This is a genomic window from Nocardia altamirensis NBRC 108246, from assembly GCF_001612685.1.
Lineage (GTDB): Bacteria > Actinomycetota > Actinomycetes > Mycobacteriales > Mycobacteriaceae > Nocardia > Nocardia altamirensis.
This window is the reverse complement of the sequence record NZ_BDAY01000044.1, coordinates 1-57,671: the sequence shown is the minus strand read 5'-3', so window position 1 is coordinate 57,671 and position 57,671 is coordinate 1. Positions and strand designations below refer to the sequence as shown.

The 57,671-nt window shown below is 67.6% G+C and carries 49 protein-coding genes (1 of these 49 running past the window's edge); 26 read left to right on the top strand and 23 right to left on the bottom strand.

Annotation, left to right across the window (positions count from 1 at the left end; genetic code table 11):
- From NA11_RS23035 to NA11_RS23015, 5 genes are all read right to left on the bottom strand, one after another.
- A protein-coding gene (locus NA11_RS23035; protein WP_069164045.1) for an ABC transporter ATP-binding protein crosses the window boundary here: on the bottom strand, positions 1-3,154 show its 5' portion. It extends 611 nt beyond the left edge of the window; only the first 3,154 of its 3,765 coding nucleotides appear in the window; it begins with the start codon at positions 3,152-3,154; the stop codon falls past the left edge of the window.
- A 61-nt stretch (positions 3,155-3,215) separates the two neighbouring features.
- A complete protein-coding gene (locus NA11_RS23030) occupies positions 3,216-3,998 on the bottom strand; it encodes an ABC transporter permease (RefSeq protein ID WP_069164044.1) in 783 nt (260 codons plus the stop codon).
- Complete coding sequence (locus NA11_RS23025; protein WP_069164043.1) at positions 3,995-4,987, bottom strand: ABC transporter ATP-binding protein; 993 nt, start codon at positions 4,985-4,987, stop codon at positions 3,995-3,997. The genes NA11_RS23030 and NA11_RS23025 overlap by 4 nt, the downstream gene beginning before the upstream one ends.
- Entirely contained in the window at positions 4,984-5,715 is a 732-nt protein-coding gene (locus tag NA11_RS23020) for a hypothetical protein (protein ID WP_069164042.1), read from the bottom strand. The genes NA11_RS23025 and NA11_RS23020 overlap by 4 nt, the downstream gene beginning before the upstream one ends.
- A gap of 106 nt (positions 5,716-5,821) precedes the next feature.
- A complete protein-coding gene (locus tag NA11_RS23015) occupies positions 5,822-6,844 on the bottom strand; it encodes a glutathione S-transferase family protein (RefSeq protein WP_069164041.1) in 1,023 nt (340 codons plus the stop codon).
- Between the two features lie 38 nt (positions 6,845-6,882).
- On the opposite strand from NA11_RS23015, the gene NA11_RS23010 reads away from it, so the two are divergent.
- Positions 6,883-7,677 carry an enoyl-CoA hydratase/isomerase family protein gene (locus NA11_RS23010; protein WP_069164040.1) on the top strand — a complete coding sequence of 265 codons (795 nt, stop codon included), beginning with the start codon at positions 6,883-6,885 and terminating at the stop codon, positions 7,675-7,677.
- Between the two features lie 170 nt (positions 7,678-7,847).
- Entirely contained in the window at positions 7,848-9,116 is a 1,269-nt protein-coding gene (locus tag NA11_RS23005) for a class I adenylate-forming enzyme family protein (RefSeq protein WP_069164039.1), read from the top strand.
- Positions 9,117-9,135: 19 nt separating this feature from the next.
- Here NA11_RS23005 and NA11_RS23000 read toward each other — a convergent pair whose 3' ends face one another.
- A complete protein-coding gene (locus NA11_RS23000; RefSeq protein ID WP_069164038.1) occupies positions 9,136-9,882 on the bottom strand; it encodes a tyrosine-protein phosphatase in 747 nt (248 codons plus the stop codon).
- 416 nt (positions 9,883-10,298) lie between these two features.
- Here NA11_RS23000 and NA11_RS22995 point away from each other — a divergent pair, with 416 nt between their 5' ends.
- Both NA11_RS22995 and NA11_RS22990 read left to right on the top strand, forming a co-directional pair.
- A complete protein-coding gene (locus NA11_RS22995; protein WP_069164037.1) occupies positions 10,299-10,778 on the top strand; it encodes a TetR family transcriptional regulator in 480 nt (159 codons plus the stop codon).
- 87 nt (positions 10,779-10,865) lie between these two features.
- A complete protein-coding gene (locus NA11_RS22990) occupies positions 10,866-12,044 on the top strand; it encodes an amino acid deaminase/aldolase (RefSeq protein ID WP_069164036.1) in 1,179 nt (392 codons plus the stop codon).
- 24 nt (positions 12,045-12,068) lie between these two features.
- Here NA11_RS22990 and NA11_RS22985 read toward each other — a convergent pair whose 3' ends face one another.
- Positions 12,069-12,377, bottom strand: coding sequence for a Clp protease N-terminal domain-containing protein (locus NA11_RS22985; protein WP_069164035.1), 309 nt, complete (start codon positions 12,375-12,377; stop codon positions 12,069-12,071).
- A 1,279-nt stretch (positions 12,378-13,656) separates the two neighbouring features.
- Here NA11_RS22985 and NA11_RS22980 point away from each other — a divergent pair.
- From NA11_RS22980 to NA11_RS22965, 4 genes are all read left to right on the top strand, one after another.
- Positions 13,657-14,490 carry a sigma-70 RNA polymerase sigma factor region 4 domain-containing protein gene (locus NA11_RS22980; RefSeq protein ID WP_069164034.1) on the top strand — a complete coding sequence of 278 codons (834 nt, stop codon included), beginning with the start codon at positions 13,657-13,659 and terminating at the stop codon, positions 14,488-14,490.
- Positions 14,487-15,284 (top strand): PP2C family serine/threonine-protein phosphatase, encoded by a 798-nt coding sequence (locus NA11_RS22975; protein WP_069164033.1) that lies wholly within the window; start codon positions 14,487-14,489, stop codon positions 15,282-15,284. The genes NA11_RS22980 and NA11_RS22975 overlap by 4 nt, the downstream gene beginning before the upstream one ends.
- A gap of 479 nt (positions 15,285-15,763) precedes the next feature.
- Positions 15,764-17,554, top strand: coding sequence for a DEAD/DEAH box helicase (locus NA11_RS22970; protein WP_069164032.1), 1,791 nt, complete (start codon positions 15,764-15,766; stop codon positions 17,552-17,554).
- Positions 17,555-17,669: 115 nt separating this feature from the next.
- Positions 17,670-21,059, top strand: a complete 3,390-nt coding sequence (locus NA11_RS22965; RefSeq protein ID WP_245746084.1) for an AAA domain-containing protein — start codon at positions 17,670-17,672, stop codon at positions 21,057-21,059.
- Here the strand turns inward: NA11_RS22965 and NA11_RS22960 are convergent.
- A complete protein-coding gene (locus NA11_RS22960; RefSeq protein ID WP_218023368.1) occupies positions 20,953-22,245 on the bottom strand; it encodes an aminotransferase class V-fold PLP-dependent enzyme in 1,293 nt (430 codons plus the stop codon). The genes NA11_RS22965 and NA11_RS22960 overlap by 107 nt on opposite strands.
- Before the next feature lie 133 nt (positions 22,246-22,378).
- On the opposite strand from NA11_RS22960, the gene NA11_RS22955 reads away from it, so the two are divergent.
- Together NA11_RS22955 and NA11_RS22950 are read left to right on the top strand one after the other, a co-directional pair.
- On the top strand, positions 22,379-23,227 hold the full coding sequence (locus tag NA11_RS22955) for a carbon-nitrogen hydrolase family protein (protein ID WP_069164030.1): 849 nt from the start codon (positions 22,379-22,381) through the stop codon (positions 23,225-23,227).
- Between the two features lie 126 nt (positions 23,228-23,353).
- Complete coding sequence (locus tag NA11_RS22950) at positions 23,354-23,977, top strand: phosphoribosyltransferase (protein WP_069164029.1); 624 nt, start codon at positions 23,354-23,356, stop codon at positions 23,975-23,977.
- A gap of 19 nt (positions 23,978-23,996) precedes the next feature.
- Here the strand turns inward: NA11_RS22950 and NA11_RS22945 are convergent, their stop codons facing one another.
- From NA11_RS22945 to NA11_RS22925, 5 genes are read right to left on the bottom strand one after another with little or no spacing between them, the layout of a single operon-like run.
- On the bottom strand, positions 23,997-24,521 hold the full coding sequence (locus tag NA11_RS22945; RefSeq protein ID WP_069164028.1) for a gamma carbonic anhydrase family protein: 525 nt from the start codon (positions 24,519-24,521) through the stop codon (positions 23,997-23,999).
- A gap of 47 nt (positions 24,522-24,568) precedes the next feature.
- The gene (locus NA11_RS22940) at positions 24,569-25,339 is read right to left on the bottom strand and encodes an ESX secretion-associated protein EspG (RefSeq protein ID WP_069164052.1); all 771 of its coding nucleotides are present in this window, start codon (positions 25,337-25,339) and stop codon (positions 24,569-24,571) included.
- Entirely contained in the window at positions 25,336-26,661 is a 1,326-nt protein-coding gene (locus NA11_RS22935) for a WXG100 family type VII secretion target (RefSeq protein ID WP_141717778.1), read from the bottom strand. The genes NA11_RS22940 and NA11_RS22935 overlap by 4 nt, the downstream gene beginning before the upstream one ends.
- Positions 26,654-27,094 (bottom strand): hypothetical protein, encoded by a 441-nt coding sequence (locus tag NA11_RS22930; protein ID WP_084654979.1) that lies wholly within the window; start codon positions 27,092-27,094, stop codon positions 26,654-26,656. Before NA11_RS22930 ends, NA11_RS22935 begins: the two co-directional genes overlap by 8 nt.
- Before the next feature lie 56 nt (positions 27,095-27,150).
- On the bottom strand, positions 27,151-27,915 hold the full coding sequence (locus tag NA11_RS22925; RefSeq protein WP_245746082.1) for an alpha/beta hydrolase: 765 nt from the start codon (positions 27,913-27,915) through the stop codon (positions 27,151-27,153).
- 70 nt (positions 27,916-27,985) lie between these two features.
- On the opposite strand from NA11_RS22925, the gene NA11_RS22920 reads away from it, so the two are divergent.
- The gene (locus NA11_RS22920; RefSeq protein WP_141717777.1) at positions 27,986-28,909 is read left to right on the top strand and encodes an SMP-30/gluconolactonase/LRE family protein; all 924 of its coding nucleotides are present in this window, start codon (positions 27,986-27,988) and stop codon (positions 28,907-28,909) included.
- 28 nt (positions 28,910-28,937) lie between these two features.
- Here NA11_RS22920 and NA11_RS22915 read toward each other — a convergent pair whose 3' ends face one another.
- Positions 28,938-29,906, bottom strand: a complete 969-nt coding sequence (locus tag NA11_RS22915; RefSeq protein WP_069164026.1) for a helix-turn-helix transcriptional regulator — start codon at positions 29,904-29,906, stop codon at positions 28,938-28,940.
- A 96-nt stretch (positions 29,907-30,002) separates the two neighbouring features.
- Here NA11_RS22915 and NA11_RS22910 point away from each other — a divergent pair, with 96 nt between their 5' ends.
- A complete protein-coding gene (locus NA11_RS22910; RefSeq protein ID WP_069164025.1) occupies positions 30,003-31,151 on the top strand; it encodes an epoxide hydrolase family protein in 1,149 nt (382 codons plus the stop codon).
- Between the two features lie 48 nt (positions 31,152-31,199).
- Here the strand turns inward: NA11_RS22910 and NA11_RS45770 are convergent, their stop codons facing one another.
- Positions 31,200-32,084, bottom strand: a complete 885-nt coding sequence (locus tag NA11_RS45770; protein WP_245746086.1) for a hypothetical protein — start codon at positions 32,082-32,084, stop codon at positions 31,200-31,202.
- A 216-nt stretch (positions 32,085-32,300) separates the two neighbouring features.
- Between NA11_RS45770 and NA11_RS22900 the strand changes: the two genes are divergently transcribed.
- Complete coding sequence (locus NA11_RS22900) at positions 32,301-33,473, top strand: acyl-CoA dehydrogenase family protein (RefSeq protein ID WP_069164023.1); 1,173 nt, start codon at positions 32,301-32,303, stop codon at positions 33,471-33,473.
- 9 nt (positions 33,474-33,482) lie between these two features.
- Positions 33,483-34,607, top strand: coding sequence for an acyl-CoA dehydrogenase family protein (locus NA11_RS22895; protein WP_069164022.1), 1,125 nt, complete (start codon positions 33,483-33,485; stop codon positions 34,605-34,607).
- Positions 34,608-34,651: 44 nt separating this feature from the next.
- On the opposite strand, the gene NA11_RS22890 is transcribed toward NA11_RS22895, so the two are convergent.
- Positions 34,652-35,131, bottom strand: coding sequence for a hypothetical protein (locus tag NA11_RS22890; protein WP_069164021.1), 480 nt, complete (start codon positions 35,129-35,131; stop codon positions 34,652-34,654).
- A 290-nt stretch (positions 35,132-35,421) separates the two neighbouring features.
- On the opposite strand from NA11_RS22890, the gene NA11_RS44030 reads away from it, so the two are divergent.
- Together NA11_RS44030 and NA11_RS22880 are read left to right on the top strand one after the other, a co-directional pair.
- Entirely contained in the window at positions 35,422-35,712 is a 291-nt protein-coding gene (locus NA11_RS44030; RefSeq protein WP_084654973.1) for a hypothetical protein, read from the top strand.
- A 36-nt stretch (positions 35,713-35,748) separates the two neighbouring features.
- Positions 35,749-36,582 (top strand): GNAT family N-acetyltransferase, encoded by an 834-nt coding sequence (locus NA11_RS22880; protein WP_069164020.1) that lies wholly within the window; start codon positions 35,749-35,751, stop codon positions 36,580-36,582.
- 8 nt (positions 36,583-36,590) lie between these two features.
- Here NA11_RS22880 and NA11_RS22875 read toward each other — a convergent pair whose 3' ends face one another.
- From NA11_RS22875 to NA11_RS22865, 3 genes are all read right to left on the bottom strand, one after another.
- Positions 36,591-38,384, bottom strand: a complete 1,794-nt coding sequence (locus NA11_RS22875) for a serine/threonine-protein kinase (protein ID WP_069164019.1) — start codon at positions 38,382-38,384, stop codon at positions 36,591-36,593.
- A 3-nt stretch (positions 38,385-38,387) separates the two neighbouring features.
- Positions 38,388-40,154 (bottom strand): serine/threonine-protein kinase, encoded by a 1,767-nt coding sequence (locus NA11_RS22870; RefSeq protein WP_069164018.1) that lies wholly within the window; start codon positions 40,152-40,154, stop codon positions 38,388-38,390.
- A gap of 216 nt (positions 40,155-40,370) precedes the next feature.
- Complete coding sequence (locus NA11_RS22865; protein WP_369691150.1) at positions 40,371-41,432, bottom strand: serine/threonine-protein kinase; 1,062 nt, start codon at positions 41,430-41,432, stop codon at positions 40,371-40,373.
- Positions 41,433-41,552: 120 nt separating this feature from the next.
- Between NA11_RS22865 and NA11_RS22860 the strand changes: the two genes are divergently transcribed.
- From NA11_RS22860 to tuf, 7 genes are all read left to right on the top strand, one after another.
- Entirely contained in the window at positions 41,553-42,323 is a 771-nt protein-coding gene (locus NA11_RS22860; RefSeq protein WP_069164017.1) for a deoxyribonuclease IV, read from the top strand.
- 1,108 nt (positions 42,324-43,431) lie between these two features.
- Positions 43,432-44,361, top strand: a complete 930-nt coding sequence (locus NA11_RS22855) for a TauD/TfdA dioxygenase family protein (RefSeq protein WP_069164047.1) — start codon at positions 43,432-43,434, stop codon at positions 44,359-44,361.
- Positions 44,362-44,484: 123 nt separating this feature from the next.
- Positions 44,485-45,708, top strand: coding sequence for a CaiB/BaiF CoA transferase family protein (locus NA11_RS22850; RefSeq protein ID WP_069164016.1), 1,224 nt, complete (start codon positions 44,485-44,487; stop codon positions 45,706-45,708).
- Between the two features lie 198 nt (positions 45,709-45,906).
- Entirely contained in the window at positions 45,907-46,833 is a 927-nt protein-coding gene (locus NA11_RS22845; RefSeq protein ID WP_069164015.1) for a hydroxymethylglutaryl-CoA lyase, read from the top strand.
- A gap of 476 nt (positions 46,834-47,309) precedes the next feature.
- A complete protein-coding gene (locus NA11_RS22840) occupies positions 47,310-47,513 on the top strand; it encodes a hypothetical protein (protein WP_141717775.1) in 204 nt (67 codons plus the stop codon).
- A 129-nt stretch (positions 47,514-47,642) separates the two neighbouring features.
- Positions 47,643-47,810, top strand: coding sequence for a hypothetical protein (locus tag NA11_RS46355; protein WP_218023367.1), 168 nt, complete (start codon positions 47,643-47,645; stop codon positions 47,808-47,810).
- 110 nt (positions 47,811-47,920) lie between these two features.
- On the top strand, positions 47,921-49,099 hold the full coding sequence (tuf, locus tag NA11_RS22830; protein ID WP_069164012.1) for an elongation factor Tu: 1,179 nt from the start codon (positions 47,921-47,923) through the stop codon (positions 49,097-49,099).
- 45 nt (positions 49,100-49,144) lie between these two features.
- Here the strand turns inward: tuf and cqsA are convergent, their stop codons facing one another.
- From cqsA to NA11_RS22810, 4 genes are all read right to left on the bottom strand, one after another.
- A complete protein-coding gene (gene cqsA, locus NA11_RS22825) occupies positions 49,145-50,410 on the bottom strand; it encodes an alpha-hydroxyketone-type quorum-sensing autoinducer synthase (RefSeq protein ID WP_281197056.1) in 1,266 nt (421 codons plus the stop codon).
- A gap of 210 nt (positions 50,411-50,620) precedes the next feature.
- Positions 50,621-51,874: a formamidase gene (gene fmdA, locus NA11_RS22820; protein ID WP_069164010.1), complete on the bottom strand. Its 1,254-nt coding sequence runs from the start codon at positions 51,872-51,874 to the stop codon at positions 50,621-50,623.
- 19 nt (positions 51,875-51,893) lie between these two features.
- The gene (locus tag NA11_RS44025) at positions 51,894-52,115 is read right to left on the bottom strand and encodes an FmdB family zinc ribbon protein (protein WP_245746085.1); all 222 of its coding nucleotides are present in this window, start codon (positions 52,113-52,115) and stop codon (positions 51,894-51,896) included.
- 151 nt (positions 52,116-52,266) lie between these two features.
- Positions 52,267-53,373, bottom strand: coding sequence for a substrate-binding domain-containing protein (locus NA11_RS22810; RefSeq protein WP_069164008.1), 1,107 nt, complete (start codon positions 53,371-53,373; stop codon positions 52,267-52,269).
- A 38-nt stretch (positions 53,374-53,411) separates the two neighbouring features.
- Between NA11_RS22810 and NA11_RS22805 the strand changes: the two genes are divergently transcribed.
- The 3 genes from NA11_RS22805 to NA11_RS22795 all read left to right on the top strand — a co-directional run bounded on the left by NA11_RS22805 (position 53,412) and on the right by NA11_RS22795 (position 57,241).
- Entirely contained in the window at positions 53,412-53,849 is a 438-nt protein-coding gene (locus tag NA11_RS22805; RefSeq protein WP_069164007.1) for a MarR family winged helix-turn-helix transcriptional regulator, read from the top strand.
- A gap of 81 nt (positions 53,850-53,930) precedes the next feature.
- Positions 53,931-54,707 (top strand): ABC transporter ATP-binding protein, encoded by a 777-nt coding sequence (locus NA11_RS22800; protein WP_069164006.1) that lies wholly within the window; start codon positions 53,931-53,933, stop codon positions 54,705-54,707.
- Positions 54,707-57,241, top strand: coding sequence for an ABC transporter permease (locus NA11_RS22795; RefSeq protein WP_174567713.1), 2,535 nt, complete (start codon positions 54,707-54,709; stop codon positions 57,239-57,241). Before NA11_RS22800 ends, NA11_RS22795 begins: the two co-directional genes overlap by 1 nt.
- The last annotated feature ends 430 nt before the right edge of the window (positions 57,242-57,671 follow it).

The window sequence follows — 57,671 nt, the reverse complement described above, 5'->3', positions numbered from 1 at the left end:
GCAGGTCGTAGAGGCGGGCGAGCAGCTTCACGATGGTGGACTTGCCCGCGCCGGTGGGGCCGACGAGGGCGAGGGTCGATCCGGCGGGCACCCGCAGCGTCACGCCGTCGAGTGCCTGGATCGTGCTGCCCGGGTAGTGGAATCGCACATTGTCGATGGCGATCTCGCCGCGCAGGGTGTGCTCGATCGGTCGCGCGCTCGTCGCGTCGGCGGCGATCGAGGACGGCGTGCGCAGCAACTCGCCGATCCGGCGCAGGCCGACCCTGGCCTGCTGATACCCGTCGAACACCTGCGAAAGCTGCAGCACCGGTGCGAACAGCAGCGACAGGTACAGCGTGAAGGCGACCAGCGTGCCCGCCGTCGTGGTGCCCGCCGCCACCTCGCGCGCGCCGACGAAGATCACCGCGGCAAGCGCGACATCCGACCAGGCCATGATGAACGGGAAGAACAGCGCGACCGACCACTGCGCGCGCAGCCTGCTGTGCCGGTATCGGTCGGAGTACTCGGCGAAGCGGCGCGCCGCGACCGGCTCGTGCCGGTTGGCTTGCACGGCACGCAATCCGGTGACGTTCTCCTGGAAGTCGGCGTTCACCGTCGAGACCTGTTCGCGCGACACGGTATAGGCGGTCGACGAGAACCGGCGGAACACCACGGTGGCGACCGCGAGCGGCGGCAGCGTCGCCAGCACCACCAGTGCCAGCGAGACGTCGATCACCAAGAGCGCGACCGCGATTCCGGCGAAGGTCAGCAGGCCGATCAACGCGGTCGCGAGCCCGGTCTGCAGGAAGGTGCTCAGCGAGTCGAGGTCGGTCGTCATCCGGGTCATGATCCGGCCGGACAGCTCGCGCTCGTAGTAGTCGAGCCCCAGCCGCTGCAGGTGTGCGTAGCTGCGGATGCGCAAGCTGTAGAGCGCCCGCTCGCCGGTGCGCGCGGTGATCAGTGTCGCGGCGGCGCCGACCACCCAGCCTGCCGCGACGAGGAGGCAGCCGAGCACGGCGGCCAGCCCGAGCGCGCCCGCGTCGGTGTGCCCGACGCCGGTGTCGATGGCGTAGCGCACGATCGGCGGGAACGCGACGCCGAGGACCGCGTCGAGCAGCAGCACCGCGATGGTGGCGAGCACCAGCCAGCGGACCGGCCGCAGCAGCCTGGTCAGCCGGAACGCCGGATCGGGCAGGCGCAAGCGCTGCTCGTCCAGCCGTGGCGTTTCGGTGGCGGGCGGCAGTTGCTCGATGGTTTCCCGAAGTTGCGGTGTCTCACTGAGATCCGCCGCGGCCCTGGCGGTGGACGGGCCGCCGCCTTGGTGCGCGGACATCGGGAGGGCAGCGGAGGCGTGGCTGACGGTCGCGTGTTTGCCGATCGGTGCTGGCAGCCGGATCACCCGATCCGCGTGTGCCAGCGTGGATTCGCGGTGCGCCAGGATCAGCGTGGTGCGCTTGCTGATCGGCGGCGTTCCCGTGGTGTCTGCTGGCCCTGACTCGAATGCCGTGTAGTCGGGGAGGGTGTCGAAGATCGCGGCCTCGGTGATCGCGTCCACCGCCGACGTGGCGTCGTCGAGCACCAGGATGCGCGGCTTGGCCAGCAGCACTCGCGCCAGTGCGATGCGCTGGCGTTGCCCACCCGACAACGTCAGGCCGCGTTCGCCGACGACGGTGTCGTAGCCGTCGGGGAGCTCGGCGATGAACTCGTGCGCCGCAGCCGCTTCGGCGGCCGCCCTGATCTCGGCGTCGGTGGCGTCCGGACGGCTGAGCGCGATATTGGCCGCGATGGTGTCGGAGAACAGGAACGGATCGTCGAAGACCACGCCGATCGCACCGCGCAGATCGGTGGCCCGCAGGTCGGCGATGTCGACGCGGTCGGGCGGGGTGTCTGCGTGCGCGGGAGCCGGTGATCCTGGTGCGCCCGTGGCCGATTCGGCGCCGAACAGGCGAATATGGCCGGAATCCGGGGCGTAGAACCGGGGGAGCAGCAGCGAGAGGGTGGTCTTGCCGGAGCCGGCAGGCCCGATGATCGCGACTGTCTCGCCGGGACGCACGGTCAGATCGAGCTCACGCAGCACCGGTTGCTCCGGATCGAATCCGAAAGTGAGCGAGTCGATCTCGATGCCGAGCGGACCCGAGGGCAGCTCGACCGGTTCGGGTGGGTCGGTGACGACGGGTGCGGTGTCGATCACCTGATACACCCGGTCGGCTGCGGCCCGGGTCAGCTGCGCCATGACCAGCGCACCCGACATGATCCGTGCCGTCGCGGTCATGGTGGCGACGTACGCGGCGAACGCGAGGAACGTGCCGATCCCGATCGAACCGTGCAGCGCGAGCAGGCCGCCGATCACGATCACACCGACCATGCCCAACTGCGGAATCGCCGCGACCGTCGGCGCGAGGCGCGCATCGATGCCAACGGCACGCATCCGCTCGGCGTAGAGCAGGCGACTGTGCTGTTCGAGCACGTCGACCATGCGGGCTTCCTGCCCGAACCCCTTCACCACCCGGACGCCGGTCACCGTCTCCTCGACGTGCTGCGCCACCTCGGCGGCCCGCTGCTGTGCCGACCACGTCGCGGCGTAGAGCCGCGGCCGAATGCGATAGACCACCAAGGCAATTCCGGGCACAACGAGCAACGCCACCGCGGCGAGCGGCGGCGAAAGCCACATCATCACCACGGCCGCGAGAAAGAACTCCAACACCGCCATGCCCGACAGCGGCACCAGCGCGAGCAGGCCCTGCACCAGTTGCAGATCGGTGATCGACCGCGAAACCACCTGCCCGGTGCGGATGGTGTCCTGTCCGGCGCCGTCGAGGCGTTGCAGCGAGCCGAGCAGGTCGATGCGCAGCGCATGCTGCACGTCGAGGGAGAGCTTGCCCGCGAGCAACCTACGCCCGAACCCCATGCCGAACCGCGCCACCGCCAGCAGCAACAGCAGGCACGCGACCACTCCGATCACCGAGGTTTCGCCGATGCCTGCGGCATCGACGGCCCGTTTGATCAGCAGCGGCCCCGCGATTTCGACGACAGCACCGCCGAGCACCGCGACGCCGAGCCCGGTCAGCGTGCGGGTGTGCGTCCGGCTTTCGGCCCAGAGCCGACGAATCCAGCCGGGCCCGACCGTGTCGTCCTCGGCCTGCTCGGTTCGCGTGCGCACACCAACCCCACCCATAACCATCGACGATAACGACGCCCACCGACAGGGGTTTGTTCCCTGCGGACCCGGCTTCGGCTCAGAGGTCGCGGCTGCGCAGGGCCCACCAACCGGCGCCTGCGATGCCGACGGTCCACAGCAGCAGGATCACCAGGGCGGCGGGTGTCGGGGCGAGGAAGTCGCTGTCGGGGTAGGAACCGACGGCGACGGCGCTGAGGGTGGCCGAGCCGGGGAACAGGCTGACGAAGGCGGACGCGCCGATGCCGTCCGCCACCAGCCAGCACAGCGGCTCGATGAGGACCAGCCAGCCGACCACCAGCCAGATCGCGTTCGACGACGAACGAAGCAGCAGACCGAGACCCGCGCCGATCAGCGACCAGCAGACCACGGCGAGCAGCCCACCGCCGAGCACACCGAACAGATTGAGGCCGATCTCGAATTTGCCTCGGCCGAAACCGAATAGGGCCACCAGCGCGCCGACCTCGACGGCCAGCGCGGTCGCCAGCGCGAACCCGGCGGTGACGAGCAGCTTCGCCGCGGCGAGCCGGTCACGGTCGGGGGCGAACAACGCGGTCACCGGCATGGTGTGGTGCCGGTACTCGCCACCACTGCCGAGCGCGCCGAACAGGACGGCCGCGACGGCCGCCGCGGCAAGCCCCGCATAGAGCCCGAGCGTCGCGGTGCCGGTGACGGGCTGGCCGTTCGGATCCGGCTTGCCTGCGGCGATGGCAGTTGCCGTGCTGCCGAGGAGCGCGACCAGCAGCGGCAACCCGGCCAGCGTCCGATTCGGCCGCAGCGTGGTGACCTTGCGTACCTCGGAGTTGAGGGCGGGCACGAGGTCTGCGGGCAGGATGGTGATCATCGTGGGATTCCGTAAGGCGTCGGTTGCGGAGTCGCCCCGGCGAGGCCGGCGTAGGGCGCGGCGGGAGCCTGGGGTTTGGTCAACGAGGCGAGTACCCGATCGGGATGGATCACGTCGGGGATAACGCTGTCGAGTCGCACCTGTGCCGCCGCGGCGGCGGCTCTGATCTCGGCTTCGGTCGCCTCGGCGACCGCAAGTCGTCCGTCCGGTCGGATCACTGCGTCGGTGAAGCCACGCGCGGCCAGCGTGGTCGCCAGCGCGATCGGCGTCGACGCCGCGACGACCAGCCGGTCCGGGTGACCGCGCCGTAGTCGAGCAGGCGTGCCCTGATACACCACCGAACCCTGGTTCAGCACGATCACACTGTCCGCGCCAGGCAGCACCGCCGCGAGGCTGGTGCTTGTCACCAGCGCGCTGCCGCCCCGCTGGGCATGCTTGCGCAGGAAGTCTTGCAGCCAACCGCGTTCCGCGCCGTCGAGACCCTCCATCGGTTCGTCCAGCACCAGCAGCGGTGGATCGCCGAGCAACGCGGTCGCCAAGGCCAGCCTGGTCTGCTGTCCTGCGGACAGCGCAGCGCCCTTCGTGTCGGCTTCGGTGTCGAGTCCGACGATCGCGAGCACCTCGCCGACACGGGCGTCGGGCACACCGGCGGCCGCCGCATACACCTGAAGCTGGTCGCGGGCGGTGCGGCCGGGATGGATGCCGCGTGGCGCGAGCACGCCGCCGACCACGCGCGCGGAACTGCCGCCGGGATCACCGCCGCCGCGGTGCGTGCCCGGCCCGGCGACCGCCGCGCTGCCCGTTGTCGGTTCGAGGAGCCCGAGCAGGATCCGTGCGATGGTCGTCTTGCCCGACTGTGGCGGCCCGACGAGGGCGGCGGTGCTGCCGGACGCGACCGTGAAGCTCACGTTGTCGACGGCGGAAACCAGGTCGTATCGCTTGCTCAGCGCTCGAACGGAGAACGCGAGCCCGGTGCGCGCCGCGCTCACTGCGGCGTGGCCGGCGGTTGCGGCTTCGACGGGTCGATCGCGGTCAGCGGGTCCGCGTCGATGATGAGGTGCCGTGCGGCAGGCCACACCACAGGAGCAGGCCCGAATGCCTTGCGCGCGTTGCTGATCGTGGTCTTGCCCATCGCCCGGTTGCCGACGCCGCCGATCACCGCGCCGATGCCTGCCGGGACCACCTTGCCCGCCATCAGCGCGGCGCGGCGGGTGATGAACCGGATGATGAACCGCTTGAGCAGCGAGTCGTTCATGGACGAGAGCCCGGGGATGCGGTTGGCGAAGACCGTGCCCCAGTTCTTCGCCGAGGTGCCGACCGTCTTCTGCACGATCTCCATGCCGCTCTCGCCGAGCACGACCGCGAGCACCAGCGCGCGGCGCTGCTCCTGGTCCTCGGGCGAGATGCCGTGCACTGCCGCCACCGCGAGGGTGAACAGCGCGGAGATCTCCAGGAAGAAGGTGGTCTCGGCGCTGACCGCGGCGATGGCCGCGACCGTGCCGACGCCTGGCACCGCGGCCGCCGCGCCGACGGCGCCGCCGCTGCCGGTCACCGCGAGCAGGTACTGCTTCTCGAGGCGCTCGATGACCTGCGCCGGTGTTTCGTCCGGGTGGGAGCGCCTGATCCGGTCGACGTACTTGGCGACCGCGGGCGCCTGCAGGCGAGACCCGGTATCGAGCAGCTGAACCACCGTCTTCTCGAACGCGCCTTTGAACATCGGCGGCACCCTCCTCTTCGGTCTGCTGAGTTGAACTGTAGGGCACCGTCTACGCAACGGCCGTCAGCTCATCCTGACAACGAAGTACCCAACCTGATCGGTTCCACTAGTCCGGTTGGTGCGTCGCGGGGACGCGTTCGGACAGCGGCGGCGGGGGCGGCGGGGTCCCGTCGCCGAACGGGCGGCCGCCCAACGCTTCCCGGCCGTGCGGGGTCAGCCAGTTCGCCAGGTCAGGTCCCTTCGGCACGATGCCGGTCGGGTTGATGTCGCGGTGCACCACGTAGTAATGCGTCTTGATCTGCGCGAAGTCGGTGGTGTCGCCGAAGCCCGGTGTTTGGTAGAGGTCGCGCGCATAGGCCCACAGCACCGGCAGCTCGGACAGTTTCGACCGGTTGCATTTGAAGTGCCCGTGATAGACGGGATCGAAGCGGGCCAGCGTGGTGAACAGCCGGATGTCGGCCTCGGTGATCGTGTCCCCGACCAGATAGCGTTGTGTGGCAAGCCGTTCCGAGAGCCAGTCCAACCGGCTGAACAGCCGATCGTAGGCGGTCTCGTAGGCGTCCTGCGTTCCCGCGAAACCGCATCGGTAGACGCCGTTGTTGACGTCGCGGAACACCGCGAGGCTCACCTCGTCGATCTCGGTGCGCAGCGCTTCGGGGTACAGCTGCGGTGCGCCCTCCCGGTGGAATGCGGTCCACTCGGTCGAGAAGTCGAGGGTCATCTGCGCGTAGTCATTGGTCACCACCTGCCCGGTCGACACCTCGACCACTGCTGGCACGGTGATGCCGCGCGGATAGTCGGGGAACCGCGCCAGGTACGCGTCGCGCAGCCGGGGAATGCCGAGCACCGGATCGACTCCGCCGGGATCGAGGTCGAAGGTCCAGCTGAGCTTGTCGTGCGTCGGCCCGCACAGGCCGAGCGAGAGCACGTCCTCGAGCCCGAGCAGTCTGCGCACGATCAGCGTGCGGTTGGCCCATGGGCAGGCCCTGGCCGCGACCAGCCGATAACGGCCGGGTTCGACGGGATACCCGTCGCGGCCGTCCGCGGTGATCCGCGTGGTGATGTAGTTCGTGTCCCGCTTGAACTCGCCGGGCTCGACGTAGGAGCCGCTTTCCACCGACTTGGTCACCCGGACAGTTTGGCAGATGCAGGTCTTAGTCTGGCGGGATGAATGAAACGAAGGCCACCCGCCTGGAGCGTGCGACCACCGACGGGGGCGCGGAAGTAGCGACCCTGACGCTGGCCAATCCGCCGCTGAACCTGTTCGACCAGGGGATGCTGGATGCCCTCATCGAGGACATCGCCGAGCTGTCGGCGAACCCGCCGCGCGCGCTGCTGCTGCGTGCCGAGGGCAAGGTGGTGTCCGGCGGCGTCGATGTGCACGTCTTCGACGGCTTGTCGGTGGAGCAGGGCGCCGAACTGTGGCGCAAGCTCTTCGCGCAGATCATTCATCCGCTGGAGACGCTGCCGTGTCCGGTGGTGTTTGCCGCGCACGGGCTGACGTTGACCGCTGCCTTCGAGATGGCGCTGGCCTGCGACATCATTCTCGCCGCGCCGAAGGCGAAGTTCGGACTGGTGGAGACGGTGGTCGGCTTGACGCCGTCGATGGGCGGGCCGCAGCGGCTCGCCGAGCGCGCGGGATCGGGCCGGGCGCGGGAGTTCGTGATGACCGGTGACCTGTATACCGCCGAGACCATGGCGGACTGGGGCGTGGTGAACGCACTGCACGACGATGTCGATACTGCCGCAAGGGAATTGGCGCATCGCCTGGCGGAAGGCCCGACGCTGGCGCACGCGGCGACCAAGAAGATCATCGAGGCGTGGCGCTCCGGTGGTGTGGCGCATGCGGATTCGGTGACGCCGGAAGTCTCGGGTGTGCTGTTCGACACCGCCGATCTCCAAGGCGCGGTGCGTAGCTTCCTCGAGGTCGGTCCAGGGAAAGCAACGTACACCGGGCGGTGAGCTGATCGGCGGCGACACACCGACGGGTGACGTTCCGGCTCGGGCCATTCCGTCGACGTTGCGGACACGGCGGACATGTCCGCCGCCTATCCGCGCCGAATCCGCGCGATACTGTGATGTGAGTCATATAGTCGCAGTGCCTGGCTGACTCGAGGGCGCGCGGAGGACGGATGTCGCAGTTGCTTGTCGAATACCCGCTGAAACGTCCGCATGTCAGTGATCCACCGCTGGCGCGTGGCGCCGACGGAGTGCTGCGCTACGGCAACCTCACACCAGCGCTCACCGAGCTGCTCGACTTACAGGTGCACGCGTTCTCGACCCGCGAGGCAGTGGTCGAGGTCGGCGGCCCGCGGATGACCTATCGGGAGCTGTGGCACAGCGCCTCCCGCATCGCGGGCGGACTGCAGGAACACGGCATCGGCTACGGCGACCGGGTCGCGGTGCACATGCCCGCCGGGGTCCGCTGGGTGCAGGCGTTTCTCGGCGCGTTGCTGAGCGGTGCGGTGCCGGTGCTCGTGCACGACGGCCTGCCGGATGCGATCGCCGAACAGGTGATCGCCGACAGCAGTGCGGATTTCGTGCTCGGGCGGGAAATCGCCCGCGGTGCCGAGTTACCCGACGGCGCCGCGTACATCGATGACGGTGCGGCACTGGGTGATCTGGCGTTGCTCAGCTACACCAGTGGTGGCCTGCTCGGCCCCGCCACGCCCAAGGGGGTGGAGCTGACCAACGAAAACCTGCTCTCGGCAATCCGTTCGGTGGTCGCCGCGCTCGATCTGCCGACCGACGGCCTGCGCAATCTGGTGTTGCTGCCCCTCGCGCACGCCAGTGGCTGCGTCGACCAGTTGCTACCGACCTTCGCGGTCGGCGGCACCGTCGTGCTGGCCAGGGACACCCGCGATCTCGCGGAAGCCATTGTGGCCGAACGGATCGACATGGTGTCCGCGACGCCGCGGATCTTTGCCGGGCTGCTGCCCGAGCTGGCCGCCATGCGCGGGGACGGGCTGAGCACCGAGGGCATCGCCAGGATCAGCAAGGCCGGGCACCGCGCCGAACGCGCCGCTGCCGCGCAGGCCGCTCCCGCCGACCTGGCTGCCGAACTGCGCGCGATGTTCCCCACCGCGCGGCAGTGGTCGGTCTGGGGCGCCACCGAGACCAGCGGTATCGGCCTCGCGGTCGACGATGCGGCCGAGTCCGCCGCGGATTCCGACGCGGTGCTCGGATTCCCGTTCGGCGGTACCGAATTGGCGCTGTGGGGACCGAAGGCGAAAGCCGGGTGCGGTGAACTACTGTGCCGTGGCCCGAACATCGCCCCGCGCTACTGGAACGATCCGACCGCAACGGCGGCGCGCTTCGCCGGAACCTGGTTCCACACCGGCGATCAGGTCACCATCGACGCCGACGGGCTGGTGCGGCGCGATCCGGCTCAGGACGAATGATGTTGTGTCCCAACGAGGGTCACTCCAGCATCCGTTCCCGCAGGGTGGCGCGCAGCTCCGGGGTGATGCCCGCGGTCGTCAGATAGGTGTCGATGTCGCCGTGTAATTCGATCATCGATTCGGTGCCGATCTTCAGATACTCCTCGCGCACGCCGAGCAGGTCGACCGAGAGCTCTTCGCCGCCGAGCAGTTTCGTCGTCATCATGGCGCGCAGGGCCGGGATGGCGCCGTTGCTCGCCATGAAGTCGGCGTGCACGTCGGGCTCGGCGACGCCGACCGCACGCAGCAGCGAGGCGATCGCCCAGCCGGTGCGGTCCTTGCCTGCCGCGCAGTGCACCAGCACCGCGCCCTCGCCCCGCACGATCGACTCGGCGATGGCGGTGATCGCGGCGTGCGCTTCGGGCAGTGCGGGGAACATGCGATAAACCTCGAGCATGTGGGCGAAGGCCGTGTCGCCGGTCGCCTGATGCGGCGGTGCCGCCGCCATGCGCGAGTCGAACGGCGTGACGGTCACCCGGACGCCCTCGGGCACCCGGTCGTGGCCGATGTGGTCGATCTCCCGCTCGCCGCGCAGGTCGTGCACGTCGCTGACCTTCAGCTGTCCCAGTGCCGCAAGGCCTGCCTCGTCGAGCCCGGTCAGCTGCGCCGAGCGCAGCAGGACACCGGGCCTGACCTTCGCGCCGTCGACGGTGCGCAGCCCGCCCAGGTCGCGGAAATTGAAGGTGCCGGACAGGAAGTACTGGTCGGCAGAGGGCGAAAGAGTCACTTGTTCAGGCTAACGGCCCGCAGCGGTCGGGCGGGTGACGTTCTCGGAACGAGCGTCGGCCCGTCAGATGACCGATTTGGGTGGTTCGACTGTGGGATCGGCCACACGATTCGAGGGTCGTCAGTACTCGCCCGTACTGTAGACAACGGCCACGTTCTCGGTCGGGCAGTACTGAGAGTGGTCCCGAGGGAGGGATTTCCGGGCAGGCCGGGGTGGTGCCCCCACCATTCCGTTTGGGTAACAAAACATTCTTTCGGTCTGGAAATACCCACTGAACCTGTTCTTAAACCCCGAAAACCCTCTACCATTGATGAACGTTGGACCGGGCAGCCTGGGGTTTCCAGCGAGATGCCCGCCATGTTCAGCGAGTCGCGCCGACGAGGGTGCGCGAGTTTCTTTCGCCGAGGGAGTCGTCGTTGAGCGTACGTACGGATATTGCAGAGGTGCGGCTACGGCCGACCATCTGCGAGGCAGTCGAGAAGGCGGCCGCCTCGTTGGATCACGGGGGTGTTCGCGCGCTTCGGGTGCTGCTGCATGCCGGGGTCAGCGCCTACTGGCCGCTGGTCAAGGCTGCGCCATCCAAGCAGGTCCAGGCCTACGAGGCGACGGTGCAGACATTGCGGGTGCGTTGGGCAGCGCAGACCGAGTGCATCGGCGACCCGACCGCGACCGCCGCCTATCGCGAGATGGACATCGAAGTCGCTGCCTTCTTGCAGTTGTGCGCGGACCGTTCGGGCGCGCAGTGGTTGGAGCCGGTCGAGGCCATCGCGGCCTATGCCGTGTCGGTACTGCAGGGCACCGTGTTGCGCTGGCTTGCCGACTGCAATGACGAGACAATGCTCGTGGTCCTCGACGATCTGGTGAGCAGCCTGGCTACCCGGGCCGCCGAAGTCTAACTATCCGCCGCCGAGGTGCGGTGACCTCGGTAAACGAGTCATCACAATTACTGGACGTTTGACCAGTTAGGTGGTTTGGTGGTTCGTATGACGGACTTGTCGCCGATTGCCGGCCTGCACGCGGCCACTGCCGAGCTCGATCCACCGCTTGCCGCTCTCGATCTGACCGCCTTGCGTGCGAACGTCGCCGACCTGGTGCGCCGCGCGGGCGGAGTCCCGGTGCGTGTCGCCAGCAAAGCTGTGCGCTGTCGCGCCATCCTCGAGGAAGTGCTCGGCGGTGAACTCACCGCAGCAGGCGGTCTCGCCGGCATCATGGCCTACTCCCTCTCCGAAGCCATCTGGCTGGTTCGTCGCGGTGCCCGCGACGTCCTGCTCGGGTATCCGACCGTCGACCGTGCCGCACTCGCCGAGCTCGCCACCGACGAGACGCTGCTCCGCTCCATCACCCTGATGGTCGATGACGTCGCCCAGTTGGAGTTGATCCGCGCTGCGGTGGGCACCGACCTGGTGCGCCCGCGGGTCTGTCTGGACGTCGACGCCTCCCTACGTATCGGCCCGCTGCACCTCGGCGCACACCGTTCACCGGTACACGCCCCCGAACAGGCGGCCACGCTCGCGGCAGAGGCATTGCGCCGCGGTTTCGACGTTGTCGGTCTGATGACCTATGAGGCGCAGATCGCGGGCCTGCCCGACAGTAATGTCGCGGTGCGCCTGATGAAGCGGGTGTCGGCTGCGGAAATCACCAAGCGCCGCAAGCGAGTTGTCGACGCCGTGCGTTCGGTGACCGGCAAGCTGGAGATCGTCAACAGCGGCGGCACCGGCTCGATCGAGGTCAGCATCGTCGATCCGGATGTCACCGAGGTGACCGCGGGTTCCGGGCTGTACGTGCCGACCCTGTTCGACCACTACCGCTCCTTCACCCCGCGTCCCGCCCTGTTCTTCGCCACTTCGGTCCTGCGCCGCCCGACGCCGTCCATCGCGACAGTGTTCTCGGGCGGCTATATCGCCTCCGGCCCGACCGGTCCGTCGCGGGTGCCGAAGCCGGTGTGGCCCACGGGGTTACGTTTGATCGGCGCTGAGGGGGCCGGCGAGGTGCAGACCCCGCTGACCGGTGCCTCGGAGCTGCGCATCGGCGACCGGGTCTGGTTCCGGCACGCCAAGGCGGGCGAGCTCTTCGAACGTTTCGACAAGGTGCACCTGGTCGAGGCCGACGGAACCAGGGTCACCGTCCCGACCTATCGCGGCGAAGGGCACTGCTTCGGCTGAGCCGTACTCCTGAAATCGGTTCTGCTACTTCGCCGCTTCTTCCTCTGTCGGATACTCGGCTGTTGTCCCGTCGAGGAACCGGACCCTGTGGTTGCCCGGCGCCGGGACAGGGGAATCCAAGAACAGGGCCAGTCGCCGAGCGAGCTCGTCCGGGTCTACCCCCATCCGATGCCGGAGTTCGAAGGTTGGGATGGCGTCCTGATCGGACAGCACTGCCAGTACGAGGTGTTCGACGCCTACGTATCCGTCTCCTCGTTCACGGGAGATCTGTTCCGCAGAGGCCAGGACTGCGTAGTACTCGGGCGTCTTCATGATCTCGTCAGCGGCAGTCACGGGTCCATCCTCTCTCTACATACCCAGGATTTCATCCCATTCGTAATAGGTGTTGCCCCACTGGTCCCGGCGACTGCTGCATATCCAGTAGCGCCAGCCCAATCCGTCATGTGTCCGGACGTTTTGTCCCTTATTCAATCGGCTACAGGACAGGGCGGGCGAGCCATCAGGTCGCGCCGTTGTCTCCGGAGGTTGGCCGTTGAAACGACAAGCGGAGTTGCTGTCGTTCGGATCGACATGACCGAACAGGCACGGTCCGTGCGTAGTGGACGGAGTTGCTTGCGCAGGTGCTACGAGTTCGGCAGAACCGGCACCGAGGGCGAGTGCAGCGACTATGAACGCAGTCGCGAACGGACGGATGATGTTCCGCATGATTCCCCCCTAGGAATCCAGGCGTAATCGGACACGGTCGTGTCCGCGATTCAGACAACCCCCGGGCTGCATCGAAACCCTAGAGGGTGTCGCTTGGAGCGTCCCAAGTCTGACATCGATCGACCAAGGCCGCTATCGAAATACGTTGCTCCAGTATCGAATCCGAAGCGGCGGGTCTCTAGTGTGGTGCGTCGAGGTCATTTGGGGCCCTCTCGACTCGGATTCGAACCGGTCCGCGGCGCGCTGTCGTGGTCAAGGCGCAAGTCGTTCGTTCAGTAGTCGATGCAAACCTGTTGCGATGCTGGGGATTACGTCGACCTGATCGAAACAAGAGCGCCTGCGCTGCTCCTCGACGGAAACAACGCCGGGCGAAGGTGCGCGGTGAAGTCCAACGCTCGCCCCGCAACGTGATAGCCAGATGAAAGTCCGGCTCTTCCTGGTGCGGAGACGACTCGACGTTCATCACGGCTCTGCCCGCTCGTCGAGAACCATCCGGCGCTCCTTGACAAGCTTGCATCTGGCACGTCGGCGAACTCGGCACCTGTCCACGCTGCACTCCAGGTGCACTTGCATCGCTAAATGGGCTTGCTCGGTTGTCATCGGCCCTGGGTCGGCGCGACACGACCATACGGGCGTGTAGCTGTTGTCGACGGTCGGCAATTCCGTTGTCGGACAACCGATGTCACGAGCCAAGCGTTTCTCTCGTTCGAGCCGCTCTTCGATCCGTTCGACGGTGAGCTTCTTGTCAGGCATTGATCGGGACCCCCTGGTCGCGGCGGTAACTGACAGCCTGTGGTTTAGCCCCCCTAAACTCCAAGTCGAAGATGTCCGAAGTCGAGTTTAGGGGGGATAAACCCGAGGCTACGCCTGCCGGAAAACAGCGTCAAGCGCCTCTAAACTCGGAGCCGTGACTGCGGATGACTTCGAACAGGTCCGGAACGACCCGGACCCTATCCGCCGTGGTCAGCGAGCCTCGGAGTTGATGATCAGGTACCAGCAGCGCGTGACAGAGCTGGCGCGACTCCGGAAGGCTGCGATCGAGGAAGCCAACCGTTCCGGGATGAGCTACGTCGAGATCGCCGAGCGGCTCGGCATCACGAAAGGGCGGATCACCCAGATCCGAAGTGAAGCACCGCGTGCCGAACGCGCCTTCTTTGGCGTCGGTCCGATCGCAATTGGAATCCCTCGACGGTTCGGGTTCGAGGAGGGCCGCGAACGGCCGTTCTTCGACGCCGCCGATCAGGCTACGCAAGAAGCAATCGAAGCAACGACTGGGCGACTTGCTTTGTCCAGTAGCCGATTTGCGATCGATCGAGATTTCGCGGAGCTTCCCGCCGGGGATGTGGTCGTCATCTGCGGGCCGAAGTCTGCTCCAATCGCACGCTCCCTGCTCAGCGACGACCCAGTCCTTAGTTTCCGACGGACCGACGAAGACGGGTGGTCGATCGCAGACTCGCGGACCAGCCAGCACTACATCTCACCCTATCGCCGCGACAGTGCGACGCGAACCGATGTCGGATACTTCTCACGACGACAAGACGGCGGTCGAATCGTCGTACATATCGCTGGCGTCACGAGCGTGGGATCACTCGGAGTTGCACGCTGGCTCGATCTGAACCTAGCCGAGGTGTTCGAGCCGTCATCAACCTTCATCAGCGGCGTGGTCGAATGCGACTTCACTGCGGATTTCACTGTCATCGATACCAGGCTGATCGCCGGTCCCTACTCGGACCGCGCATGAACATCTCCACTGCACAACTGCCAGCGCGGTCGGGTGATGACCGGGTGCTGGTGGCTGCGAATGGTGTTGTCCTGCTGGATGGAGCAACCGCGTTCGATCCGGATATGCCTTCAGCGAGTGCCTACGTCGACGTACTCGCCGAGGAACTCAACCGCCGACTCGACAGCAGCCAGGATCTTCGGACGATCTTGTCCGACGCCATCGCAGCAACGGCGAGCGTGCTGCGGCTTCAGCCGGGCCAGGCGCCGTCCAGCACAGTGTCGGTCCTCCGCACGAACCAGGGGACCGCAGATTTGCTCGTACTCGGCGACTCGCCTGTTGTGGTTGGGCGTGACGGTTCCCATGACCTGATCACTGACAGACGCATGGCGGAACTGAACTTGCCGGAGTCTGAGCGGTACAGAGAGAGGCTGGCCTCCGGGAGTGGGTACGACCAGCACCATTACAGCTTGTTGCGGTCGTTGCAGCGCCGCCAACGCGAACGTCGTAACCGACCGGACGGCTACTGGATCGCGGAGGCCGACCCTTCCGCGGCCGACCATGCGATCGTTGCCAACTATCGGCTTCAGGAGATCGACTGGATTGTGCTCGCAACAGACGGTGCATCGAACCCTCTTCGCCCCTTGAGCATTTCGTGGGCTGAAGTCGCACAGATGGACACCCCTGGCCTGACTCGCCTCCTGGCTCGATGCCAGGAATGGGAAGCGGAGGTCGATCCTTGTGGGCAGCTACAGCCACGTTCCAAGCGACACGACGACAAGTCGATCGTCGTCGCCCACGCGGTCGGGGTCTGAGTTGGTATGGATACAAAGAAGACCCCGGATCGACTGATCCGTGGTCTCGCGTGCATATATGGCCAAGATTTCCGGTGATGCTGGTCACTCGGCATGGATTGCAATGCGGTAGCTAGCAACTGAAGCTCGTCGGCGTGTCGAGATTGCGACACGCCGATGGGCCTTCGGGAACGCCCGATGGCGAGATCCGGCGAATCACAGCTCATTCTTGCGACGGCAACTGCCACAAGTCGCCCTCGACCGGGTCGAGCAGTCATCAGAGGGAGCCCATCAACGCCTGCTCAGACCAAGTGCCGCCCGCAGCATGGAAGCCGTCGGCTGCCCCGCTGCCGCTACGGAATCTCTACGAATTTCCGCGGGAACCCTACAGAGCCCCCCGGACCTTTGGAGAACCGCTAATCCACTCCAGCCAGGTGTGATCGGTCTGACCAGGATGGCGACGTAACCCGGAGGAAGAGAACCCAGTAAACTCCTGGTCAATGAGTACCAATCAGGTCGACAGCGTTCCTGGCGACAACGACAGGGACACCGACGGCCCGACCTTCGCCGATCTCGGCATCGATGACCGCGTGCTCGCGGCCATCGCCGATGTGGGCTACGAGTCGCCGTCGCCGATCCAGGCTGCGACGATTCCGCCGCTGCTCGAAGGCGCCGATGTGGTGGGTCTCGCGCAGACCGGCACCGGCAAGACCGCGGCGTTCGCGATCCCGATCCTGATGGGTCTCGAAACCTCCGGCAAACTTCCACAGGCCCTGGTGCTCGCGCCGACCCGCGAGCTCGCGATCCAGGTGGCCGAGGCATTCGGCCGCTATGCCACGCATATTCCCGGGCTGCATGTGCTGCCGATCTACGGCGGCCAGGCCTACGGCGTGCAGCTGTCCGGCCTGCGCCGCGGCGCGCACGTCGTGGTCGGCACTCCCGGCCGGGTGATCGATCACCTGGAGAAGGGCACGCTCGACCTGTCGCAGCTGAAGTATCTGGTGCTCGACGAGGCCGACGAGATGCTGAAGATGGGCTTCCAGGAGGACGTCGAGCGCATCCTCAAGGACACCCCGTCGACCAAGCAGGTCGCGCTGTTCTCGGCGACCATGCCCGCGGCGATCCGCAAGATCTCCAAGCAGTACCTGAACAAGCCGGTCGAGATCACCGTCAAGTCGAAGACCTCGACCGCAACCAACATCACCCAGCGCTGGGTGCAGGTCTCGCATCAGCGCAAGCTGGACGCGTTGACCAGGGTGCTCGAGGTCGAGTCGTTCGAGGCGATGATCATCTTCGTCCGCACCAAGCAGGCCACCGAGGAGCTCGCCGAAAAGCTGCGCGCCAGGGGCTTTTCCGCGGCCGCGATCAACGGCGACATCGCGCAGAACCAGCGCGAGCGCACCATCGGGCAGCTCAAGTCCGGCGCGCTGGACATCCTGGTCGCCACCGATGTCGCCGCGCGCGGACTCGACGTCGACCGCATCTCGCACGTGGTCAACTACGACATCCCGCACGACACCGAGTCCTACGTGCACCGCATCGGCCGTACCGGCCGGGCCGGGCGCAGCGGCGAGGCACTGCTTTTCGTCGCGCCGCGCGAACGGCACCTGCTCAAGTCGATCGAGCGGGCCACCAGGCATCCGCTGACCGAGATGCAGCTGCCGAGCGTCGACGACGTCAACGCGCAGCGAGTCGCCAAGTTCGGCGACGCCATCACCGAGAACCTCGCCTCGTCGAACCTCGCGCTGTTCCGCAGGCTGATCGAGGATTACGAACGCGAGCACGACATTCCGCTCGTCGACATCGCGGCGGCGCTCGCGGTGCTGTCCCGCGACGGCGACAACTTCCTGATGCAGCCCGAACCGCCGGAGCCGGTGCGCGAACGCAGGGAACGCCCGGAGCGCGCGCGTCGCTTCGAAGGTGACGACGATCGGTCCGGCTTCGGCCAGCACCATCGGGGCACCGGCGCCGAACTCGCGACCTATCGGATCAGCGTCGGCAAGCGGCACCGGGTGGTGCCCGGCGCGATCGTCGGCGCCATCGCCAACGAGGGCGGCCTGCGGCGCAGCGACTTCGGGCACATCAGCATCCGGCCCGACCACAGCCTCGTCGAGTTGCCCGCCGATCTGCCGCCGGAGACGCTGGAAGCGTTGCGGCGCACCAGGATCAGCGGCGTGCTCATCCAGCTGACGCCGGACCAGGGTCCGCCGGGAGGGCGCTCGTTCACCCGCGGCCCGCGCCGCGAGGGCGCGCCGGCGAAGCGACCGGAACGGCGTAAGCCACGCTCCTGAACCGGGGAGGGTTCACCGAGGTCAGGCGGGCTAGCTACAGTGTTGCCGTCCGGTGCGTAATGCAGCGCTAACGGCAGCGGGTGTCCCGCAAGACACAGGAGGGCCGCGTTTGTTCGTGTTCGGTGATCGTGTCGTCTGCTCCGCCGTCGACCTCGTGCGCGCGGCGCGTTGTGAATTCGCGCTGCTTCGCGCCCTCGACACCGAACTGGGGACCCTCGCGGCCGACCCGGAAACCACCGCCGAATGGGCTCCCGCGCCGCGGACCTGGTTCGATGACGGGCTGGACCGCAGAATCAGCGACTTCAGGGACCGATTCGGCAGCGCGATGGTGGAGATCCAACGCCCGCAGCACAAGTCGGACGGCCCGAAGGCGCGCATCGACGCGCTGACCGCGGCGCACGCCGAGACCATCGCGGCATTGCGGGCCGGTGCGCACGTGATCCACGGTGCGACCTTCTTCGACGGGACCTTCGACTGCTCCTGCGATTTCCTGGTGCGGGCGGGCCATCGCGTCCGCTACACCGCACACGGCACCGCGCACAGCAGGGCCGATCGGGTCGGTGTCGCACTGGAACTCGCGGCCTGTGCCGACGCGGTCGACCACAGCGGATCGTTGACCGGCCCGCTGATCCGGCTGCACCTCGGCGAGGACAACACCGCCTACGCGCTCAGCGATCTGGTCCCGGTGTACCGCGCGCGCAGGCGCCGGGTGGAACGCATCCTGGACGAGAAGCTCAGCGAGTTGCTACCCGTGCAGTGGGGCGATCCCCGCTATCTCGCGTGCGGGCGCTGTGGGACGTGCACGACCGCCCTTGCGGCCGCGCGGGATCTGCTGCTGGTCGCGGGGATGTCGACAACGACAAGGGCTCGGCTGCGGGAAGCAGGCGTGAGCACCATCGATCGGCTGGTCGGCACCGAGAGCACCGTGCGTGGCGTGCCGCCACGCAGCTTCGCCGCGCTGCGCCGCCAAGCCGAAATCCAGCTGCGCAGGGAGGATTCCGGCCAGCCGACCCACAGCCTGGTCGATCCGATTGCGCTAGGCGCGCTGCCGCCGCCCTCACCAGGCGATCTTTCGCTCACCGTCGACGGGGGCGTGCGCACCCCGCTGGCCGTCGATGTCGGCGGGCCTGGCACCGTGCACCTGACCTTCCGGTCACCGTTCGGCACCGACGGTGATGCGGACAGCGAGGCAGACGGACAGCGGCGTGCGCTGACGGAAGTGCTCGACTATCTCGTCCAGCGCCGCCGGATGTATCCGGACATGCACGTCTACCACTACACCTCGGCGGTGCGGACCGCGCTGCTTCGGTGTTCGGGCAGCAGTGGCGTCGGCGAGGAGATCGTCGACGAGCTGCTGTGCGACGGCGTGCTGGTGGATCTGTATCCGATCGTGCGCAACGCGCTGATCGTCGGGGAGCGCTCGTACCGGTTGAGCAGGCTGGCCCGGCTGCTACCCGGCGCGGCGCATTCGCCTGCCACCGAACGGGATTGCCTGACCGTGCTTCGGCTGCGCGACTGGCTGCTCGACCGGGCCGCGGAGCAGCGCATCGACCCGCAGGCGGTGACCCTCGAGCGCACGGGCTCGTGGTGTCAGGTGCCGGGACCGGACGAACCAGAACCGGCGCCGCCGTCACGGCCGTCCTCGTTCGAGGCGGCGCTCGCCGAATATGCCGCGGCGCAGGCGGAACCGGGGCATACCGCCGCGGTGCTCGCCGCGGCGCTCGGCTACCACCGGCGCGAGCGGCAGCCGCTCTGGTGGGCGCACGTCGACCGGCTAAGCCACCCAGTCGACGAATGGGCGGACGCGCCAGGGGTATTGGTCGCCGAATGGGGCACCGTCGACACCAAATGGCATCGCAGCCCCGACCGTCCGACCATGCGGCGCTACGTCACGCTGACCGGCCGGATCGGTTCCCGGTGGAGCAGCGGCGGGCCGGGACCGGCGACCGTGCTCACCCCGGGCGCCACCGTCTACACCTTCTACGATCGCCCCGCGGCCGCGGGCATGGTCACCGCCGTCGGGCGCCGCGCCACCGCCGTCGCGACCGTGCTCGGCTGCTCGGTCGACGCCGAATTCGACGACGCGGTCCGGCTGGAAGAACTGCTGCCCGACGGCTGCGAACCCTACGACGAACTCCCCACCGCGATCGCGCCAGGGCTGCCTGCCTGGGACGAAAATGCCGAGATCGCGGTCGAATTCGCCGCACAGCAGCTGCTCGTCGCGCTGCCGGACATCCCGGCGGGCGCCGTGTTCGACCTGCTCGCCCGCCGCGCGCCCCGGCTGCGCACCGGCACCGACCTGCCCGAGGTGCACGGCGACCACGCCGCCGCCATCACCGCGGCGGTGCGTGACCTGGACGACTCCTATCTCGCGGTGCAGGGACCCTCAGGCACCGGCAAGACCACCACCGCCGCCAGGGTGCTGGAGCGGCTCGTCACCAAGGACAAGTGGCGGATCGGCATTGTCGGGCAATCGCATTCGACCGTCGAGAACCTGCTCGACGCGGTCGTGCGGGTCGGCGTGCTTCCGGAACTGGTGGCGAAGAAGGACGTCGAGGCGGTGGCGCCGGAATGGGCGGTCATCGACGCGGGCCGGTACGCGCGTTTCCTGGACAACGCGATCAGCGGCTGTGTGCTCGGCGGCACCCCAACGGATTTCACGAACGAAGACATGGTCGGCCGGGAGGCGCTCGATCTGCTGGTGATCGCCGACGCGGGCCGGTTCCCGCTGGCCGACGCCGTCGCGGTCGGGGTCAGCGCGCGAAATCTGTTGCTGCTCGGCGATCCGGCGCCGCCGGCAACGCACAGCGCCCATCCGGAACCGGTCGGCGAATCGGTGCTCGGCTGGCTCGCCGAGGGCAGGCACACCCTGCCCGGTGCACGCGGCTATGTCCTGGACCGCACCTGGCGAATGCATCCCAAGGTGTGCGATCCGGTCTCCCGGCTCTACTACGACGGGCGCCTGCGCGCCAACGAAACCGTCACGCTCGCACGGGAACTGGACGGCGAGGAGCCTGGCGTGAGCACCGTCCTCGTCCCCCATCACGGCAACGCCACCGAATCCGCGGCCGAGGCGCGGGAAGTGGTGCGACGGGTGCGTGCCCTGCTCGCCATGAACTGGACCGTCGGCGCGATGACCCGGCGGCTGCATCCGCACGACATCTTCGTGGTCGCGCCGTACGCGGCACAGGTCGGCCGGATCCGCACGCTGCTCGCCAGGGCGCGGATCGAGGACGTGCTCGTCGGCACCCCGGATCGGTTCCGCGGCAGGGAGGCCGCCGTTGTGCTGCTGTCGATGACCACCTCCAGCCCCGCCGACGCGCCGTACGGCATGCCGTTCCTGTTGTCCCGCGCACTGATTCACGCGGCGCTGTGCCGCGCCATGTGGAAGGCGATCATCATCCGCTCGCCGCTGCTCGGCGAATACCTGCCCGCCTGCCCGGACGAATTGCCCGAGCTGGCAGGGTTTCTCGGCCTGTCGACGGCGGGACGCAACGGCCGCTGAGCCGCGTGGTCAGCCTCGGGTCAACGCGGCAATCGCGTCGACCAACCGCTCGATGTCCTGCTCGGTGTTGTATCCGTGCGGCGAGATCCGCAGCCCGCCCGCGCGCGGACACCGCGATGCCTTCGGCCCGTAACTTCTCGGCCAGCAACGGGATCGGCTCGCCGTCGATCTGCACCGACACGATCCCCGACCGTCCGGCGGCGGAGCGGTCCGACAGCACGGTCGCACCGATCGCCGTCAGCCGCGTGCACGCGAGTTCACACAACCGATCGACGTGCGACCAGATCGCCGGAACCCCCGCCGCGAGCAGCAGATCGATCGAGGCGCCCAGCGCGGCAATGCCGGTCACATTCGGCATCCCGCCCTCCAGCCTGCGTGCGGTGTCGTCGAAGACCAGGTCGAGGTTGTCCCACTCCTCGCGGTGCACCACCGAGTTCCACCCCGGCTCCAACGGCCGCAACAGGTCCAGTTTGGACCCGCGCACGTACAGCACGCCGCAGCCCTCGGGTCCGAGCAGCCACTTGTGCCCGTCCGCCATCGCGAAATCGACACCCCAGGAATCCAATTCGGCCGGGATCACGCCGAGTGCCTGAATGACGTCGACGCACAGCAACGCCCCTGCCTCGCGGCAGACGCGGCCCAGTTCGGCCAGGTCGACCCGCCAGCCGCGGCCGAACTGCACCCAGCTGGTGACCACCAGTTTCGGCGCGGGCCCCGCGTTGATCCGTGCGACGAACGCCTCGACGGTGAGCTTGCCGCTGTCGCCTTCCGGCTGCACTCGGTCTACCACGACACCCCGGTCGGCCAGCGCCAACCATGGATAAAGCGTGGAAGGAAACTCCAAGTCCGGCACCACAATTCGATCACCGGCCGCCCACTCCAGCCCGTTGGCGATCATCCCGAGCCCGGTGGTCGTGTTCTTGACGAACGCGACGTCGGTGGACGGCACCCCCATGAGGCGACCGGACGCCGCCCGAATCCGTTCGATCTCGGCGGCGTGCGCGGCATAACTGAACTCGCCGTCCAGCGACACCTCGGTGGCATGCCGGTGCATCGCCTCGACCGCAGGCTGCGGCAGTGGGCAGATGCCCGCGTGATTCAAGTAGGTCCACCGCTTGGTGACCGGAAAATGTTCCCGGACAAGAGGAGTCGCGGCGGTCGTGGACGTGGCGCTTGTCGCGGTCATCCCGCACCCTCCAATCAAGTGGACGCTATGTCCACTTGATCGAGCGTACGACACAACCGGTCACTACGTCCACTTGTTCCGGATATCCCGGTCAGGTGGCTTGGCTGGCCACCGCCCCAATACGGTGAGACGTATGCAACTGGATGGCTCTGCTCCGAATCAGCCGCAGGCACCGAACCAGCTGGACGTGGCGGTCGTCCAGTTCGCGCCGGGCACCGACCCTTCGGCCAATCTGTCGGCGCTGCGCGAGCACGCGCGCGTGGCAGGCGAGCGGGGTGCCGCGGTGGTCGTCGCGCCCGAATACTCGATGTTTGCCGTCGGCAGGCTCGACGAGCGTGTTGTGGCCGTCGCCGAACCGCTTACCGGGCCGTTCGTCACCGGATTGGGTGCGATCGCCCGCGAATTCGGCGTCCATCTGGTCGCCGGAATGGTCGAACGGGTCGAGGGTGACGACAGCAGGATTCACAACACACTCGTGGTGCTCGGACCCGACGGAAACCTCGGCACGGTCTATCGGAAGGTGCATCTGTACGACGCCTTCGGACACCGCGAATCGGACGTGGTCGCGGCAGGCCCGATAGAGACGCCCGCCATATTCGTCGTCGAAGGTGTGACATTCGGCATGCAGACCTGTTTCGATCTTCGCTTCCCCGAAGGCATCCGCCGGGTGGCCACCGCGGGCGCGCAGGTGCTCGTGTTGCCCGCCCAGTGGATTCCCGGACCCGCCAAGGTGGATCAGTGGACGACGCTGTTGCGTGCCAGGGCCATCGAGAACACCGTGTACGTGGCCGCCGCCGATCAGGCGGCGCCGCGGGGTGCAGGCGCCTCGATGCTCATCGATCCCACCGGTGCGGTGCTCGCCGAACTCGGCGACGAGCCCGGTGTGCTGACCGCGAGCATTGATCTGGCGCGGCTCGCCGAGATTCGCACGACCAACCCCAGTCTCGCGTTGCGCCGATTCGCGATCACAGAGCGCATTTGACCGGGTTGGCCAGCGTCGCGTAGCGACTCGATGGGGGTGGTGGTCGGGAGACGGGTGTGTCAGCGTCGTGTAGCGACTCCATGAGGGGTGGTGGTCGGGTGGCGGGTGGGCGTAGCGTTTTGATGGATGATCTACACCGATCGGGCCTCGGCCGGTCGCGCGCTGGGTGGGCATCTGGAAAACCTGCACGCGACCTACCCGCTGCTGCTCGGTCTGCCACGCGGCGGCGTTCCGGTGGCCGCCGCGGCGCGCGAGATCATCGGTGGCGACCTCGACATTCTGCTGGTCCGCAAGCTCGGGGTGCCGTGGCAGCCGGAGCTGGCGATGGGCGCCATCGGTGAGGGCGGGGTCCGGGTGCTCAATCAAGACGTGTTGGCGCACATCGGGATAACGCCGCAGGAGTTCGCCGAGATCGAGGACGTCGAGCGCGCGGAGCTGGAGCGGCGCAGGCTGGTGTGGCGCGGCGACACCAAGCCGATTCCGTTGGACGGGCGCGACGTCGTGATCGTCGATGACGGCATGGCGACCGGCGCGACCGTGGTGGTCGCGTGCCGGGTCGCCCGGCTGTATCAGCCCGTGCGTCTCGTGGTCGCGGTGCCGGTGTCGTCGGCCGAGGCGTTGCGCAGGGTTGCCGCCGAAGCGGATCAGGTGATCTGCCCGCTGGTGCCGCGCACGCTCGGCGGCGTCGGCACCGTCTACGAGGACTTTCATCAGCTCGAGGATGACGAAGTCACGGCATTGCTCGCGTGAATGTGGTTGACGCGGTGGCTCAGACCTCCGTGATGCCCTTGCGGTGTCGTTGGGCCAGTTCGGCGTAGAAGCCGGGGTTGAGCTGAATCCACATCTGCGCCTGGGTGCCTTCGATGGAGCGCTTGACCTCCGCGGGCGCACCTGCGGCGAGCACACCGTCGGGAATTTCGGTGCCGGGCTGCACCAGCGAGTGCGCGGCGATCATGGTGCCCGCGCCGATCTTCGCCATATCGAGCACCGTGCTGCCATTGCCGACAATGGCTTCCGCACCGACGGACGCGCCATGGAACACCACGCTGTGCGCGATGGTCGCGCCGGGGCCGATCTCCATCGGCACGTCCGGCGGCACGTGCAGCACCGCGTTGTCCTGGATGTTGGCGCGCTCGCGGATGGTGATCGGCGCCAGGTCCGCGCGCAGCACCGCGCCGTACCAGATCGACGCGCCCGCCTCGACCCGCACGTCACCGATCAGGGTCGCGGTCGGCGCGATGAACGCGGTCGGATCGACCTGAGGCCGTTTGCCTTCGAATTCGTAGAGTGGCATTGATACACCGTAAACCCCAGCCGCGCACGGCGGTTCGATCCGTGTGTCTACCAGCGATCGGCGTAGGCGATGGTGCGCTCGGCCGCGGTCACCATCGGGCGCAGCTGTGCGATGAAGCCGTGCGCGGACACCGGGACGATATCGACGTTGGCGCCGGTGCGCACCGAGTAGCGGCCGTCGTCGCTCACGTCGATCCAGCAGAACACCCCGAACGGACGCAGCTCGCCGTTGGCCTGCCTGGCCGACACCACCAACTGGCCGATGCCGTCCCTCGGCTGGCGCAGCAGCCTGCGGATGCGCGCGGGCACCGTCGGCCCGGCCACCGGCACGGTCACCAGGTCCCTGCTGTCCTCGACGACCCTGGCCAGCGGCGCGGTCAAGCGCGGGACGGTGCCTGGCGGATACTCGGGCAGCATCGAAACAACCCGCGCGGTCAGGCTTTTCACGCTGCCGACGAACAGCCGGATGTCACCGCCGCGGTCCGGCGTCGCGCCGGGGCGTTGTGCGGCGACCACCGCGACATTGCCTGCCGCCGCGCCGAGCACCCGCACCGGCCGGACCACCGCGTTCGGCTCCTGGCCCGGTTCGCGTTCGCCGTAGACCTCGATGCGCAGCTCCGGCGCCGCGAGCACGCGCAGCGCCGCCTCCAGATCTGCGTCGAGCACCTGATCGCACCAGGCGGTCAGCGCGGGCAGTTGCGCGTCTCGCTCGACGCTGTCGCGCGCGGACAACCGGACGGCCAGCGGATAGGGCATCCGATCACCATCGGTACGCGCCCACGCGAGTGCGAACTGGTCCGGCGTCAGCGTCCAGTTCACTCCAGCTCGGTCCACTCGCCGAGCACCGGCGGCGTGGTCGGATCGATCGCGCCGATCAACTCACCGCCGTTGTCGGAGGGTTCGAGATAGGTGGGGAGGTCGTCGAAGAGGAAATCGTCGTCCTCCTCGTCGTCGTACTGCGCGGGGCGGGCGGTCGCCGCGTTCGCGGCCACACTGGAACCCGCTCGCGGGGTGTCGCCCGCTGCGATGGCCCCGCCCATCAGGCCGCCCATCGCGCCGGCGCCGAGTCCGGTGACCGCGTCGCTGCTGCTGTGCTGAGTCGCGCGCCGTTGCTCGTCGCGCTTGCGTTGTTCGTCGGCGGTGGCGGTACCGGTCGTTCCAGGCATGGTCGGCACGCTGACCTGCGGAGTGGAGGCCGGGGTGGTCATCGGTGTCGCCGGCGTTGCCGCGGCGGGTGTGCTCGGAGCCTGGGTTGCCGCCGGTGTCGTCGACAGCGCGGACTCCGTCGCGGCCGCCACGGTGACGGGGGAGAGTGCGGGTGTCGAGGGCGCACCGATGTCGGGAACGACGGGGCTGCTCGCCGGGGCGACGGCCGCGGGTTCCTCGGTGTCGGTGGCAGGCTGCTCGGCGGCGATCCGCTCCTCGGTGGTTGTCGCGGCGGCAGCGGGCTGGCTGCCCGCTGCGCCTGTCCCGAGCGGAACCTGCTGTGTCAGTGGCGTTTCCGTGCCGAGGCCAGGTCCGGCGAGCTTCGCGGCAGGCGATCCGCTCGGCGCGGCCTGCGGGTCACCGGCCTGCTGGTCGGGGAACGCGGGCACGTCGGTGCCGGTCGGGATGAACACGCCGGTGTAGATGTCGTTCATCGCGCGCACGACATCCTGGCGGCTGTGCTCGGCCGTCTTCTGATCCGAGGCATTGGTGGTGGCCTGGGTCGGATCCAGCAGGGCCGCACCCAGATCGAGTGCGGTCGCAGGCGGCGCGGACACGGCGGACCGCAGCGCCTCGGCCGCGTCACCGGCTCGGCCGAGCCGTTGCGAAACGACCGCGAGCACGTCCGCGAGTTCCTGCCCGGTTTCCTCGAACGACCGCACCGCCTCGGCCGCGCGGTGCGCACCGCTGCCGCGCCAGCCGTCCGCGATGGCGGCCCGAATCTCGGTGTGCGCCTGGGATACCGCGTCGGCCAGCCCGGCCGCCGAGTCGCCCCAGGCCTGCTGTCCGCTGGCGAGCACCGACGGCTTCAGCAGCTGGACCTTGTCGTGGATGACCTTGTGGGGCATGTTGTCGAAGATCTCGACGGTCGGCGCGTACGCGGGGTCGGTCCGCCGCTGCAGGGACCCATCAGCGTTCCTCGGCAATTTACGCATGCGGCACTCCCGCCACGTCGATCCGATCGACCGCCGACGCCAGCGCCTGGTCGGTCCGCTTGTACGCGGCCGCCGCGGCGCGGAAGGTGATGGCGAGTTCTCTGGCGGCTTCGGCGTACTCCCACAATCGGGTCATCGCGCCGTGCGCCTTGTTCTCGAATCCGGCGCGCAGTGCGTCACCGGAGGCGAACCCGCCGAACCCAGGCAGCGCCGCCGCGTCGTTGAGCACCTTGATCTGTGCCTCGACCTGATCGGCGAGTTCCTCGTAGCGCCGCGCACAGCGCTCGTGCACACCGTCGGCGACCAGCATGCCGTCGATCCACACCGCGCCTTCATCGACGGCCTTGTGCAGCGCGGCGGCGGTGACGCCGGGCGCGGCGACGATCGAGAGATCCGGGCTCCCGACGCCAGTAGCGTTCTCGTTCGATGGCACCTCGCCGTCCCCCTTCCTTGTCTGTGGCACCTTCGGCCTCGCCGAAGGCGCTCAGTTCACGGGCGTCGCGCCAACCCCACGACCACGCCCTGCATCCAGTCCACGATGTCGGCGGCGACCTGTGCGTGTACTGGCTCGTGCAGCAGATCGTGTCCGGCGTCGATGTACTCGTGCAAATCTACCGACTCATGGCGCCGAGTCCATACCCTTATCGCATCAATGGGTGCCCTGCGGTCCTCGACACCGTGCACCGCGAGCACCGGAAGGCTCGGCGGCAGTGGTGTTCCCGCCGCGCCACGGGCGCCGCCGCCGAGTGCCCGCTTCGGCACGCCGGACAGGACGATGCCTGCCACCGTGTCCGCGGCGAGGGCGGGGCGCAGCGGGAGGGCGCGTTCCACGGTCGAGTCGGCCGTGGCCTCGGCCGGGTCCGGCACCGCGGCGCCGAACATGCCGAGCGTGGTGACGGCCCCGAGCGAATGCCCCATCATCAGCAACGGTGGTTGCGGTGCGGTCGCGCGCACGAGCTCGACCATCATCAACGCGTCGGCGACCAGCTCCGACAGGGTGCCCGGTTTACCCGAATCGCCCTCGCTGAGCCCGTGTCCCGAAGTATCGAGCGCCCACATCTCGATATCGGCGGCCTTCAGCGTGCGCGCGAATCGGTGATAGTGGCCGCTGTGCTGGCCCATACCGGGCAGTAACAGGACTGTGGCCACGGTGTTTTCGATCGGCCACCGCCGATAGTGCATCCGGCCGCGCGCGCCGTCGAAATATGGCATGCCCAGATACTGCCAAAGATCCTGCTGCTCAGTGGACTTCATGATTTCCTCGGCTAACGGGGCTAGAATGCCAGCCGATTGCTGTGTCCGCGCCGAGTGACAGAGGTGCCCGTTGAGAAGAATTCCCCGGTCAGGCGCCCTGCTCTGGCCCGCGCTGTTGGTCGCGCTGGCGTGCACCGCACCGGCCGCCGTCGCGGACCCGAGTGCCGGTTCGATCGCCGGGTGCGGGTCTGCGTCGTCCGCGACCGCGGTGCCCGCCGCAGTGCCGATGTACGACTGGTCGGAGAACGTCGGCTATGACGTCGCGGGCAATCTCTGGGTCTCCCGCACCTACCGCGGTGTGGTGCAACGCTATGACCGCTCCGGTGCACTGACCGCGACCGTGCCGGTGGAATTCCCCGGTGCGGTGCGCAGTGGGCCGGACGGGTTGCTCTATGTCGTCTACGGGGACACGCCGACCAGCCTGGTCCGGCCCGGCGGGGTGGTGCGTTTCGATCCGGCGGCCGCGGACCCGAAGCCCGAGGTCTTCGTCTCCGGCGTCGCCACCATGCCCAACGGCGCCGCGTTCGACGCGGACGGCTACCTCTATCTCGGTGCGTCGTTGTCCGGTGTGATCCGGGTCCGCCCGGACGGCAGCATCGACGACGCGTGGACCGCGCAGGCGCCGAAGACGAGTGCGAACGGCGTCGTCGTCCGCGGCCGGATGCTCTATGTGACGTCCAACGGTGGTCCGCTCGGCCGGGTCCTGCGGATCCCGATCGATGCGCCGGGCAGCAGTTCCGCGGTCGCCGACCTGTCGTCGCCGCTGGCCGGTATTCCGGATTTCACCGACGATCTCCTCGTCGATGCGGACGGAATTCTGTATGTGACTACGGTTTTCGGTCAGCTCGTGCGCGTCGATCCGGCCACCGGCGCGAGCTGTGCCGTGCTGAGTGGCGAGCCGATGACCTCGGTGGTCGCGGTGCCTGGACGGCCCGATCAGCTACTGGCGGGCACTGAAAGCGGGGCGGTACTGCGCATTCAGCTCGCGCCGTAGCGTTTCCGGAGCGCTCGACCGCACCGCGTCAGCGGTGTCCGGCGACGGCACGCTCGATTCGTGCTGACGCCGAGCGCAATTGATCGATCAGCGCGGCGGGTTCGTGCACCTCGAAGTCGACGCCGAGGGCGATCAGCCGGTGCGCCAACCATTCCGGTGCATCGTCGCGGAGCGCATCGAGTCGGCAGGTGTGGTCGTCGATCGCACGGAGTTCGTTCGGCTCGCCGCCGAACCGGGCCGCGACCTGTCCCGCGGGCGCGTGAATGGTCACCGATAGCCGGAAAGTCGGCGTACCCCAGTCGGTTCGATGCCCGGCGACATAGGCCGCGGCGTCTGCGGCGGGTAGCTCGCGCGGGGTGATCCTGGCCGCGGTGGGCTGCGGGTTTTCGATGCGGTCGACGCGAAACATCCGCCAGTCGTTGCGATCCAGGTCGTAGCCGACGAGGTACCAGCGGTGCCGGGCCGGCGCGAGGCCGATCGGTTCCGCATGCCTGCGGGTCTGCGTTCCCGCGCCGTCCCGGTAAGCGAAACGTACTCGCTCCCTATTGGTTACGGCCGCGGCGAGCGTGGTGAGCACTTCCGGGTCTGCGGTCGGTCCGGTCTCGCTCGGCAGCGCGAGCGCGGTGCCGAGCACCCGCACTCGGCGGCGCAGCTTGGCGGGCAGGACCTGCTCCAGCTTGGTGAGTGCGCGCACCGACGCGTCCTCGATGCCTGCGACGGCGTAACCCGCCGCGGCCCGCAGGCCCACCGCGATCGCGACCGCCTCGTCGTCCTCGACCAGCAGCGGCGGCAGCGCCGAACCGGCCACCAGGCGGTAGCCGCCCGCAGCGCCCATCGTCGCCTCGACCGGATAGCCGAGTTCGCGCAGCCGGTCGATATCGCGGCGCACGGTGCGATCGGTGACGCCGAGGCGGTCGGCCAATTCACTGCCCGGCCACTCGCGCGGTGTCTGCAGCAGTGAGAGCAGTCGGAGCAGCCGCGCCGAAGTATCGTTCATGAACTTCAGAATTCCAGATAACTAGGACATAGGTAGTCCTATATGGCTCCTACCGTGGTCTTCAGTTCAGCAAACCGGTTAGCCAAGGAGACCCCGATGACCCTCGACCGCACCGAGATTCGCCCGTTCCGAATCGACATCCCGCAGGCCGACCTCGACGATCTGCACGACCGTCTGGCCCGCACCCGTTGGTCGGCGCAGCTGCCGGGCACGGGCTCGGAGCGCGGCGTTTCGGTCGCCTATCTCACCGAGCTGGCCGAGTACTGGCGGACCGGATTCGACTGGCGTGCCCAGGAGGCGGCGTTGAACGAGTTCCCGCAGTTCATCACCGAGATCGACGGCCTCGACGTGCACTTCCTGCACGTGCGTTCGCCCGAGCCGGACGCGACTCCGCTGATCCTGGTCCACGGCTGGCCGAACACCTTCGTCGAGTTCACCAAGACGATCGGCCTGCTCAGCGACCCGCGCTCGCACGGGCTCGATCCGGCGCAGGCGTTCCACGTCGTGGTTCCCTCGGTGCCCGGTTTCGCGTTTTCGGACGGGCCGACGGAGCCGGGGATGACGCCTGGCCGGGTGGCCGACATGTTCCTGGTCCTCATGGATCGGCTCGGGTACGAGCGGTTCGGCGCCCAGGGTGGTGATCTCGGCGCGTATGTCGCGCCCGAGCTGGCGATCGCGGCGCCGGACCGGGTGATCGGCGTACACCTCGATGGCGGCATCGGCATACCGACCGAGGCGGATGTGCCGACGATGTCCGCCGACGAACGTGCCGAATGGGATCTGATGCAGCAGTGGATGACCGGCGTCGACCATCACGCGCTGCTGCGCGTCGCGCCGCAGACCTTCGCGCATGCGTGGACCGATTCCCCGGTCGGCCTGCTCGGTTGGCTGATGCACAAGTTCGACGAGTTCACCTACCTCGCCGAACGGGCCGAGGATGTCATGGACCGCGACGATCTGCTGACCAATGTCAGCCTCTACTGGTTCACCAACACGGCGGGGTCCTCGTCCTGGCCGATGTACAACGGTCTCGGCGCGGACGGGCGGTTCGGGTGGCCGAAGGGACAGAAGCAGGTGCCGACCGGTGTCTATGGTGGTGGCTCCGCGCTGATGCTGCGACTTGCCGAGCGCGACAACACGATCGCGCACTGGCCGGAGGGCAACACCGGCAATCACTTCGTGGCGATGGAGAAGCCGCAGATGCACGTCGCGGATATCCGCGCCTTCTTCGCCAAGCTCCACTGATCCGGAACGAGGCTGTGCGGCACCGTCCTTCGTGGCGGTGCCGCGGTATCAGCTACTCGGCTTGGTGAACTCGCCGTGCACCGCGGCGCCCGCGGGAGCGGTGGGAGTGGTCGGTGCCGCCGGAGCTGGGGCCGGGGCGGGGGCCTGGGCCGGCTCCGGCGCGCGAGCAGGGGCCGGGGCGGGTGCGGGAGCCGGGGCTGGCTGCGTCGAGGTGGCCGGTGCGGATTCCGGCAGCGGACCGGTGATGGTCCCGTTGGGTCCAGGCGTGACCACGCCGGGCCTGTCCGTGTTCAACGGCTTGACCTGGGGCGTTGCGGGCTGGTCCGGCACCATGAAGGTGCCGACGGTCGGTGTCATCACACAGTGCGCGAACGGGTAGTCGATGATGCCCCACATCGAGGCGATCACCGTGCCCGGCCCGCTGTGCACCGTCTTCGACAGTGAGGGCAGCCCGTACTCGGTGATGTCGTCGAGCTGGTCGATCCCGCTCGCGCCGTTGTTGATGTTCAGCCAGGCCACGGCGAGGCCGGAGGCCAGCGGCGTGCCGGGGTGCGCGGGCGTTGCGCTGAACCGCAGGGTGCCCGGCGCGACGTTGAGGTCCTGGCCGTTGTCGACGGTGTCGGTGCTCGCGGCCGCGATGATCGTGGTGATCGGGCCGAGGCTGCCGCAGCCGAAAGTCGGTGCCGCATACGCGAAGGGGGTGAAGGCGCTGGTGACGTCGCGCAGCGCGGAGACATCGGCGAGCTTGGTGTACTGCGTGAGCGCGGCGACGCCGGTCTGTGCGACCGGGTCGGGGCCTGCGGTCGCGGTGAGATGGGTGAGCGCGGCGTCGATCGGCGATGGCGCGGGATCGGCGGCGGCGGAACCGCCAACGGTCAGTGCGGCGCCGATGCCGAGCGCTGTCATGGCCGCTGCGGCGCGTGCGATGGTCATGCCGTTCACTCGTACTCCTCGATCCCCGAGCCTCTGGGGTCCCCAACCCACGTGCAGCAACGTACCAGTTCGCCAGAAATACCGCCCGGGTAGCTGGGCTGTTCACCTCGAGGTGACCAGGCTACGCGTGTCCTACCGGTGTGATCCAGTCGACAGTGGGAGATTACCGGAGGGTAGTTTGGACGGCGGACGTACGAGACACAGACGGAGCTGCGTATGAAAATAAGCCTGTCCCCCGACGAGGTCGCCTTCCGCGACGAACTGCGAAAGTTCTATCGGACCGAGATTCCCGCCGACATTCGTGAGCGCTTCAAGTACGGCAACGAGCTGTCCCGCGACGAGATCGTCCGTACCCACAAGATCCTCAACGAGCACGGCCTCGCGGTGCCGAACTGGCCGGTCGAGTGGGGTGGCAAGGACTGGACTCCGATGCAGCGCCATCTCTGGCAGGACGAGATGCAGCTCGCCTCGGTGCCGGAGCCGCTCACCTTCAACGCGCAGATGGTCGGCCCGGTGATCGCGCACTTCGGCTCCGACGAGCTCAAGCAGCGCTTCCTGCCCGCCACGGCCGCGCTGGACATCTGGTGGTGCCAAGGCTTTTCCGAGCCGGACGCAGGCTCCGACCTCGCCTCGCTGCGCACCACCGCGGTGCGCGACGGCGATTCCTACATCGTCAACGGCCAGAAGATCTGGACCACGCTCGCGCAGTATGCGGACTGGATCTTCTGCCTGGTCCGCACCGATCCGAACGCGCCGAAGAAGCAGGCAGGCATCTCGTTCCTGCTGTTCGACGTGAAGTCGCCCGGTGTCACCATCCGCCCGATCAAGCTGATCGACGGCGGCTACGAGGTGAACGAGGTGTTCTTCGAGAACGTCAGGGTGCCCGCCGATCAGCTGGTCGGCCAGGAGAACATGGGCTGGACCTACGCCAAGTTCCTGCTCGGCAACGAGCGCACCGGCATCACCGGCGTCGGCCGCACCAAGGTGAAGATCGGCATCGCGAAGGAGTATGCGGCGCAGACGAAGTCCGGCACCGGAACGCTGCTCGAGGATCCGTTGTTCGCGGCGCGGGTCGCCGAGCTGGAGAACGAACTGCTCGCGCTCGAGCTCACCCAGCTGCGCGTGGTCTCCAATTCCTCGGACGGCAAGCCGAATCCGGCATCGTCGGTGCTGAAGCTGCGCGGCTCGGAGCTGCAGCAGGCCACCACCGAACTGCTGCTCGATATCGCGGGCCAGGACGCGCTGCCGGTCGGCGCCGACGAGATCGCCTCGCCCGGTTGGGCGCAGCGCAGCGGACCCGGCTACCTGAACTACCGCAAGACAACCATCTACGGAGGCTCCAGCGAGGTGCAGCGCACCATCATCGCCTCCACGATCCTCGGATTGTGAGGCGCCGCCATGGATTTCGATCTCACCGATGAACAGGAAATGCTGCGCGACACGGTCCGTGACCTGCTCGCGCGCAACTACGACGCCGAAACCAGGCTCAAGGTCACCGATTCCGAGCTCGGCTGGAGTCGCGAGGTATGGCAGCAGCTCGCCGAACTCGGCGTGCTCGGGCTGAGTTTCACCGAGGAGGACGGCGGTGTCGGCGCCGGTCCGGTGGAAACCATGGTCGTGCTGGAGGAGGTCGGGCGCAGGTTGGCGCCGGAGCCGATCCTGGACGCGGTCCTGGTGCCTGGCGGCTTGATCGCACAGGCAGGCACCGCCGAACAGCGCGCGCGGGTGCTGCCCCAGGTCGCGGCGGGCACCACATTGCTCGCCTTCGCGCATGCCGAGCCCGGCGTGCGCTGGCCTGCCACCGAACTGGCCACCACGGCTGTCCCGCAGGGGGATTCGTACCTGCTGAGCGGCACCAAGAATCCGGTGGCACACGGCGACTGCGCCGACCAGCTGGTGGTCAGCGCGGAGCTGCCCGGCGGTGCGACCGGGCTGTTCCTGGTCGACCCGAATGCCGAGGGCGTGCTGCGCAAGTCCTACCGCACGGTGGACGGGCAGCGCGGAGCCCAGCTCGAATTCGACAAGGCCCATGGCGAACTGCTCGGTGGCGCCGACGCAGCCGACGCGATTCGCGCGGTGCAGGCGCTGGCGCAGGCGAGCCTGTGCGCGGAATCCGTCGGCGCGATGGAAGAAGCGTTGCGGTTGACGACCGACTATCTCAAGCAGCGCAAGCAGTTCGGGGTCACCCTGTCGAAGTTCCAGACGCTCACCCAGCGCGCGGCGAACATGTACGTTTCGCTGGAACTGGCGCGCAGCATCAGCCTGTACGCCACCGCGGCACTGGCCGACGGTGTCGACGACCCGGTCGTCGGGTCACGGGCACGGCTCCAGATCAGCCGCTCGGCGCGGCACATCGGTCAGGAGGCCATCCAGATGCACGGCGGCATCGGTGTCACCGCGGAATATCCGGTCGGCCACTACGTGGCCAGGTTGACCGCGATCGAGCGCACGCTCGGTGGCGGTATGGCACACCTGCGGGTGCTCAGCGCCCGGGTCGGCGAGTACGAGCTGCCGGAGCTGTGAACCGCTGCGGTGGTGCGTGATTCACGCACCACCGCGGGCTCGGGTCAGTCGTGTTCGCCGGACGGCGGCGCCGGGCGCGTCGTCACGTCCGGTTCCGACGTGCTCGGTTCGGTCGTGGTCCGCGGCGTGGTCGGGCGTGGCGTGGTGGCGGGCCGCGTCGGCCTGGTCGTCGTTTCGGGGTCGCTCGGCGTCGGATCCTCGTGCGGGGCAGGCGCGGTCGGCTCGGCACTCGGTGTCGGTTCCCCCGACGTGGTGGTGGCGAAGCCGGTGAACGGGGTCGCGTGCGGTGCCTGGTAGGGGGCGATCTGCCAGGTCGGTGACGGCGGGATCAGCACCGTCGGCGCGGTCGTCGACACGCCCTCGCGGGCGGCGGCGGGCGCGATGTACGGGTCCGACTGCAGCGGTGGGGGGTCGACGTGGGTGTCGTTCCTGCCGATGCCGCAGGCGCCGATGAGGACGAGTCCGAGAGAGACCGCTCCTGCGGCAATCGCTGGACCGGCGATCTTGGTCCGGGGATTCTCCATCGGTGACACTCTCCTCGTTCGAGTGCGCATCACCTTACTCGAGCACGGTCGACCGAGCCAGGCGAAGCGGTCGCCTGTGATGCGCATAATGGACGTATATAAAACACTCGCAATTCAGATATCGAATTGGTCACTTCGGCGTGTCGCGGGCACGTGTCGCTGTCATGCGGCCCGACGTAGTCGTAGCGTGTGAGCAAAGTTACGCGTGAGACGCCTGTACCCAGATGAGAGAAGCGTTGTCTGATGAACGCGGCATTGGTTCTCTGATCGGCGTCATCGAGGAGTTGATGATGGGAGCTTACTCGACAACGTCGCAGCAGGAGTCGTCCGCGGCCGCGAAAAATGCGGTGTCGGCTACTTCGCAGCATCTCGTGTCGAATCGGTCAGCGCGCACGCTGTCCACGATCATTTCGCGGACACTGGCCTGGCTTATTTTCCTCGGCGGCATCGTCGGGGCGGTCCTCGGCATCGCAGGCCTGCACGTCGAAATCACGGTCGCCGGCCTGATTCTCGCGTGCACCGCAGGGTTGATCCTGCTCAAGCTGCGCAGGCGCGACGGCGGCGGCAACGAAACCGATTAGGGCGCGTCACGCATTCGACGCCTACCGTGATGATCTATGAGGATCGAGATCACCACGGACGCGGCCGAGTACCGCTCGCGCACCGAGCAGTTCCTGCTTCGTGATCCGTTGCGGCACACCGTGATGACCACGAGCATCGCCAGTCATGTGGCCGGCATGCACGGCCCGGTCGCGACACCGCACTTCCTCTCCTTACACGCCGACGACGCGTCCGTGGTCGGCGCCGCGATGCGGGTCGACGGCCGGGACATCTATCTCGGCGAACTCCCCGACGGCGGCGCGGTCGCGGTGGCCGACGCGCTGGCCGAGGTGATCCCGGAAAACGGTGGGGTGGAAGGCATCATCGCCGACGCCACCGCCTTCGCCGAGCGCTGGAGCGCACTGCACGGCGTCGGCTTCCACGAGTCCTACACCACCCGGCTCTACCGGCTCGGCGCGTTGCGCGTTCCCGATGTGCCGGGAAGTCTGCGCCGGGCAACAGAATCCGACGCCGCGCGGTGCGTCGAATGGGCGGGCGCGATGCGCGTCGAGACGGGAATCTCGCCGCGCACGCAAGACGACGCGGTCATCCGCAACCGGGTCGCGGCGGGCTTCCTGTGGTTCTGGGAACGCGACGGGCGCCCGATCAGCATGGCGTCCAATCAGATTCCGGTGCACGGCTGGTCCCGCATCAGCCTCGTGTACACCCCGCCGGAAGAGCGTGGGCGCGGCTACGCCAGCGCGGTCACCGCGCATCTCGCGCAGCTGTTGCGCGCGGACGACCTGAACGTCTGCCTGTTCGCCGACATGGCCAACCCCACCTCCAGCAAGATCTACCAGGCCATCGGGTTCCACCCGACCCACGAATTCGTGCACCACGCCTTCGATTAGGGCGCGGCTCAATTCAGCGGTGCGTCCGTCCACCACTGCATGAACTCGGCGTCGGTGGCGATGAAACCGGCGCTGTACATCAGGATCGACGCCCGCTGCGGGTCCGCCGTGAACGCGGTGACCATCCGCGGGCGCAGCCGATTGCTGTCGCGCAGTGTGTAGTTGGTGTATTCGTGTCCGTGGTTGGTCGCCGTGCTCCGGTCGTTGGCAGGCAGCCCGTCGAGCGCGGACTGCGCGTCGGCGGGGGCGGCGTAGAGGTAGAAGGCCCAGGCGGCCTTGTTCGGGCCGCCGAAGCACCGCCACATGACCACCCAGGTGCCGAAGGTGGGATCGTCGGGTTCGGCGATGGCGTCGCTCGGCTGATAGGCGAAGCAGCCTGCCTTGTTGTATCCCGTGCCGGAGTGGACCAGCTGCTGCGCAGTGGTTTTGGGCAGCATGCCGGGGAACTCGCTGCTGAGTTTCGCGGCGTTCGCGCCGACGACGGCGCGATCGGCGGTGGTCGGTGGCGCCGAGGTAGCGGGCGCTGTGGTCGCGGCGACGCTGGTCGCCGCGGTGGTGTTCGCCGTGGTGGTGTTCTGCGCACGGGTTGTGCTCGAGGGGTGGGTCGAGCCGGGTGCCGGGCTTTTGGCCAGCGAGAACGCGGCGATCGTTCCGACGAGACCGACGGCAAGGACGACGCCGACGGCCGCACCGACCGAGGACCGGCGGCGCGAGCGCCGAACCGGCTCGCGGCGCCGGTAGTCGAGAGGTGTTTCGGGCGAGGCGTATTCGGCGCCCCGCTGGTGCTGCGGCATGGACGACTGTTGCGGCATGGACGACTGTTGCGGCATGGACGACTGTTGCGGCATGGACGACTGTTGCGGCATGGACGACTGCAGCGGCATCGACGGCGGCAGCGAGATCGACGACTGCTGTGGCATCGGCGGCGGTGTGAACCGGGCAGGCGCGAACTGCGCGGGCACCGACTGCGGCGGCGCGGTCAGCGCGCGCACGGCGGCGTCGGCGAATTCGACGCAGGAACCGAACCGCTCGTCGGCCCGCTTCGCCATCGCCTTGGCCAACACCGCGTCCAGCGCCGTAGGCAGGCCGGGGCGCAGCCTGCTGACCGGTGGCGGTGGCATCATCATGTGTGCCTGGATCACCGCGACCGGGTTGGTCGCGTCGAACGGCACGGTGCCGGTCAGCAGTCGAAACAGCGTGCAGGCCAACGAGTATTGATCCGACCGGTGATCGAGCACCGCGCCCGACAGCTGCTCCGGTGACGCGTAGGCCAGCGTGGCGGTGAACGTGCCGGTCTGGGTGAGCCGTCCGGTGTCGTCCCGGAAGCGGGCGATGCCGAAATCGGTGAGAAACACCCGCTGATCGGGGCCCCCGCTACCTTCCAGCAAGATATTGGCCGGCTTCACATCGCGATGCAGCACGCCGTTGCGGTGCGCGAAATCGAGCGCCTTGGCGGTCTCGGCGATGATCCGCACGGCACGCGACGGCGGTGAGGTCGTCGCGTCCACGGCGGTGGCGTCGGTGCCGTCGATGTACTGCATCGAGATCCAGAGCCGCTCGTCTTCGACGCCGCGGTCGAACACCGTCACGATGTTCGGGTGGTCCAGCCGGGCAACCAGGTCCGCCTCCCGCTCGAAGCGGGTGCGAACTTCTTTGTCGCCGAACAATTCCGGGTTCAGCAGTTTCATCGCGGTCAGCCGAGGCAGCCGCGGATGCCTGGCCAGGTACACCGATCCCATGCCGCCCCTGCCGAGCAGGCGTTCGATGGTGTACCCGGCGAAGATCTCTCCGGTGATCAGCATGCGCTAGTTCAGCGGCGCCGAGCGCCACCAGCGCAAGGTCGGGTCGAGGGAGCCTGCATCGCTGGTGTACATCACGTACTGGGCGCGGTCGGGGTCGCCGGTGAACAGGGTGACGATCTTGGCCCCACTGGACTCGAATTTGTAGTTGGTGTAGGACTTTCCGCCGTTGGTGTCCATCGACTTGGTGTTGTTCGGCAGCTTGTTCACCACCGCCTGCGCGTCGGCGGCGGACTGGTAGACGTAGATGCGGTAGAACGGATCCGAGCTCTCGCCACCGCCGTAACAGCGCCACTGCCAGGCCCATTTGCCGAAGTCCGGGTCGCCTGCGCTCGGGTCGGGCACGTAGCTCGTTCCGGTCTCCCAGCACTTGGCGCCGTTGTAGCCGACCTCCTCGGATTTGCTGGCGGGCACCATGCGCGGGAATTCGGCGCTGATCGAGTCCGCGGTCGCAGGCACGGTGGTGCCCGGCGCGGACACGCTGGTCGTCGGGCCATCGGTCGTCGTTGTCGAGTCGGTGAGCGCGCCGATCAGGCCGAGCGTCACCAGGATCAGGATCACGCCCGCGAAGCAGATGGCGATGATGAGGCCGACATTGGACTTCTTCGGCGGCCGTCCGGGCCCGCCCGCGTGCTGCCTGGGTGGCGGCGGTGGCGTGAAGTGAGGTCCGGACTGCGGGCCTTGGTACGGCGCGGTCGGCTGATAGCCGCCGGGCTGCGCCACCAGGGTGGCCGGCGGTGGCGTCGAGTATTGCGGTCCGGCAAGGTGATTCGGGCCGCTCGTCGGCTGACCGTAGGGCGCGGGCGGTGGTGTGCCCATGACGTGGTTCGGCGGCCCGGTTGTCGGTCGTGGTCCCGTGGTCGGTCGCGGTCCGGTCACCGGCGTCGGCGGCGCGGTGAACGGACGTGGCCCGCCGACCACCGGCAGCGCGGGGGCACTCGGCGTGGTGAGCGCGTGCTTGGCGGCGGCGGCGAACTCCGCGCAGGTGGGGTAGCGGTCGTCAGGACGCTTCGCCATTGCCCTGGCCAGCACGCTGTCCAGCGCGTAGGGCAGGCCGGGACGGCGGCTGCTCAGTGCGGGCGGCGCGCCTTGCAAATGCCCCTGGATCACCGCGGCCGGGTTGGTCGCCGAGAACGGGCCGGTGCCGGTGAACAACCAGAACAGCGAGCACGCCAGCGAATACTGGTCCGACCGATGGTCGAGCGCCGAGCCGGTCAGCTGTTCGGGCGACGCGTACGCCAGCGTGGCGGTGAAGGTGCCGGTCTGGGTGAGGTGGCCGGTGTCGTCGCGGAAGCGGGCGATGCCGAAGTCGGAGAGATACACCCGCTCGCCGCGGCCGCTGCCCGACCTGGCCAGCAGGATGTTCGCGGGCTTCACGTCGCGATGCAGCACGCCGATGCCGTGCGCGTAGTCGAGTGCGTCCGCGGTTTCCTTGATGATCTGCACCGCCCGCTCGGGCGGCAGCGTCTGCGGTTGCACCGAGGCGGCGTCGATCCCGTCGATGTATTGCATCGAGATCCACAGCTGTTCTTCCTCGAGCCCGCGGTCGTAGACCGTGACGATGTTCGGGTGATCGAGCTGAGCGACCAGATCCGCCTCCCGTTCGAACCGCGCCCGCACCTCCTTGTCGAAGAACATCTCCCGGTTCAGCAGTTTGAGCGCGGTCAACCGCGGCAGCCGAGGATGTTTCGCCAGGTAGACCGAACCCATGCCACCGCGACCCAGTTGCCGCTCGATGACATAGCCGGCGAAAACATCACCGCTGGCCAGCATGTCTGCTCCACTTCCCGCCGCGCGCCGGGACCCACCGACGAACAGGCGCACAGCATAAGAACGCGTGATCGGGCACGGGCCGGACCACGGAAAACATCGAAACCATAGCAGTACTCACCAGCGGATCGGTCGCGGGCGAAAGCAGGGTAACCACAGCAACATTCGATAGCGAAACGCTATTGTCGAAGGCTGGGTGGCCGGTGGTGCTGGCTGTCGTCATGGCGCCGAACCAGGGCGGCGGTGCAGGTCGGGCAGCTCGATGGTGCCTGGGCGCAGGCGGCGCCGCGGCGGCAGGAAGCTCGGCGGCGGAACCGATCTCGGCCGCGGCGGCGTGGATGTCGTTGGCGGCGGCGTCGATTCGGTGGCCGCCGCGACGGCGGTGGCGTTGTCGCCCTGCGCGGGGGCATCAGGTTGATGCCCGTTTCGCTGCGGGCCGCCGGTCGCGAGGGCGTGCCGAGCGGCCGCGGCGAAGTGCGCGCAGTCGTCGAACCGGTCGGCGGGCAGCTTCGCCATCGCCCGCGCCATGACCGCGTCCAACGCCGTCGGCAGGCCGGGCCGTACCTGGCTGAGCAGCGGCACCGGCGCATACAGATGGCTGTTGACCACCGCGACCGGGTGCGCGCCCGGGTAGGGCGCGGCGCCGGTCAGCAGCCAGAACAGCGTGCACGCCAGCGAGTACTGGTCGGCCCGGTCGTCCAGCGGGTGCCCGGTCAGCTGTTCCGGTGCGCCGAACGCCAGCGTCGCGGTGATCGAACCCGATGAGCTCAGCGTGCTGTCGCTGCCGCGGACGCCTGCGATGCCGAAATCGGTGAGCAGCACCCGTTCCGGCTGTCCGATCGGCGCTTTCGCCAACAAAATGTTGGCGGGCTTGACGTCTCGGTGCAGCACCTGATTGGCGTGCGCGAAGTCGAGCGCGACCGCGGTGTCGCTGATGATCTGCACGGCGCGGCCCGGCTCCAGCACGTTCACATCGGCGCAGGAGGCGTCCGCACCGGGCACGTACTGCATGGAGATCCACAGCTGCCGATCCTCGGCGCCACGATCGAACACCGTGACGATGTTGGGATGGTCCAGCTGTGCCGCGAGGTCGGCCTCCCGCTCGAAGCGGCGGCGGATCTCGACGTCGGTATAGAGCTCGGGCTTCAGCAGTTTCAGCGCGGTCAGCCGCGGCAGCCGCGGATGGCGGGCCAGGTAGACGGTGCCCATGCCGCCACGGCCGAGCACACGCTTGATCACATAACCTGCGAAGACATCGCCGGGATGCAACACGGTTTTCACCCCCTCATCGGGTACGGCGCGCGGATACTACCGATGTATCTCGTTGGGCCGACGGGATGCAACAGATCCCCGCGCCGCATCCTTGGAATGCTGTCGGTGGTGGTCGTTAAGCTGGCCCCTATGCGCATTGGAGCACACGTCCGGCTCGACGGCGACCCGATCGGCTTCGGTGAGAAACTCGGCGCCGACGTCATCCAGATGTTCGTCGTCGACCCCCAGAGCTGGGACAAGCCGGCACCGCACCCGCGGGCCGATGAGATCCTGGCAAGCTCGATCGACCTGGTGGTGCACTCGTCCTATCAGATCAATGTGGCGAGCCTGAACAATCGGCTACGGATGCCGTCGCGCAATGCGGTAGCCCAGCAGGCAAAGGCCGCAGCCGATCTCGGCGCGTTCGGCTTGGTCGTCCACGGTGGGCACGTGCGCTCCGACGCCGAGCTGGACACCGGAATCGACAACTGGCGCAAGCTGTTCGAGCGTCAGCAGGACAAGGGCGGCTTCGCGGTGCCGATCCTGATCGAGAACACCGCAGGCGGTAACCACGCCATGGCTCGGCATTTCGACTCGATCGCGCGATTGTGGGATGCCGTAGGCGATTTCGGCGCGGGATTCTGCCTGGACACCTGTCACGCGTGGGCGGGCGGCGAGGAGCTGATCGGTGTCGTCGATCGCATCAAGGCGATCACCGGCCGAATCGACCTGGTGCACTTGAACTCCTCCCGCGACGAGTTCAATTCCGGCGCGGACCGGCATGCGAATTTTGCCGACGGGACGATCGATCCGCAGTTGCTCGCCGAGGTGTGTAAGACCGCGGATGCGCCGGTGATTTTGGAGACGCCTGCCGAAGGGGTTGCCGACGATATGGCGTACCTGCGGGAGCACCTCGGCTGAGGGTGGTGAGCACGTCCTGGGCGCGAATGGACGAAGTAGATAGAGCTTGGGGCAGTAGGTGGATAGCGCTCGAGGCAGTGGATAGATAGAGGTCGAGGCAGTAGGTCGAGAAGTATCAGGTGGGGCCCGGTTTGAGGGTGGCCGACAGGGCGAGAACCATGGTGATGTGCGTGGCGATGGGGGATGCTGGCCGCGGTGGGTGAGATGCTGGCCGCGATCGGGTGGCCAGGATTTGTGTTGCGTGTGTGGGGACTGGCTGGTTCGTTGGCGCTGCAGCTCAGCTAATCGCTGAGCTGCAGCGCCAGGTACGGGCGGAATCGCCGGAACGCGTTGTGGATCAGCGACACCAGCGATGGTGAAGAAGTCGACCGGGCTGCGGGATCGGTACCTCACAAAGGCCGACCCTACGGTGAGGCATGCGAGCGCCGGGCGACGTAGCCCACGCCCTTTGCCGTCGACGTCGCTCGTGGATCCGCACTCTTTCTGTGAATCCGCACTGGTTCTAGTGATCCGCACTCATTCAGGGCGCCCAGAACGAGTGCGGATGCACAGAGGCGGTGCGGATTTTCGTTGGGGGCGCAGGCCGTCCGCCGCAGCCCTCTGTACACCCAGAGTTCCAGGCACACTCACAGACCGCTCATGCGGTCCACAAGCCTTGCAACCTCTGTGGACAATATGAACGGTCTGTGGAACCGCCCCATGGTTGGGATCAGGGCGAGGTAGGCCGTCCGATGGGCCTGTGGGACGGTCGCCCGCGGATGGCCATGCGGCATGACTGCGTTCGTCGGTTGATGACGACAACGCCGAGAAATGCGGTACAGCAACCAGTCTCGGGTTGGCAGCCGTTCACGCCCGCCGGATTCGCACGGCGAACATTGCGGCGTCCCGCTCGAGCAGCCACCACCTCACGAGTGGGACATGGTGGAGGCGACACGCCGTAGACGCCTCCACCATGTCCCACTCGCGGGCTCATCCTCGGCGAACGGGGCACGGGCGAGGTGTGCGGAGAGGGGTGGTTGGGATCAGGGCGACGGAAAGGCTGGTGGGGGTGGCGGATTCGGTGTGTGGTGAGAGTGCAGCACAGGATCTCGACAGCGAAGGTGAGCTCATGACGGTCGCATCAGTACTCGGCACGGTTTCGGTGACCAAACTCGGCGCGCGGATCGGCGCTCAGGTCGGCAACGTCCGGCTCGGCGGTGATCTGGACGGGTCGACGGTCGAGGCGATTCGGCGGGCGCTGGTGGCGCACAAGGTGATCTTCTTCCGCGGCCAGGATCACCTGGATGAGGACGGGCAGTACGCGTTCGCGCAGCTGCTCGGCAGCCCGACCACGCCGCACCCGACGGTCACCTCGCACGGGGTGAAGAGCCTGGCCATCGATTCCGAGCACGGCAAGGCCAACAGCTGGCACACCGATGTCACGTTCGTCGATCGGGTTCCGAAGGCGTCGATCCTGCGCGCGGTGCACCTGCCGACCTACGGTGGATCGACGACGTGGGCCTCCACCGTCGCTGCATACGAGTCGCTGCCCGAGCCGCTCAAGCGGCTCGCCGAGAGCCTGCGCGCGGTGCACACCAACGTCTACGACTACGCCGACCGCGCGGTCGAGCCGCTGCGGCCGAAGACCGAGGCCTATCGGGCCGAGTTCGAATCGAGCTACTTCGAGACCGAACATCCGGTGGTCCGCGTGCATCCGGAGTCCGGCGAGCGAGCGCTGCTGCTCGGGCATTTCGTCAAGCATTTCGTCGGACTGTCCGCCACCGAATCCCAGGCGCTGTTCCGGCTGTTCCAGGACCGGGTGACCCGCCTGGAGAACACGGTTCGCTGGAACTGGTCGCCCGGTGACGTTGCGATTTGGGACAACCGCGCGACGCAGCACTACGCCATCGACGACTACGACGACCAGCCGCGCAAGCTGACCCGCATCACGCTGGCCGGCGATATCCCGGTCGGTGTCGACGGCGCCGCGAGCGTCGTGCACACCGGCAACGCCGAGCACTATTCGATCGTCGAGGAACCGGTCCGGCTTGCCTCATGAACGGCTTTTGCGCGGTTTACCCGCAGGGCCCGCCGCGGTTGCGGGGTCGTGCGGTTGCACCGCCGCGCCCGGCGAACGGTATACGTTGATCGGGTGAGCGAAGCGATCCCGGATACTGGTGCGATGAGTATTCGGCCGTTGGACGGTGTCCGCGTCCTGGAGCTGGGCAATTACATTGCCGCGCCGACCGCGGGGCGCATTCTCGGCGACTTCGGCGCCGAGGTGATCAAGGTGGAGCGGCCGCAGGCGGGCGATGAATTGCGCAACTGGCGGTTATACGGCGGCGACACCTCGATGCTGTACCGGACCGTCAACCGGAACAAGAAGTCGATCACCCTCGACCTACGCACCGAGGCAGGCCGCGGCGTCGTGCTCGACCTGATCCGGCGCTGCGATGTGCTGCTGGAGAATTTTCGCCCAGGGATGCTGGAGAAGTGGGGGCTCGGGCCCGAGGTGCTCAACGAGGTCAACCCCGACCTGGTGATCACCAGAATCTCCGGCTACGGGCAGACCGGTCCGCACGCGTCGCGGCCCGGCTTCGCCGCGGTCGCCGAGGCGATCGGCGGTCTGCGTGAGTTGATGGGTGACCCGGACCGGCCGCCGGTGCGCACCGGGGTGTCCATCGGCGACTCGATCGCGGGCATCTATGCCGCCTTCGGCACCGTGATGGCGCTGTTCCAGCGCGAGCGCAAGCCCGCGGGACAGGCGCCGATTCCGTTGCGGGAGCGCATCATCGACGTCGCGCTCAACGAGACGATCCTGTCGGTGATGGAATCGCTGGTGCCGGACTACCTCGCCTACGGCATCAACCGCGAGCGCGTCGGCGGGCTGGTCGAGGGCATCGCGCCGAGCAACGCCTACCCGTGCAGCGACGGCGTCAGCATCATCATCGGCGGCAACGGCGACGCTATCTTCCAGCGCTACATGCAGGTGATCGGCCGCCCTGATCTGGCGGCCGACCCGGACCTGCACGACAACGCGGGCCGCTGGCGTCAGCACGAGCGCCTGGACGCGGCGATCGCCGAATGGACCGTGCAGCACACCCGCGCCGAGGCATTGAAACTGCTCGAAGCGGCCGGTATCCCGTGCGGTCCGATCTATACTGCCGCCGACATCGTCGACGACGAGCAGTACAAGGCGCGCAACATGATTCAGCCCTTCTCGGTGGACGTCGGTGCGGCGGAACCGAAAACGGTCGGTTTTCCAGGCATCGTCCCGGTGATCGGCGAACAATCCCTGCCTATCCGCAATGTCGGCCCCGACCTCGGCGAGCACACCCGCGAGGTGCTGTCGGGCCTGCTCGGCATGAGTGACGCCGAGATCGATGCCCTTCAGGAGGCTTCATGATGCATCGGCACTCCCGCACGACACCGGAGGCTTCATGAGTTACAGGCGAGAAGATCGGCGACGGCCACCGGGGCGGGGTGCCCGCGATGTGCGGTCGCCGGGGTTCACCAGGCCGACGGTGCATCCGAACCCGGCGGGCGTGCACGAAAAGCCTTGGGGCGGCGTGATGTGCGCACCGCGGCAGGAGCGAGACGAGCGGTGACCACCGCGATCCTGCGCGATGTGACGCTGCGAGATGGCTTGCAGCTCACCGGAAAGGTACTGCCGGTCGAGCGCAAGGTGGACATCGTCCGGCGGCTGCTCGCGCTCGGTGTGCCCGCGCTGGAGATCGGTTCGATGGCGCGGCCCGATCTGGTCCCGCCCATGGCGAACACGATGGAGCTCATCGGCGCGTTGAGTCCCGAAGAGCTGCAACGCTGTTGGGTGTGGGTGGCGACGCCGCGCCATGTGGAGAAGGCGGCCGCCGCGGGCGTTCGGCATTTCCAGTACTGCTTTTCGGTGTCGGATGCGCACAACAAGGCCAATATCGGGCGCACCACCGAGGACAGCGTCGCGGCTATGCCCGATGCGGTGCGCCTTGCCGAGCAGGCGGGTGGCTCGATCCAGCTGTGCCTGGCCACCAGCTTCACCTGCCCGTTCGACGGTCCGGTCGATCCGGAGCGGGTGCTCGCGATCGCGAACGACCCGCGCACCGAGGGCGCGGGGGACATCGTGCTCGCCGACACGCTCGGCCAGGCCAATCCGGCCGAGGTCGCCGCGTTGGTCTCCGCCGTCCGCACGCGAACTCCGCAGCGCCGCATCGTCTTTCACGGCCATGACACCTGGGGGATGGGTGTCGCGAACACCCTTGCCGCGATCGAGGCGGGCGCGACGATGGTCGACGGTGCGCTCGGCGGCCTCGGTGGCTGCCCGTTCGCGCCCGGCGCCAGCGGCAATACCGCCAGCGAAGACCTCCTGTTCGCCACCCGGCCCGAGTGGTTCACCCCAGCTACCCTTGCCGCGCTCGTCGGCCTTGCCGAGGATCTGCTCGCCGATCTCGGCGAACCGAATCGTTCTCGCGCCGCGGAGGGTGCACGTTCCAAGGCGGAAGCTTTCAGATGGGTTGTTGCGCAGCGCACACGGTAAACATCCAGACAGCTTTTCGAAGTTCGACGTATGCGGCAATCCGGTCTATTACAGGTTGGGCGTGGAATATGCAATCGCCGATGATGTGACAATGACGCTGCGATGATGCGGAGATGCCCTCTCCGCCTTTGGTTTTGACCATGCTTTGTGTGGCACGTGTCGCTGAACAGGCGTCGACTCGCCGTAGAGCGCAACATTGTGACTCAAATCTCACGTTAGCCAATGAGTTGCCACCATGGAGTATTGGTGACGTGCCGAGGAACGAACGGTGAACGGCCACGGCCCAGGGTTGATTGCACAACGAGGATCAGCACCGATTGTCCATGGCAGCACGGAGATTTTCCCGCGAATTCTCAGTTACTTAGCAGATGGACACATGTCCATGAAGGGGCATTCAGTCTGACGGCTCCGTGATATCTCTATCGGGTCGACATCGAGGTAGGTGTCGGTCCGTTCCTATGAGATGGGGAAAATCCTTGAAGAAGTTCCGTACTTTCGGTGCCGTGTGTCTCGCTGCCGCTGCCATCAGCATGTCCGGCGCCGGCCTCGCGCAGGCCGCCGGCGAGACCCCGGCCGCGCCGGCCACCGGTTCGGCGTTGCTCCTCGAAGGCATCGTCAAGGCCCTGAATGGCGGCAGTGGCGCGATGTGCCCGGGTGGCGCCCTCTGCCCCAAGCCGTAGTCGACCACGGGGGCTCGGTGTGATGGGCACCGAGCGGCCCGCCGACTTCTGCACTCGAATCCGACCCTGTTGTTCGACGGGGTCGGATTTTTGTGTTCCGGTGACGTTTTCGCAGCTACGCACTCCATCGTGACAAGCAACGCGAAAATACTTCGCGCGCACCTGGTGCCCGCCCGTACCATTCCCCGCATGTTCAGCTACGCCATCGCCGCATCGTCCGCAGTCGCGGGCGCGATGGCTGCTGCCCTGGCAGCCTCGGCCGCACCGGCCGCGCTGCTCGACGGCGCCCGAAGCTGACCTTCCCCGGGATGTCCCGGGACCTCGGACGGGGAAGGTCCCCCCGTCGCATGAGGTCCCGCTCGACACCGTCGGGCACGCTCGTGCCCGCAGGGCAGCCAGGAAACAACATGTCCAAGAAGACCTATGTCCGCACCAAGCCGCACCTCAACATCGGCACGATGGGCCACGTCGATCACGGCAAGACCACCCTCACCGCGGCGATCACCAAGGTGCTCGCCCAGCGCGGTGGCGGCAGCTTCGTGCCGTTCGACCGGATCGATCGCGCGCCGGAGGAGGCGCAGCGCGGCATCACCATCAACATCGCGCACGTCGAATACGAAACGGCCACCCGGCATTACGCGCACATCGACATGCCGGGTCACGCCGACTTCGTGAAGAACATGATCACCGGCGCCGCCCAGCTCGACGGCGCCATCCTGGTGGTCTCCGCGCAGGACGGCGTGATGCCGCAGACGACCGAGCACGTGCTGCTCGCCCGTCAGGTCGGCGTCGAGCACATCGTCGTCGCCATGAACAAGGCCGACGTCGGCGACCCGGAACTGCTCGACCTGATCGAGCTGGAGGTGCGCGAATTGCTCACCGAGCAGGGCTATCCCGGCGCCGACCTGCCGGTCGTCCGGGTGTCGGGCCTGCGTGCGCTCGAGGGCGACGCGCAATGGACCGACGCGCTGCTCGGCCTGCTCGACGCCGTCGACACGCACGTGCCGACCCCGGTCCGCTACACGGACGCGCCGTTCCTGCTTCCGGTGGAGAACGTCCTCACCATCACCGGTCGAGGCACCGTTGTCACCGGTGCGGTGGAGCGCGGCCGGGTGCGGCTCGGCGATCGGGTGGCGGTGCTCGGCCTCGGTGACGAGCTGACCACGGTCGTCACCGGTGTCGAAACCTTCGGTCGGACAATGGAAGTCGCGGAGGCGGGGGACAATGTCGCCTTGCTGCTTCGCGGCCTCCAACGCGGCCAGGTGCGCCGCGGACAGGTCGTCGCCGAGCCGGGCAGCGTTGCCGTGCACACCGGGTTCACCGCCCGCGTGTACCTGCTCGGCACCGCGGAAGGTGGCAGGCGTACGCCGATCACCACCGGCTATCGGCCGCAGTTCTACCTGCGCACCGGCGATGTGGTCGGCGACGTGACGCTGCCTGACGACATCTCGCTGGCGCTGCCCGGTGACACGGTCGAGCTGACCGTCCGGCTCGGGCGGCCCGCGCCGGTCGAGCCCGGGCTCGGCTTCGTGCTCCGCGAAGGCGGCCGCACCGTCGGCGCGGGTACGGTGCTCGCCACCGAGTAGGGCCGGAGCGCGGGACCCGCGAACATCCGCGGGTCCCGCGTTTCGTCAGGTGTTGCTCGGCACGCCACGGGCCTGCGCGTGCGCGGGGGAGAAGCCCTTGATCGGCGGCGTTGCGCCGAAGCGGGCCCGAATATCGGTGCAGGCCTCGATGAATCGATCGATGTGCTGATCGGTCAGCCCCGCATGCAGGCAGAAACGGATGAGCGTGTGGTTGTACGAGGTGCACGGCGGGCACAGCAGCGAGCCGTAGATGCCGCGGGCTTCGAGGAAGTCGCGGATGGCCGAGGCACGCAGGTCGGGTCCGGCCTGTAGCGCGACGATGTGGCTCGCGGAACCCTCCAGGTCGAATTCGAGAGTGGTCAGCGCCCTTCGCACCATGGTCGACAGCTCCCTGAGCCGTTGGCGCCGTGCGTTGTCGACCCGGATCACATCGAGTGTCGCTGCGAGCCCGGCGATTTCGTACGGCAGCAGCATCGAGGAGAACACCGCGGGCTGCGACTCCATCTTGAAGTAGTCGGCGAATTCCGCGCTGTTGGCGGCGACGAACCCGGCGCGTCCGGCAAAGGCCTTGGACAGGCTGGCAATTCGGAAGGACACCCGATCGGTCAGGCCGAGCGCCACCACCATGCCTGCCCCGGCGGGGCCGTCGGTGCCGAGCGCATGCGATTCGTCGACAACGAGCACGCTGTCGGTTTCCTCGGCGATATCGCAGAGCTGGGTGAGCGGACACCGGCTGCCGTTGGTGCTGTAGATCGCGTCCACCGCGATGATCCCCGGCCCGTGCTGGCGGATCAGCTCGCGCAGGTGTCCGGGAAAATTGTGCCGGAACGAATGGATCGGCGCCCGCGCCACCCTGGCGCTGTGCCAGAGCGACATGTGTGCGAATTGGTCGATGTAGACCGGGGTTTCCGGGTCCGCGATCGACTGCATCAGGCCGACGGTCGCGTGCCATCCGGATTGGCAGAGGATCCCGGCGGGCGCGCGTAGGTGCTCGGCGAGCGCGCGTTCCAGCACGATCTGCGGATGCGCGCCGTGTAGGAAGGCGCCGGAGGCGAATCGGCCCATGTTGGCCGAGCGCAGCCCGGTCTTGATCGCGTGGTTGATGCGCGGATCGCCTGTCAGCGCCAGATAGTCACCGCTGTTGAGGATGACGTCACCGTAGCGAGGCGTGCCGCTGTGTAGCAGGTGCCGGCCGCCCCAATGTCCGGCAACTCTTTCCGAGTGAAATCTCTCGACGCGCTGGTGGATCCGTTCGGCGACCGTCGGGCCCATGGAACTCCTTTCGCTTGCAACAGCTACTTCAGAGCACACGTCCGTCGATTGAAACACCGCCGGATGCTGTCGGGACCATATTCGATAACTTGACGGTTGACCACTATTTCAGCGGCCCGTTGACCTCAGCTTTCTGGTTTGCATCCTTGTGACACGCAGACATTCATCATTTGCGGATAGTTGCCTGCCTACGTACTGCCCGGCCCTTCGCATTCGACGAGCAAACGCAAACGGCCGGGCAGCGTCGCCTCAGCGGGTGGCGTGTGGCGCGCCCCGGCCGGAGTCGATCTGGGTCGGGCCCGCCGCGGTCGGCAGCACCGGGAAATCGAAGATGGCGGTCGGGACGTAGACCGTGGCACAGGAATTGGGAATGTCGACGACGCCGGAGAAGCGGCCCTCGATGGGCGCGGCGCCGAGCAGGAGATAGGCCTGCTCAGGGGTATAGCCGAACTTGGTCAGGTAGTCGATCGCGTGCAGGCAGGCGCGCTCGAAGGACAGTTGCGCATCGAGGTAGCGCTGTTCGCCGCCGAGGGTGACGGAGGTGCCGGAGAACGCGAGGTATTCGGAGTAGACCGGTCCGGAGTTGCCAGGCACGAAGATGGCGTTCTCGCTGACGCCGTAGAGCTCCATGCCGTTCTTGATGAGATCGACACGCAGGTCGATGAATCCGCCCATCTCGATGGCGCCGCAGAAGGTGATCTCGCCGTCGCCCTGGGAGAAGTGCAGGTCGCCGACCGAGAGCAGCGCGCCGTCGACGAACACCGGATAGAACACCCTGCTGCCGCGGGTGAAGTTCTTGATGTCCTGGTTGCCGCCGTTCTCCCGCGGCGGGGCGGTGCGCGCGGCCTCGCCTGCGACCCGGTCGAACTCGGTGCCTGCGAGCGTGCCGAGGACGGCGTCGCGCGGCTCGGGCGGCAGGGCGAGTGGCGGCACTCGCTGCGGGTCGGTCGCGATCAACGCCCCCTCGCGGGCATTCCATTTCGCCAGCAGTGCGGCCGACGGCGCGGTGCCCATCAGGCCTGGGTGGGTCATCCCGGTGAACTTGACGCCGGGAATGTGGCGCGAGGTGGTGGTCTGTCCGCTGAAATCCCAGATCGCCTTGTAGGCATCGGGGAAGTGCTCGGTGAGAAAACCGCCGCCGTTGTCGGTGGGGAAGATGCCGGTGTACCCCCAGCCCTGGCCTGCCAGCGGACCCGAATCCTCCTGCGGGATCGGGCCGATGTCGAGGATGTCGACGATGAGCAGGTCGCCGGGCTGCGCGCCCTCGATCGCGAACGGGCCGGACAGGCAATGCACGGTGCTGAGTGGTGCGTTGAGCACGTCCTCGGCGGAATCGTCGTTGTGGATCGCGCCGTCGAACCACTCGCGCACGTGCACCCGGAACTCGGTGCCCGGCTTGACGGTGAGCGCGGCGGGGATGTCGGGATGCCACCGGTTGTGGCCGACGAACTTCTGGTCGGTGAATCGCTTGGTCGAATCCAGCGGGAAGAGTAGCTCTGGCATGCGGCTGTCCTTGGGGGTCTCAGGGGCGGGGAAGTGTGCGGTGCAAGGGGTTTCGGCTGATGGGCACGGACCGGCGCGGCGGCGGCGCCGCGACGACCGACGGCTCGCTCGCGGTGCGCTTCGTCGCATCGATCAGCCGGACGGCGCGCGAGCCCGGCCGGATCAACGCGGCGACGCCGAACTGTCGTTTGCTGCTCGACCCGCATTCCGGGCACGGCGCGGCGGCAGGCACGTCGGCCATCGAGAAAGCGAGATCGAAACCGCCGCAGGCGCGGCAGTGGAACCAATAGAGGGGCACAGTGACCTCATTATTTTCATATGAATATGTTTCGTATGAAGACGATACAAAGGCCTCGGTGTCGCCGCAGCGAAACCGCAAGGTGAAGTTCGTGTTACCGGATCGCCGAGCTCAACTCGGCACGCACGCTGAACTCCATGGCGTCGGCGTCGGCCAGATAGACCGGCTGGGTGGTGTGCGCGCCGCGCACCCGCACCTCGCCGCGCGGACCGCCGTAGCTCACCCGCGGCGCCTTGCGTTCGATGGCGCGCAGGTCGAGGCTGCGGGCCGAGTCGGCCAGCGAGGCGAACAACAGCAGTCCCTCGTAACAGGATTCACCGATGTTGTTGAGCGCGGGCGCGGCCGGACCGAACTCGTGCAGGTACCTCGCCCCGAAGTCCATGCAGGCCGAGGACACCACGCTCTCGAAATAGCCACTGGCGGTGAACAATCCGCGCGTGCTGTCCGGTCCGCCCGCGTACAGCACGTCCTCGCCGATCATCATGCTCAGCCGTAACCTGCCGTCGTCGAGCCCCGCCGCGGCGAACGCCCGATTGAACGCGGCGCAGTCCGCGCCGACCAGGAACAGCAGCACGCCCTGCGCCGGTGCGGTGCGGATCAGCTCCAGTGCGCGCCGGAAGTCGCGCCCGCCGAGCGGGACAAAGGTCTGGCCGACGATATCGATATCGGTGGTGTCGGCGAATTCCCTGGCAGCCCTTGCGGTTTCCCTCGGCCACACGTAGTCGTTGCCGACAATGCACCAGCGCCGGATGCCGTGCTCGGCGCGCAACCACCGCAGTGCGGGGAAGAGCTGCTGCTCCGGCGTTTCGCCGACCATGTAGACGCCGTCGGAGTCCTCGCCGCCTTCGTAGAACGTCGTGTAAACGTAGGGCACCCGGCCCGCCGTCTGCGGCGTGATCACCTTGCGCGCGTTGGACAAATGCCAGCCGACGACACCGTCGATCCGGCCCGCGCTGATCATCCGGTCGATCGTCGCGGCGAGGACGGGCAGCGGCGCGCCCGCGTCGACGGGGTGCAGCCGAACCGGCCGATCGAGGATCCCGCCCGCCGCGTTGATGTCGCCAATGGCCAAGGTGGCGCAGGCTTCACAGGAAGGTCCGAACATGCCCGCGGGTCCGCTCAGCGGCACCACGAGGGCGATGTCTACCGTGGCACGACGAAAACCCGGGCGCGGCAATGGATCACCACCGAATATTTCCATCTGAATATTTACCGAACGGGGTTGGCTATAGTGCTGCTGTGGACGATAGCACCGCACCGGCCGGTCTCGAGGAGTTGGCGCGACTCGTGCGCAGGGCATCGCAGGAACTCGACCGGGCCATCGCGGCCTGCCTCGGCGACATGTCGGTTGCGAACTGGCATGTGCTCGGAGCGGTGGCCGACGGTGTCGGCCGCCCGATGTCGCACCTCGCCGAGGCGACCTTGCTGACCGGGGCCAGCCTGACCCGATTGATCGACGCGATGATCTCCGACAACCTGGTGCACCGCAAAGTCGACGACACCGATCGTCGGCGCGTCCTGGTTTTTCCGACCCGGCGTGGCTTGCTGGCGTACCAGGTGATGAATCGCGCGCTCGCCGAGCGCGGACTCGACGCGCTGGCCGCCGATCATGGACGAATGGCCAGGTCACTCGCGGCCATGGTCGACATTTTGCACGCCGAACCTGCTACCACGTAACCGTTCGCGGCGCAGCAAAATCGGGTCAGTCCGGGAAATCCCTGATGGCGCGGTGGCGCGAACGCGGTAAGACTGGTGTGCATGACTTCGCAAGCTTTGGACGCCGACACCGCCGAACAGGCGGTTCCGCTCGACGTCGCGGCCCGCGCTATCGACCTGGTCAAGGTCTACGGGTCGGGGGATACGCAGGTACGGGCGCTGGACGGGGTGTCGGCCGAGTTCGCGAAGGGAGAGTTCACGGCGATCATGGGTCCTTCGGGGTCCGGTAAGTCGACGTTGATGCACTGCCTGGCCGGGCTCGACAGCGCCAGCTCCGGCACCGTACGGATCGGCGACACCGACCTCGCCGGGCTCTCCGACAAGCAGATGACCCGACTACGCCGGGACCGCATCGGCTTCGTGTTCCAGGCCTTCAACCTGGTCCCGACGCTCACGGCCCTGGAAAACATCACGCTGCCGCTCGACATCGCCGGACGCAAACCGGACCAGGACTGGCTCGACACCGTGCTGAAGCGGCTCGGCCTCACCGACCGGCTCACCCACCGGCCGAGCGAGCTGTCCGGTGGCCAGCAGCAGCGCGTGGCGTGTGCGCGAGCGCTGGCAGGCAAGCCGGAGATCATTTTCGGCGACGAGCCGACCGGCAACCTCGACTCGCGCGCCTCCGGGGAGGTGCTGTCGATCCTGCGGGCCGCCGTCGACGAGTTCGAGCAGACGGTGGTGATCGTGACGCACGAGCCGCACGCCGCCGGGTTCGCCGACCGGGTGGTGTTCCTCGGCGACGGAAAGATCGTCAACGAGATGCGTGACCCGACCGCGGACACCGTCCTGGACCGGATGAAGGCACTGGAGCAGGCGTGATGGCCGGAAGTCCGATGCGCAAGGTCGCCTTGCGCAATCTCGCCGCACACAAAGTACGGCTGGCGCTCACGGTGTTGTCGGTGGTGCTCGGGACCGCGTTCATCGCTGGTTCGTTCGTCTTCACCGATACGCTGCAGCGCACCTTCGACGGCATCTTCGCGGGTCAGGCGAAAGGGGTCGATGTCAGGGTCGGCCCCAAAGAGCGCCAGGGCCAAGGGGTTCCGAACAATGTCGTGGACGAGCTGAAGAAGTACCCCGGCGTGCGCACGGTCGCGTCCAGCGCGAACGGCATCGTCATTCTGCTCACCCCCGACGGCAAGAAGGCGGTGCAGACCGGCGGTGCGCCTACCTTCGGCCAGTCGTATCTGCCACCGGGCCAGGCGGTTACCGAGCCGGACAAGTTCTTGGAGGGCGTGCCGCCCTCGAAGTCCGGCGAGATCGCGATCAACACCGGCGGCGCCGAACGGGCCGGGCTGAAGGTCGGTGATCGCACCAAGGTGATGATCCCGTCGCAGGGCGTCCCCATCGACGTCACGCTCACCGGCATCTATCAAGTACCTTCGGACACCGGCGGTTTCATCGGCGTGCTGTTCGATGATGTGCAGGCGCGCAAGCTGTTCACCAACGGGTTGTATGTGGCTTACGCCGACATCGCCGTCGCCCCCGGCACATCCGCCGATGAACTGCGAGACCGGCTGGCCAAGGACCTACCTGGCTACAAGGTGCAGAACGGCGATCAGGTGCGTGCGGACATCAAGAAGGAGATCTCCAACGCGCTCAACTTCATCAACTACTTCCTGCTCGCGTTCGGCGCCATCGCGCTGATCGTCGGCACCTTCATCATCTACAACACCTTCTCCATGATCGTCGCGCAACGACTGCGGGAACTCGCGCTGCTGCGCGCGGTCGGCGCCAGCCGACAACAGGTGGGGCGGTCCGTGGTCGCTGAAGCGTTCGTCATCGGATTGATCGGCAGCGCAATAGGTTTGGCCGGCGGCGTCGGTCTGGCCTACGGGTTGTCCGCGGTGCTCAACGCCTTCGACCTCGGCCTGCCCACCGGATCGATGGCGGTGCTGCCACGCACCATCGTGGTCGGCTTGCTCGTCGGCCTGCTCGTCACGATGGCCAGCGCCTACGCGCCTGCGCGGCGGGCGGCACGGATTCCACCCGTGCAGGCGATGCGGGAGGAATTCGCTTCTGCCGGTGAGTCGTTGCGGCTGCGGACGCTGCTCGGCGTGCTGCTCGCGCTGGTCGGCGTCGGGTTCGTCGTGGTCGGTGCGCAATCCACCGGTGGCAACGCGGCGATCACCGTCGGAATCGGTGCGCTTGCCTTGATTCTCGCGGTCCTGCTTGCCGCACCCGCGTTCTCGCGGCCGGTGGTCACCGGGCTCGGCGCGCTGTTGCGCCCGTTCGGCCCGATCGGCCGGATGGCGCGCAACAATGCCTCGGGCAACCCGCGCCGCACTGCCGCAACGGCTTTCGCGCTCACCCTCGGGCTGATGCTGGTCACCGCGATCGGCATGCTCGGCGCCTCGGCGAAGGCGAGCGTCGGCGTGCTGGTGGACAAGGGCGTGAAGTCCGAATACGTGCTGGCCGGACAGCAGTTCGTCGGTGTGCCGTTCTCCGTTGCCGACGATATCCGCAAGTCGGTGCCCGGCGTCGCCGACGTCGTCGGCATCCGTGGTGTCGGCTTCCGGATCGGCGCGGACGATCAGATCGGCGGCACCTCACCGGACGGCCAGCTCGATCGGGCGTTGAACTACGAAATACTGCGCGGCAGTGCCACTCTCGGCGATCGCGACATACTGGTTTCCGACGACGAAGCCAAGAAGCGTGGTTGGTCGGTCGGCCAGCAGATCTCGCCGACCAGTTTCGACGGCAAGAAGGTTCCGCTGACCGTCACCGGCGTCTACCGCAAGACGCCGATGCTCGGTGCATTCGTGGTGTCGCCGGTCGTGTTCAAAGAGGTTGTGCCCGTCAACTTCCAGAGCAACATCGTGGTGCTGGTCACCGCCAAGCCTGGCGCGAATATCAGCGAGATGCGCACCGATCTGGAGAAGGTGGTCGAGCCGTTCGTCGTGGTCCAGGTCATGGACCGCGAGGAATTCAAAGGGGCGCAAGGCAAGCAGATCAATACCCTGCTCGCCATCCTGTACGGGCTGCTCGCCTTGGCGGTGGTGATCGCGATCCTCGGCATCGTCAACACGCTGGCGTTGTCGGTGGTCGAGCGGCGTCGCGAGATCGGCATGTTGCGTGCGGTCGGCATGCAGCGAACCCAGGTGCGGCGAACCATCTATCTGGAGTCCATGCTGATCGCGGTGTTCGGCGCGATCATCGGTGTAGTGCTCGGGCTCGGGCTCGGCGTCGGATTCCTGCGCACCCTGCGCGACCTCGGCCTTGACCAGATCGCGGTGCCATGGTCGCAGCTGGTCCTGGTCCTGGTGAGTTCCGCCGTGGTCGGCGTCCTCGCCGCCCTCTGGCCCGCCGTCCGAGCCGCCCGCACCCCACCCTTGGCAGCCATCGCGGACATGTAATCGGATGCTGCTCCATCGGCGCCGGAAAGGTGACGGCCGGGCCGCGTTGGCGTGAGAGAAGTGGTTGCTGAGCTTCGTTGGCGTGAGTGAAGTGGTTGCGGCGCGTATCGCGACACGCGCCATTTCTCTCACGCCAACATTTCAAGATCGATTTGAGGGCTTGGTTGGACCGGGCCTACAAGCCGTATGCGAGGAACCCGGCGAAGCGTCAAGCTTTGGATCGACGGGAGAGAAATGGTTGACCGGAGAGAAATGGTTGCTGACCGCCGTTGAGCGGAGTCTTATGGTTGCAACACGCCGGACGACACGCACCATTTCTCTCCGCTCAACTTCCCAAGATCACTTCTGAAAGATCTTTGGACCGGACCACAGCCAAGCAACCCGGCTGGGACAAGAGAATGTGCACCTGACAGCGGAGGTCAGCCGGGTA

Excerpts from the sequence above, each read along its gene's own strand:
- NA11_RS23030 (WP_069164044.1), bottom strand. The coding sequence starts at position 3,998 with ATGATCACCATCCTGCCCGCAGACCTCGTGCCCGCCCTCAACTCCGAG.
- NA11_RS23020 (WP_069164042.1), bottom strand. The coding sequence starts at position 5,715 with ATGTTCAAAGGCGCGTTCGAGAAGACGGTGGTTCAGCTGCTCGATACC.
- NA11_RS23010 (WP_069164040.1), top strand. The coding sequence starts at position 6,883 with ATGAATGAAACGAAGGCCACCCGCCTGGAGCGTGCGACCACCGACGGG.
- NA11_RS23005 (WP_069164039.1), top strand. The coding sequence starts at position 7,848 with ATGTCGCAGTTGCTTGTCGAATACCCGCTGAAACGTCCGCATGTCAGT.
- NA11_RS22990 (WP_069164036.1), top strand. The coding sequence starts at position 10,866 with ATGACGGACTTGTCGCCGATTGCCGGCCTGCACGCGGCCACTGCCGAG.
- NA11_RS22975 (WP_069164033.1), top strand. The coding sequence starts at position 14,487 with ATGAACATCTCCACTGCACAACTGCCAGCGCGGTCGGGTGATGACCGG.
- NA11_RS22970 (WP_069164032.1), top strand. The coding sequence starts at position 15,764 with ATGAGTACCAATCAGGTCGACAGCGTTCCTGGCGACAACGACAGGGAC.
- NA11_RS22960 (WP_218023368.1), bottom strand. The coding sequence starts at position 22,245 with ATGACCGCGACAAGCGCCACGTCCACGACCGCCGCGACTCCTCTTGTC.
- NA11_RS22955 (WP_069164030.1), top strand. The coding sequence starts at position 22,379 with ATGCAACTGGATGGCTCTGCTCCGAATCAGCCGCAGGCACCGAACCAG.
- NA11_RS22950 (WP_069164029.1), top strand. The coding sequence starts at position 23,354 with ATGATCTACACCGATCGGGCCTCGGCCGGTCGCGCGCTGGGTGGGCAT.
- NA11_RS22945 (WP_069164028.1), bottom strand. The coding sequence starts at position 24,521 with ATGCCACTCTACGAATTCGAAGGCAAACGGCCTCAGGTCGATCCGACC.
- NA11_RS22935 (WP_141717778.1), bottom strand. The coding sequence starts at position 26,661 with ATGCGTAAATTGCCGAGGAACGCTGATGGGTCCCTGCAGCGGCGGACC.
- NA11_RS22925 (WP_245746082.1), bottom strand. The coding sequence starts at position 27,915 with ATGAAGTCCACTGAGCAGCAGGATCTTTGGCAGTATCTGGGCATGCCA.
- NA11_RS22915 (WP_069164026.1), bottom strand. The coding sequence starts at position 29,906 with ATGAACGATACTTCGGCGCGGCTGCTCCGACTGCTCTCACTGCTGCAG.
- NA11_RS22910 (WP_069164025.1), top strand. The coding sequence starts at position 30,003 with ATGACCCTCGACCGCACCGAGATTCGCCCGTTCCGAATCGACATCCCG.
- NA11_RS45770 (WP_245746086.1), bottom strand. The coding sequence starts at position 32,084 with ATGACCATCGCACGCGCCGCAGCGGCCATGACAGCGCTCGGCATCGGC.
- NA11_RS22900 (WP_069164023.1), top strand. The coding sequence starts at position 32,301 with ATGAAAATAAGCCTGTCCCCCGACGAGGTCGCCTTCCGCGACGAACTG.
- NA11_RS22895 (WP_069164022.1), top strand. The coding sequence starts at position 33,483 with ATGGATTTCGATCTCACCGATGAACAGGAAATGCTGCGCGACACGGTC.
- NA11_RS22890 (WP_069164021.1), bottom strand. The coding sequence starts at position 35,131 with ATGGAGAATCCCCGGACCAAGATCGCCGGTCCAGCGATTGCCGCAGGA.
- NA11_RS44030 (WP_084654973.1), top strand. The coding sequence starts at position 35,422 with ATGGGAGCTTACTCGACAACGTCGCAGCAGGAGTCGTCCGCGGCCGCG.
- NA11_RS22880 (WP_069164020.1), top strand. The coding sequence starts at position 35,749 with ATGAGGATCGAGATCACCACGGACGCGGCCGAGTACCGCTCGCGCACC.
- NA11_RS22875 (WP_069164019.1), bottom strand. The coding sequence starts at position 38,384 with ATGCTGATCACCGGAGAGATCTTCGCCGGGTACACCATCGAACGCCTG.
- NA11_RS22870 (WP_069164018.1), bottom strand. The coding sequence starts at position 40,154 with ATGCTGGCCAGCGGTGATGTTTTCGCCGGCTATGTCATCGAGCGGCAA.
- NA11_RS22860 (WP_069164017.1), top strand. The coding sequence starts at position 41,553 with ATGCGCATTGGAGCACACGTCCGGCTCGACGGCGACCCGATCGGCTTC.
- NA11_RS22855 (WP_069164047.1), top strand. The coding sequence starts at position 43,432 with ATGACGGTCGCATCAGTACTCGGCACGGTTTCGGTGACCAAACTCGGC.
- NA11_RS22850 (WP_069164016.1), top strand. The coding sequence starts at position 44,485 with ATGAGTATTCGGCCGTTGGACGGTGTCCGCGTCCTGGAGCTGGGCAAT.
- tuf (WP_069164012.1), top strand. The coding sequence starts at position 47,921 with ATGTCCAAGAAGACCTATGTCCGCACCAAGCCGCACCTCAACATCGGC.
- fmdA (WP_069164010.1), bottom strand. The coding sequence starts at position 51,874 with ATGCCAGAGCTACTCTTCCCGCTGGATTCGACCAAGCGATTCACCGAC.
- NA11_RS44025 (WP_245746085.1), bottom strand. The coding sequence starts at position 52,115 with ATGGCCGACGTGCCTGCCGCCGCGCCGTGCCCGGAATGCGGGTCGAGC.
- NA11_RS22810 (WP_069164008.1), bottom strand. The coding sequence starts at position 53,373 with ATGGAAATATTCGGTGGTGATCCATTGCCGCGCCCGGGTTTTCGTCGT.
- NA11_RS22800 (WP_069164006.1), top strand. The coding sequence starts at position 53,931 with ATGACTTCGCAAGCTTTGGACGCCGACACCGCCGAACAGGCGGTTCCG.
- NA11_RS22795 (WP_174567713.1), top strand. The coding sequence starts at position 54,707 with ATGGCCGGAAGTCCGATGCGCAAGGTCGCCTTGCGCAATCTCGCCGCA.